This is a genomic window from Salegentibacter salarius, assembly GCF_900168265.1.
GTDB classification, from domain to species: Bacteria; Bacteroidota; Bacteroidia; order Flavobacteriales; family Flavobacteriaceae; genus Salegentibacter; species Salegentibacter salarius.
Genome location: NZ_FVZF01000031.1, coordinates 1 through 44710, shown reverse-complemented (window position 1 = coordinate 44710; position 44710 = coordinate 1). Strand labels below are relative to the sequence as shown.

General features: G+C 36.2%; 35 protein-coding genes. 15 read left to right on the top strand and 20 right to left on the bottom strand.

The features are described from left to right. The coding region (locus tag B5440_RS14395) for a LamG-like jellyroll fold domain-containing protein (protein ID WP_143533319.1) at positions 1–5040 on the top strand (5040 nt) is incomplete at its 5' end. Here the strand turns inward: B5440_RS14395 and rsmG are convergent. Beyond that, entirely contained in the window at positions 5037–5666 is a 630-nt protein-coding gene (gene rsmG / locus B5440_RS14390) for a 16S rRNA (guanine(527)-N(7))-methyltransferase RsmG (protein WP_070054984.1), read from the bottom strand. The two genes, B5440_RS14395 and rsmG, sit on opposite strands and share 4 nt — an antisense overlap. A gap of 121 nt (positions 5667–5787) precedes the next feature. On the opposite strand from rsmG, the gene B5440_RS14385 reads away from it, so the two are divergent. Together B5440_RS14385 and B5440_RS14380 are read left to right on the top strand one after the other, a co-directional pair. Then, positions 5788–6891: a fatty acid desaturase family protein gene (locus tag B5440_RS14385; RefSeq protein ID WP_070054971.1), complete on the top strand. Its 1104-nt coding sequence runs from the start codon at positions 5788–5790 to the stop codon at positions 6889–6891. 114 nt (positions 6892–7005) lie between these two features. Then, complete coding sequence (locus B5440_RS14380) at positions 7006–8199, top strand: pyridoxal phosphate-dependent aminotransferase (RefSeq protein ID WP_070054970.1); 1194 nt, start codon at positions 7006–7008, stop codon at positions 8197–8199. Between the two features lie 303 nt (positions 8200–8502). Here B5440_RS14380 and B5440_RS14375 read toward each other — a convergent pair whose 3' ends face one another. Together B5440_RS14375 and trkA are read right to left on the bottom strand one after the other, a co-directional pair. After that, positions 8503–9999, bottom strand: a complete 1497-nt coding sequence (locus B5440_RS14375; RefSeq protein ID WP_070054969.1) for a TrkH family potassium uptake protein — start codon at positions 9997–9999, stop codon at positions 8503–8505. Further along, complete coding sequence (trkA, locus tag B5440_RS14370) at positions 9999–11348, bottom strand: Trk system potassium transporter TrkA (RefSeq protein ID WP_070054968.1); 1350 nt, start codon at positions 11346–11348, stop codon at positions 9999–10001. Before trkA ends, B5440_RS14375 begins: the two co-directional genes overlap by 1 nt. A 138-nt stretch (positions 11349–11486) precedes the next feature. On the opposite strand from trkA, the gene ubiE reads away from it, so the two are divergent. Both ubiE and porT read left to right on the top strand, forming a co-directional pair. Next, complete coding sequence (gene ubiE / locus B5440_RS14365) at positions 11487–12215, top strand: bifunctional demethylmenaquinone methyltransferase/2-methoxy-6-polyprenyl-1,4-benzoquinol methylase UbiE (RefSeq protein WP_070054967.1); 729 nt, start codon at positions 11487–11489, stop codon at positions 12213–12215. A gap of 4 nt (positions 12216–12219) precedes the next feature. Then, a complete protein-coding gene (gene porT, locus B5440_RS14360; RefSeq protein WP_070054966.1) occupies positions 12220–12882 on the top strand; it encodes a type IX secretion/gliding motility protein PorT/SprT in 663 nt (220 codons plus the stop codon). A 26-nt stretch (positions 12883–12908) separates the two neighbouring features. Here the strand turns inward: porT and B5440_RS14355 are convergent, their stop codons facing one another. Beyond that, positions 12909–13643, bottom strand: coding sequence for an RNA methyltransferase (locus tag B5440_RS14355; RefSeq protein ID WP_070054965.1), 735 nt, complete (start codon positions 13641–13643; stop codon positions 12909–12911). A gap of 37 nt (positions 13644–13680) precedes the next feature. Between B5440_RS14355 and tamL the strand changes: the two genes are divergently transcribed. The 9 genes from tamL (at position 13681) to B5440_RS14310 (ending at position 24720) form a co-directional block, all read left to right on the top strand. Continuing rightward, positions 13681–16254, top strand: a complete 2574-nt coding sequence (tamL, locus tag B5440_RS14350) for a translocation and assembly module lipoprotein TamL (RefSeq protein WP_070054964.1) — start codon at positions 13681–13683, stop codon at positions 16252–16254. 45 nt (positions 16255–16299) lie between these two features. Next, complete coding sequence (gene fbaA, locus B5440_RS14345; protein ID WP_070054963.1) at positions 16300–17367, top strand: class II fructose-bisphosphate aldolase; 1068 nt, start codon at positions 16300–16302, stop codon at positions 17365–17367. 113 nt (positions 17368–17480) lie between these two features. After that, positions 17481–18338: an acetyl-CoA carboxylase, carboxyltransferase subunit beta gene (gene accD / locus B5440_RS14340; protein ID WP_070054962.1), complete on the top strand. Its 858-nt coding sequence runs from the start codon at positions 17481–17483 to the stop codon at positions 18336–18338. A 101-nt stretch (positions 18339–18439) separates the two neighbouring features. Next, positions 18440–18709, top strand: coding sequence for a 30S ribosomal protein S15 (rpsO, locus tag B5440_RS14335; protein ID WP_070054961.1), 270 nt, complete (start codon positions 18440–18442; stop codon positions 18707–18709). Between the two features lie 246 nt (positions 18710–18955). Next, on the top strand, positions 18956–21205 hold the full coding sequence (locus tag B5440_RS14330; RefSeq protein ID WP_070054960.1) for a polyribonucleotide nucleotidyltransferase: 2250 nt from the start codon (positions 18956–18958) through the stop codon (positions 21203–21205). 374 nt (positions 21206–21579) lie between these two features. Continuing rightward, entirely contained in the window at positions 21580–22443 is an 864-nt protein-coding gene (locus B5440_RS14325; protein WP_011708302.1) for a sigma-70 family RNA polymerase sigma factor, read from the top strand. 185 nt (positions 22444–22628) lie between these two features. Continuing rightward, positions 22629–23039 (top strand): BLUF domain-containing protein, encoded by a 411-nt coding sequence (locus B5440_RS14320; RefSeq protein WP_070054959.1) that lies wholly within the window; start codon positions 22629–22631, stop codon positions 23037–23039. Between the two features lie 48 nt (positions 23040–23087). After that, positions 23088–23750, top strand: a complete 663-nt coding sequence (gene rpe, locus B5440_RS14315; RefSeq protein WP_070054958.1) for a ribulose-phosphate 3-epimerase — start codon at positions 23088–23090, stop codon at positions 23748–23750. Beyond that, complete coding sequence (locus B5440_RS14310; RefSeq protein WP_070054957.1) at positions 23737–24720, top strand: YpdA family putative bacillithiol disulfide reductase; 984 nt, start codon at positions 23737–23739, stop codon at positions 24718–24720. The genes rpe and B5440_RS14310 overlap by 14 nt, the downstream gene beginning before the upstream one ends. Here B5440_RS14310 and B5440_RS14305 read toward each other — a convergent pair. Then, positions 24717–25070 carry a DUF488 domain-containing protein gene (locus B5440_RS14305; protein WP_070054956.1) on the bottom strand — a complete coding sequence of 118 codons (354 nt, stop codon included), beginning with the start codon at positions 25068–25070 and terminating at the stop codon, positions 24717–24719. The genes B5440_RS14310 and B5440_RS14305 overlap by 4 nt on opposite strands. 63 nt (positions 25071–25133) lie before the next feature. After that, positions 25134–25499 (bottom strand): hypothetical protein, encoded by a 366-nt coding sequence (locus B5440_RS14300; protein ID WP_070054955.1) that lies wholly within the window; start codon positions 25497–25499, stop codon positions 25134–25136. Positions 25500–25796: 297 nt separating this feature from the next. Here B5440_RS14300 and B5440_RS14295 point away from each other — a divergent pair, with 297 nt between their 5' ends. Beyond that, positions 25797–26807 carry an LLM class flavin-dependent oxidoreductase gene (locus tag B5440_RS14295; RefSeq protein WP_070054954.1) on the top strand — a complete coding sequence of 337 codons (1011 nt, stop codon included), beginning with the start codon at positions 25797–25799 and terminating at the stop codon, positions 26805–26807. A gap of 162 nt (positions 26808–26969) precedes the next feature. On the opposite strand, the gene B5440_RS14290 is transcribed toward B5440_RS14295, so the two are convergent. The 14 genes from B5440_RS14290 to B5440_RS14225 all read right to left on the bottom strand — a co-directional run. Further along, on the bottom strand, positions 26970–27986 hold the full coding sequence (locus tag B5440_RS14290) for a hypothetical protein (RefSeq protein WP_070054953.1): 1017 nt from the start codon (positions 27984–27986) through the stop codon (positions 26970–26972). A gap of 206 nt (positions 27987–28192) precedes the next feature. Then, entirely contained in the window at positions 28193–29494 is a 1302-nt protein-coding gene (locus tag B5440_RS14285) for an erythromycin esterase family protein (protein WP_070054952.1), read from the bottom strand. Between the two features lie 73 nt (positions 29495–29567). Beyond that, positions 29568–30200, bottom strand: coding sequence for a protein-L-isoaspartate(D-aspartate) O-methyltransferase (locus B5440_RS14280; protein ID WP_198550884.1), 633 nt, complete (start codon positions 30198–30200; stop codon positions 29568–29570). Positions 30201–30549: 349 nt separating this feature from the next. Continuing rightward, complete coding sequence (locus B5440_RS14275; RefSeq protein WP_070054951.1) at positions 30550–31911, bottom strand: capsule assembly Wzi family protein; 1362 nt, start codon at positions 31909–31911, stop codon at positions 30550–30552. A 93-nt stretch (positions 31912–32004) separates the two neighbouring features. Continuing rightward, complete coding sequence (locus B5440_RS14270; RefSeq protein ID WP_070054950.1) at positions 32005–34404, bottom strand: GumC family protein; 2400 nt, start codon at positions 34402–34404, stop codon at positions 32005–32007. Between the two features lie 4 nt (positions 34405–34408). Further along, entirely contained in the window at positions 34409–35209 is an 801-nt protein-coding gene (locus B5440_RS14265) for a polysaccharide biosynthesis/export family protein (protein WP_070054949.1), read from the bottom strand. Between the two features lie 133 nt (positions 35210–35342). Then, complete coding sequence (locus tag B5440_RS14260) at positions 35343–36551, bottom strand: glycosyltransferase family 4 protein (protein WP_070054948.1); 1209 nt, start codon at positions 36549–36551, stop codon at positions 35343–35345. Positions 36552–36828: 277 nt separating this feature from the next. Then, positions 36829–37593, bottom strand: a complete 765-nt coding sequence (locus B5440_RS14255; protein WP_070054947.1) for a glycosyltransferase family 2 protein — start codon at positions 37591–37593, stop codon at positions 36829–36831. 25 nt (positions 37594–37618) lie between these two features. Beyond that, positions 37619–38749: a glycosyltransferase family 4 protein gene (locus B5440_RS14250; protein ID WP_070054946.1), complete on the bottom strand. Its 1131-nt coding sequence runs from the start codon at positions 38747–38749 to the stop codon at positions 37619–37621. A 22-nt stretch (positions 38750–38771) separates the two neighbouring features. Next, entirely contained in the window at positions 38772–39902 is a 1131-nt protein-coding gene (locus tag B5440_RS14245) for an EpsG family protein (protein WP_157823651.1), read from the bottom strand. 30 nt (positions 39903–39932) lie between these two features. Continuing rightward, complete coding sequence (locus B5440_RS14240) at positions 39933–41090, bottom strand: glycosyltransferase (RefSeq protein ID WP_070054944.1); 1158 nt, start codon at positions 41088–41090, stop codon at positions 39933–39935. Positions 41091–41095: 5 nt separating this feature from the next. After that, entirely contained in the window at positions 41096–42388 is a 1293-nt protein-coding gene (locus B5440_RS14235) for an MOP flippase family protein (protein WP_070054943.1), read from the bottom strand. 40 nt (positions 42389–42428) lie between these two features. Further along, positions 42429–43628, bottom strand: a complete 1200-nt coding sequence (locus B5440_RS14230) for a glycosyltransferase (protein ID WP_070054942.1) — start codon at positions 43626–43628, stop codon at positions 42429–42431. Positions 43629–44501: 873 nt separating this feature from the next. Beyond that, on the bottom strand, positions 44502–44710 hold a 209-nt coding region (locus B5440_RS14225), incomplete at its 5' end, for an integrase core domain-containing protein (protein WP_143533318.1).

Here is a 44710-nt window from a genome sequence, read left to right as displayed (position 1 = left end):
GATATTACCAGTTTCGATTGTAACGATATTGGAGCAAATACCGTAACACTTACCGTAACAGATAATAATGGGAATACAGGTACAGCAATAGCTACGGTTACCGTAGAAGATAACATATTACCCACCATAACCGCTCCCGATAATATTACAATTGGTACTGACACCGACACATGTTCAGCATCAGCAATAAGTTTAGGTACGCCAGTGACAAACGACAATTGCAGTATTGCAGAAGTATCTAATGATGCTCCCGCCACATTTCCGCTAGGAACAACAGTGGTTACCTGGACCGTTATTGATGAAGCAAACAACACTGTTACCAGTACTCAGGAAATAACAGTACAGGATACTCAATCCCCTGAAATTCCTTCGTTACCAGACCTAACCAGCGAATGTCCCCTAACGGTAACTCCCCCGACAACTGAAGACAATTGCGACGGGACCATTACAGCCACTACAGGAATTACCGATTTCACTTTTGATGAATCAGGATCGGTTTTCTGGACATTTACAGATGCTGCCGGAAATCAAACAGGGCCTATAGAGCAAAAAGTAATTATTAATAATACTGTAGCCCCAGTTCCGGATGCAAATTCATTACCCACCTTTACTATAAATGGATGCCAGATTTCCAGCATTTCAGAATTGAATATTCCAACCGCAACAGACACCTGTGAAGGTACCATTTCAGGTACTTTAAATGAAAACTTTGAGTTCCCTTATTCTTTCATTGGAACCAACACCATTGAATGGGAATTTATTGATAGCAAAGGTAATATAGCAACACAAACTCAGGAAATTAGGCTTGAGCCCTTTGAAGTTGATGGAGGTGCTTTAAACGGTACATTTGAATCGGAAGTTTTCAACGAACAAATAGATATTTCGGCTTGTGGCAAAGCAATTTCTATCGAACTGGATTTAATAGGAGAAAATGGTAATATCGTACATTGGGAAAAATATTCTGTTAATAAAGGTGTTTGGGAGGTTATAAATAATACAAACGATTCTTATACCGTAAACTTTGCAGAGGGTGAGTTAATTTCAACTTTTTACAGGGTACTCGTACAAACAGGAACTTGCTCTGATTACTCCAACAGTTTTTATATTAGAACCTTACCGGTGGGAGACGCTCCTACAGTCGAAAACCTGAAACCGGAAACCAATAATAAATACTGCCTGGGTGATGAAGTGAATCTTCTTGCCAGAAGTAATTACACCGATACCCAGCCAGCTTTACCAGACGAAGCTCCTGGAGATTTTCGAAATGGCCAATTGAATGCCAATGATCCCGATTCATGGTTAGTTGATGGTGAGGTTGGAGGTTTTTCTTCTGGAGGGAATTCAAGTCAAACTAGAAATTGGTCTGGAACAAATGCCAATGGGAATAAAAAACATACATTTGGAGATATTCAATATGACAGTCAACAGGGGGTGTTTGCCGTAGCCCAGGGTGATTATACCAAAAACAACTATAAAGGAGAGGACCCCTCCACATTAGAAAGTCCGATTTTAGATTTTTCTAATGCTTTGGCTGCAAGTTTGGATTTCGACCAGGCTTTCTATTTTGCAAATAATGATTTTGCACTTATTGAAATTTCCACTAACGGTGGAAATACCTATTCAACACTACGAGTTATGCATAGTCCCGGTTCAGGCGTTAAAAAATGGTTTACTGCCGGGACCGCTGAATCTTATGCTGGCTCTAACGCCACGAATTATAATTTTAGCACAGATAATACCTCTATTCCTCTTGATGAATATATTGGGGAAAATAATGTAAGAATTAGATGGACATTTAGGGGTACAAGCGATAAGAGTATATGGGCTTTAGATAATATATTTATCAGTAAAGAGGTCCCAGTTGACACTGAATTAGAATGGACAGATGGTATTGGAGACCCGAACGAGGACCCTATAGTGGTTGGAGAAACAGAAGTACCCATTAGCTTCACACCCAATGTCCCGGGGCAACACGAATATGGAGGAACAGCTTTAATTAATGGTTGTAGAACCTATAGTGAAGAAGGTACAGATTTAATTAATATTCTCGTTTCCTATTCTTATGCAGGAGAGAATATATCCTTTTCCGGTGATGAATGTGGGCAGAACACAGTGCAGCTAAATGCTTATGATAATACACTTACGGCTAACGAAAATAATGCTAAAGGAGCCTACCCGGGCAAACCAACTAATTGCAAAAATTGCGATGACCCGGGTACCGGGGAAATAGGAACATGGTCCTGGACCCGTGAAAGCGGTTCTATTAGCTGTGTCCCGGAATCTTTTTCAGATGTAAATGATCCCAATGCTACCTTTACCGGTAATGAAGGAACATACACACTAACCTGGACGGTAGACGGCTGCTCAGATTTCATAAATGTAGAAATTAAAGAATGTAACCAAATTAATTTTGATGGTGTCAACGATTATATAGATTTTGGAGAAGACAAATATAATTTGTCTAACTCCACCAATAAAAAGGCATTTAGTCTTGAAGTTTGGATAAAACCGGAATCTACAAATGGAAATCAAACCATATTTTCCAAAAGAGACGAAAATAATGCTAATAATAAAGGCTATGATTTAAGCATGGATGATGGAGAAGTGTCTTTCAACTGGAATAATAATGGTAGCATAAATTCTTCACCTCATAAAGTACAGACTAACAGGTGGTATCACATTGCAATTACTCATTCCGTCTCTGGTGAATATAAGCTATATGTAGATGGAGTTCTAATAAAAACCACCTCTGGAGGATCTCCCGGCGCCAATACCAGTAGAGCCTTACTTGGAGCAGTGGACCAGTCTCAATATAACGCCCCAACCAATCATTTTACCGGCTGGATGGAAGAATTTAGAATTTGGGATATTGATTTATCTGCAGGACAATTGCGAGAAATGATGAACCAAAGAATTAAAGAAAATGGCACAGCAGTTACCGGCGAAGTTCTCAACCTAAATGTTGCTAATCTCAATTGGGGAGACTTAATTGGTTACTATAGAATGGACAATGTAGGATGCGGAAAAATTTTACCTTATGATGTTGGTGGCGATGTAGGCTTCCCCGGGAAACTCAGAAATATCACCAGTCCTCAACAAACTTCTGCACCCCTCCCATACGAATCTGAAGCGGCAGGAAACTGGCATACTCGTAATTCCTGGGATCCAAATTCAACAAAATATTGGACGTTCCCTAACGACGAAGGAATTAATGGCGACCCTATAAATTGGAATATCGCAAGACAAAAACACAACCTAAACTCTAATAATAAGGATATTAAGTTGTTAGCATTATTTTCTGAAACTGGAACAGAGTTAATTATGGAAGGCGTAAATAATAATTCAGGAAATGAATTACGCATTACGCGCTATTTAGACCTATCCGGCTATATTGATCTTAATGGAGAGTCACAGTTAGTACAAACTGAGGGAAGTATTTTAGAAGGAAACGGAGGCCTTGAGCGCGACCAACAAGGCACCTCAAGTAGTTTTAACTATAACTACTGGAGTTCACCCGTTTTGCCTGACGCTAACAGCACAACTTATAAAGTAAACGAAATCCTGCACGACGGATCTACAGTTGGAACCAAAGCTTTTAAGAATATAAACTTTCAGTGGTCTCATACTCATGCAGACGGCTCTAAATCTAATCCTATAAAGGTAAGTGATTATTGGATTAATGCTTTTAGAGCTAGAAAAGCAAATGAATACAGTCAATGGGAACAAATTGGCAGTTACACGGCTCTAAAACCAGGTGAGGGTTACACCATGAAAGGAACTGAAAATGTGGATATCGCTACCGGAAAGATTCAGAATTATACCTTTAAAGGATTCCCAGGAAACGGTGACATAAATGTTAGCCAAATCCAACCTGATCAAAATTATTTACTTGGTAACCCTTATCCATCAGCAATAAATGTAGAAGAATTTATATTAGATAATATAAAAGATAGTGGTGGAAGGAACGACAAAAACCTCTTAAACGGCGCCGTATATTTTTGGGATCATTTTTCCGGTAAAACGCATTATTTAGCTAAATATGTTGGTGGTTATGCTACTAGAAATTTATTGGATGGAGTTCCCGCTATCTCAAACGATTCTCGAATTAATGCTACAGGTGCGCAAGGAAACAAGCGACCGGGAGCTTTTATTCCTGTTGCGCAGGGATTTTTTGTCAATACAACTCAGGATGCCCAGGCGGGAAGCATAGATAATTTTGACACAGGTAAAATTATTTTCAAAAATAGTCAACGCTATTTTAGATCAGAAGAAACAGAAAGTATTTCTGTTTTTATGGAAGAGAAGAACACAACTCAAAAGGCTAAAACAAATCAAAGCAAAAAGACAGATACTCGCTTTAAAATTAGACTTAAGTTCAACTCTCCAACAGGATATCATAGAGAAATATCTGTAGGTGCCGATGCAAGAACCAGTCAGGGTTTTGATCTCGGGTTTGATGCTCGTTTACTTGACCGTAGCCCGGAAGACATGTACTGGATGATTGATGATGGAAGATTTGTAATCCAGGGTGTGCCGCACTTCAATCTCGATCAACGGCTACCATTAGGAATTACTATAGCTGAAGAAAAAGAATTCAGTATAGAAATTGGGGAACTCGAGAATGTGCCCGATATTATTGACATCTACTTGCGAGATAATAGCGACAGCACTTATTACGACCTAAGAAAAGAGGCTTTTAAAGCTAGCTTACCTGCAGGAGAATACCAGGATTTATATGAAATTGTGTTTCACGATGTAACTTCCACCAGAAAAGATAAAGAACCCGGTGAAGGCCCTATTGATTACTATTACTCTCTAGACAACAGGGAGTTTGTAATTAGCAATCCTGAACTTCATAAAATTGAGCACATTAATATTTATAATATTGCTGGCCAATTAGTAGATCAACACTTTGGAATACCCGATGTAAAGGAAATCCGCGTGCCACAAAAGAAAAATTTAAGCTCGGCTGTTTATATCGTAAAAGTCTATACCGATTCTGGAGATTATGCCAAAAAGGTGATTATTAGAAAAGATTAAGGCTTGTACTTTAATGGTAGATAAACCACTTTTTTAGTATTGAAGAAATCTTCCTCAAAATAATCGCGGAGTTCATAAATTTCGGCTTTTGGATAGTCACGAAGTTCAACAGTTAGATCTCCGCCTTTTAAGTATAAAATTCCGTTTTTAAGTTCGTGTTGACTTTTCTTCGCGATCTTGCCTTTGGTCCAATGCACAAAAGTTGGCATTGCGGCTACTGCCCTACTCACTATAAAGTCGTAAGTTCCAGGAATCTCTTCTACCCTTGCGTTTGTGGTTTTTACGTTGGTGAGTTTTAGTCCTTCCACCACTTCATTTACCACTTTCATTTTTTTTCCTATAGAATCTACTAAATGAAAATTGGTTTCAGGAAATAAGATTGCCAGGGGTATTCCTGGAAATCCGCCGCCCGTTCCAACATCTAAAATTTCTGCTCCAGGTTTAAACTTTTGAATTTTTGCAATTCCCAGCGAGTGTAGTACATGCCTTAGATAAATTTCATCAATATCTTTACGCGAGACCACGTTTATTTTGAGATTCCAGTCTTTGTAAAGCGCTTCCAACTGCTCAAATTTAGTGTACTGGTCATCGGATAAATCGGGGAAATATTTCTTTATTAATTCCAAAGTTTTCAAATTTTGCACAAAAATACATAATTTGGTGCTGAAATTGCACTGTATATTAATCTGTATAGAGCATACTTTTACTATATAAAAATTTTATCTTTACCGCTTACAAAAAAATTAAATGGAAAACATTCAAAATCATATTAAATTCTCCAGAAAGGATTCTACAAAATTCTTTAGGCTACTTAATAAAAGAGTAAATAATTACTTTAAAGAAAACAACATTAAAAAAACTGGAAACTGGAAACTTCACCTTAAAGCTGTAGCCATGTTTTCGTTATTTCTAACCCCTTATTTCTTAATCCTCACCCTGGACATTTCGCAGTGGTGGATGCTTCTACTCACCGTAGTGATGGGAGCCGGAATGGCTGGAGTGGGAATGAATATTATGCATGATGGTAATCATGGCTCCTATTCTTCAAAAAAATGGGTGAATAAATTTATGGGAGGTACTATTTATGTACTGGCCGGGAATGTTTATAACTGGCAGGTTCAACATAATGTTTTACACCATACTTATACAAATATTCACGGTCACGACGAAGATTTGGATGCGGGAAGAATAATTAGGTTTTCTGAACACTCAAAGTGGTATAGCTTTCACCGTTTTCAACATTATTATTCTGTGTTTTTATATGGTTTATTGACTTTTAACTGGGCGTTGACCACAGATTTCAAGCAAACAAAAAATTATTTAAAACGAAAACTTTCTTACGGAAAGATGCCTAACCCGGTAGCACAATGGAGCATTATCGCGATCACAAAACTGATCTATGTTTCTATTTGGATTGTGATTCCAATGCTTATTTTATCGATCTCCTGGTGGAAAATTTTAATTGGTTTTTTCGTAATGCATTATACTGCAGGTCTAATTCTTAGTATTGTATTTCAATTAGCCCACGTAGTGAAGGAAACAGAAATGCCTTTACCAGATGAAACCGGATCTATGAAAAATACCTGGGCAATTCACCAGTTGTTTACCACGGTTAATTTTGCAACAAAAAACAAAATTGTAAACTGGTTCACCGGCGGATTAAATCATCAGGTAGAGCATCATATTTTCCCGAATATTAGTCATATTCACTATTCCAAAATAGCGAAAATAGTTAAGGAGACTGCTTCAGAATGCAATCTACCTTATCACGAATACAAAACCACACGCGCAGCTATAATTGCCCATTTTCAGCATTTAAAAGAAATGGGTTCTAAACCTGCAATTTCCTAAATTTCCTCTGGAGAAATTCTAAGAGGTAGAGATTAGAAAACAAATACACTTTTCTCGAGGTTATGCGTATTCAAATCTCAAATATTGAGTAATTAATTTGTAACCAATTAAAGAATGCAAGAACAATTATCCAACAGAATTAACAATTTAGCCACTTCTCAAACCCTAGCTATGGCTGCAAAAGCGCGTGAACTTAGAGGCGAAGGGAAAGATATTATTGGCTTAAGTCTTGGAGAACCAGATTTTAATACTCCAGATTTTATTAAACAAGCAGCGATAGAGGCCATTAATGAGAATTATAATTCTTACACACCCGTAGATGGTTATGTGGAATTAAAGGAGGCGATAATCAATAAGTTTAAGAGAGATAACAATCTTACTTACGATCTTTCTCAAATTGTAGTGTCTACCGGTGCTAAACAATCTTTGGCCAATGTGGCTATGGTTTTATTAAACCCGGGAGATGAAGTTATTCTACCTTGCCCTTACTGGGTAAGTTATGCCGAAATTGTAAAACTCGCAGAAGGGGTGCCGGTTGAAGTTCCAACTTCAGTAGAAACCGATTTCAAAATGACTCCTGAGCAGCTGGAAGCAGCAATCACCCCAAAAACAAAAATGATTTGGTATAGTTCTCCCTGCAATCCTAGCGGAATGGTTTACAGCAAAGAAGAACTAAGAGGACTGGCAGATGTGCTAAAAAAACATCCAGATATCGTTATTGTAAGTGATGAAATTTACGAGCATATCAATTTTGTTGGTGGTCACGCTTCTATGGCGCAGTTTGAAGATATGTACGATCGCGTGGTAACCGTAAATGGTGTCTCCAAAGCTTTCGCTATGACGGGTTGGAGAATTGGTTATATAGGAGCTCCTACCTGGATTGCCCGTGCCTGTAACAAAATGCAGGGCCAAATTACCAGCGGCGCCAATTGTATTGCTCAACGTGCGGTAATTAAAGCGCTAGAAGCACCGGTAAGTGAAATTAGCTATATGGTAGATACCTTTAAGAAAAGGAGAAAACTAATTATAGATCTTTTAAATAATATTGAAGGTTTTGTAACCACCGAGCCAGAAGGCGCGTTTTATGTATTTCCTAATGTCTCTCATTTCTTCGGAAAAACAATTAAAGGCCATAAGATTGAAAACGCTACAGATTTCTCTATGTTTTTATTAGAAGAAGCGCTTGTAGCTACGGTAACCGGTGATGCCTTCGGAAATCCAGACTGTATAAGAATTTCTTACGCAGCAAGTGAATCTCAGATTAAAGAAGCGATGAAGCGAATTAAATCTGTACTTTCTGAAGCATAGGTTAAACTCATAAATATTATATTTTTCAAAATCCTGATGCGGTTAAAACCCATCAGGATTTTTTTATAGACGCGAAAATCACCAAAAATATTTATGTTTTATTCAATATCGTCATCCTGTCCCGAAGCTTCGGGATTGTTTCAGAGCCTGCTCCGAGATTTATTCGGAGATCTTGGATGTTGGAGAATTAAAAACATCTTAGAATCCCGAAGCAAATTCGGGATAAAGTCTGAGACGAGTTCAGCTTAAAAGAAAATTATTCTTTTAGACAGCCTTTCTATTTTCTTAATTTGAATATTAGTATCACCTATTCCTCCAGAAGAACGGAGTAAGAAGTATAAGGACAGTAAAGAGTTCTAATCGTCCTATTAGCATCAAGAAAGAACACCACCATTTTCCTAATGGCGGTAGAATATCAAAATTATTCACCGGACCAAGCGCACCAAAAGCAGGACCAATATTCCCCAGGGAAGAAGCTGCACCACCAATAGCTGTTTCAAAATCGAGCCCCAGTCCTCCTAAAATAACAGAGCCAATTATAAAGGAAAGCATATATAGGATAAAGAAACCAAGTATATTAAAGGTTACTCCTTTACCAATAGATTTTCCATTAAATCGCACCGGAAGAATTGCGTTTGGATGCAAAGCACGTTTAAATTCAATTCCACCATTTCTAATCATTATAATATGGCGCATCACCTTTACACCACCGGCAGTAGAACCAGCTGAGCCTCCCAAAAAGAACATTCCGAAGAAGAAAATCGTGAGAAAAGGTGTCCACATAGTATAATCGGCAGTCACAAAACCTGTGGTAGTAATAATTGCCAGCACCTGAAAAAGCGAATGCCTAAAAGCACTTTCGGCCTCACCCCAAACCATTGGGTGATCTATTTGAGAAAGTGCAACATCAGCTTCAAAATAGATAAATAAAGAAGCCACTACTGTAAATATTGCTATAAAAAGGAAATACCATTTAAACTCATCGTCATGCAGTACTTTTTGAACCTTACCTTTAAAACTGTAATAGCTCAAAACAAAATTAGCACCCGCCAAAAACATAAAAAGCATGATTATATATTGAATAACGGGCCTATCGTTCCAGTAAGCAACACTAATATTTTTTGTTGAAAAACCACCGGTAGAAAGCGTGCTAAGCGAGTGGTTTATCGCATCAAAAAAGCTCATTCCAGCTACCTTTAATAAGATGGTTTCAGCCACAGTATAGCTCACATAAATAAGCCATAAACGCTTGGCTGTATCGGTAATTCTGGGTTTAAGTTTATCGGCGCTGGGGCCGGGAGCTTCCGCAGCGAAGAGCTGCATTCCTCCTATTCCTAATAAAGGCAAAATAGCTATGGCAAGAACTATAATCCCCATCCCACCAATCCAATGCGTTAGGCTTCGCCAAAACAAAACCCCTTTTGGAATGGATTCAATATCATTTAAAACCGATGCACCAGTAGTGGTATAACCCGACATGGTTTCAAAAAAGGCATCGGTAAAAGCAGGAATAGATTCACTTAAAACATAAGGTAATGTTCCACTTAAAGCCATAAAGATCCAGCCAAAAGTTACTATAATATAGCCTTCCCGCTTCTTCACTTCTTTGCGGTGGCCACGGGTACTAAACATAAAAAGGACACCCAAAAATAAAGTGATAAAAGCTGCAGCCAGAATATCTATGGTTACCCCATCTTCATAAAACCAACTTACTAAAACCGCGGTAAGCATAAAACCACCGTTACATAAAAGTAACAGCCCCATGACGTGGAGAATGATTTGATAATTAAGTCTTGGCATTATAGAAAGAGTTTTTCAACCTTTTTTATAGATCTTGGCAGGCAACAAACCACTATGCGATCGCCTCTGGTAATAGTAAATTCTCCAAGCGCAATTATTCCTTTGCCGTCTCTTATAATTCCCCCAATAATAGCAGATCTTGGAAAATCGAGATCTTTAATTCTTTTATTACAAACCTGGGAATTTGGTTTCACTATGAACTCCAGAAGCTCGGCATTCATATTATTGATCTTGGTCATTGCCACTACTTCACCCTTTCTAACATATCTAAAAATGTTATTTGCGGCAAGTAATTTCTTATTGATCAAGGTATCAATTCCAATTGAATGACTCAATTGGTAATAATCCATATTTTCTACCAAAGAAATGGTTTTCTTCACGCTTTTAGATTTCGCTACAAGGCAAGACATAATATTGGTTTCCGAATTACCGGTAACCGCAATAAATGCATCCATATCGTGTACATTCTCTTCTTCAAGCAGTTCTACATTCCTACCATCTCCGTGAATAATCAGAGCATTAGGAAGTTCATCAGCAAGATCGTATGCTTTCTCTTTATCACTCTCAACTAATTTTACATTGAAATTATTCCTGCAAAGATCTATAGCTGTTTTTTTACCGATCTTACTTCCGCCCAAAATCATTATATTCTTAATAGCGTGCTTAGTTTTACCGGTAAGCTTATAAAGGTTTTCCACACCACTTTTTAAAGTAATGAAGTTTACCTGATCGCCTTCCTTAAACTGTGTATCTCCACGAGGAATAAGCGTGTATTGAGTCCCATAACGCTGAATAGCTATAGGAACAAAGTTAAGATCGGGAAAAATATTGGCCGCTTCCTTAACCGTTTTCCCCACAAATAGCGCATTACGAGACAGACTAAGACCTATCATCGTTAAAGCGCCATTTTCAAATTCATAACTATCGTTAAAAGCAGATTGATTAAGCAGCAAGGCAATTTCCCTTGCCGCCAAAGCTTCAGGGGAAATCAATTCGTCTATTCCAAAGCGAGTAAAACCAATTTCCTCTTTGTTTTCAAGAAATTCGGTATTAGAAATACGAGCTATAGTTCTTTTTGCGCCTAGCTGTTTTGCCAAAACACAGGTTGTAATATTGGTAGCCTCACTGGAAGTTACGCTAATAAGCATATCTACATGCTTTACCTGAGAATCTTTTAAAATTGCGATAGAAGTGGCATCTCCTTTAATCGTCCTGATATCTAAATGCGTATCGGCATAAGTAAGATTATCCCGGTTGGTATCAATCAACGTGATATCCTGGGATTCGAAAGAAAGCAATTTTGCCAAATGAAAGCCGACTTCACCTGCTCCGGCAATAATTATCTTCATATAACAGCTTGAAATTGAAAAGAAGAACAAATGTACGGTATTTTAGACAAACCAAAAACTGAACTCTATAACAACAAATTCTAAAAGTATCAACCACAATTATTTCATATCGTGTATCTTTGGCCCAAAATTGTTACTATGAGTAAAAAGGTGACTCCTTACCAGGATTCTGGTCTCAATAAAAAGAAACAGGTTGAGCAGATGTTTGATAAAATATCTGGCAATTATGATGGCTTAAACAGGGTGATCTCCATGGGCACTGACGTGAAATGGAGAAAAAAGGTTATTGCCCTCGTTAAAGCACAAAAGCCAAACACTGTTCTGGATATTGCAACTGGAACCGGAGACCTCGCCATACAAATGGCCGATATAAATGCGAAAAAAATTGTTGGTCTTGATCTTTCTGAAGGTATGCTGAAGGTTGGGCGCAAGAAAATTGCCGCCAAACACTTAACCGATAAGATAGAAATGGTGCAGGGAGACTCTGAAGCTCTACCTTTTGAAGACAATTCTTTTGATGCCATAACCGTTGCATTTGGAGTGCGTAATTTTGAAGATTTAGAAAAAGGATTATCAGAAATTCAAAGGGTTCTAAAACCCGGCGGAATTTTTGTAGTTTTGGAAACTTCTGTCCCTACCAGATTTCCGTTCAAACAAGGTTATAAATTATATTCTGGCTATATGCTGCCCCTAATTGGAAGAATATTTTCTAAAGACCGGGAAGCTTACTCTTATTTAAGTAAAAGTGCAGCCGAATTTCCGTATGGAGAAGCTTTCAACAATATTTTAAAGAAAACGGGGTTTATAAATGTAGAAAACAAGCCTCAAACTTTTGGGGTTGCAACCATTTATACTGCTTCAAAATAAAATTATGAAGAAACTTTTTGTTATTGCCTTTCTTTTTTGCGTTCAATTTGGTAATGCGCAAATTTTTGGAGGAGATAAAATTATTAATAACGAGAATTTTGACAAACAACGTTGGTCCTGGGGATATTATCTGGGTTTTAATACCTACGATTTCAAATTCAAATATAACGAGGAACCAACGCCCAACGGGAATGACTTCATTATCGAAAAAACTATGGGCTTTAACGTTGGCCTGGTTGGAAATTTAAAACTCAATAATAATTTAGACCTCCGTTTGGAACCGGGGGTTACTTTTAACACGCGTAATTTTAGACCTCCTTATACCCAGGATATCGAAGAAATAAACGCCACTTATGTTCATATCCCGCTATTATTAAAATTTTCAGCAGACCGACATAATAACTTTAAACCATTCATAGTGGGTGGCTTATCTACTTCCATTAACCTCTCAAGTAACGAGAACAATCCTAATGTAGATACGCGTTTACGCACCAACAACTATCATTATGAAGTTGGCCTGGGAATTGACCTTTACCTTTATTACTTTAAGTTTTCACCCTCAATAAGAGGAGTCTTTACTATAAATAATGAAATGGTGGAAACAAAATTTCCTTCTATAGATGCGATGCGATCACAAGCGGTGTTCCTCAATTTTACTTTTCAGTAGAAATTTATCAGGATTTAGCAGGATTGTTATTGGGTGAAATTCTTACGCTTAAATTCACTTAGGAGAATTGCGGTGGCTGTTGCTACGTTTAGGCTTTCAGTTTCTTTTAATTCCCCAAAACGAGGGATGCTTATCTTTTTATTAATCAAAGCTTCAATCTCAGCTGAAATACCATTCGCTTCATTCCCCATCACCAAAATTGCCTTTTCTTCGGTTTCACTTTTATAAATATTCTCCCCGTCCATGAAAGCTCCATAAATGGGTAATTCCGAATTTTTAAGAAAAGTTTTTAAATCAGAGTAAGAAATATTCACCCTGGCCAGCGACCCCATCGTAGCCTGAACCACTTTCGGATTAAAGCAATCTACCGAATCATTAGAACACACAAGTTTGTTTATCCCAAACCAATCGCAAAGCCTTATAATCGTCCCCAAATTTCCGGGGTCCCTAATTCCATCTAAAGCAAGAGTCAGGCTTTCCTCCTGAACTATTTCTTCCTCCGGAATTTGAAATAAAGCCAATGCAGTCTGTGGTGTTTTAAGAAAACTTATTTTCTTGAGTTCCTTTTCGTCAATTTTTTGGACTTTACTAGAATCAAGACCAAAATCTGCAGAAATCGTAAAAAGCCGGTTTAGAATAAATTTTGAGTTTATAAGCTCGTTTATTGTTTTAAAACCCTCGGCTATAAAAAGTCCGTTTTTATAACGGTATTTTTTTTGTGCAAGACTGGTTATTAACTTAATTTGGCTTTTACTAACCATACAAAAAATGTAATTTTGATCTCTTAAAAATGTGTGTTTGAATCGGCATTTCGCAAAAATATCATTATTTTTTTTAAGCCTGCTTTTTTTAATTTCCTGTAATGCCGTAAAACGCGTAGAAGGTGATGATAAACTGCTCACTAACAATGAGATTTTCGTCAATGACGAAAAGATTAAAGAAACCCGTATTTACAATCAACTCTACCAGGAACCAAACACCAGTTTCTTAGGAGTTCCGCTTAGACTTCATTTTTATAATCTTGCCCGCCCAAATATCGATTCTATTTTAAGCGAAAAATATCTTGAAAATGAAAGCAAGAAAAATACGCTGGTAGATATTCTTTCCTACAAACAGTTTGAAAAATTTCTGCATTCACGGAAGACTTTTAACGAATGGATTAAAAGAACCGGCGAGGCTCCGGTAATTGTAAATGAAGAAGAAACCCAAAAATCGGTTAACCGTCTAAATTCCTGGTATTGGAACAATGGCTGGTTTAATGTAGAAACCGATTACGAGATAATTCCTTCAGAAAATAAAAAGAAACGCGCTCGGGTAGCCTACGAAGTTACAACGGGCGAACCCTATCATTTAGATTCCATAACTACCAATATATCTTCTAAAGTTATAGATTCTTTATACGAACTTCATAAAGATGAATCTATCATTAAAGAAGGTATGCAGTATAAAACACTGGACATCAATGAAGAAAGAGATCGCCTTACTTCTCTTTTTAGAAATAGCGGCGTTTATAATTTTGACCAGGAATATATAAGTTTTAATGCCGATACGATTAACACCGGAAAAAATGTAAATACAACCTTAATAATAAAAAACCGTTTTGCTTCAGAAGAAGATACCACCTCAAGGGTTCCATTTAAAATTCACGAAATTAGTAAGGTTAATATTTTTACCGATTATAAATATGCAAATCGAAATCAAGCATTAACCGATAGTGTAACTACCGAAGAAGGCTATACCCTTTATAGCTTTGAAGAACTTCGTTATAAACCCGAAGCCATTACCGATGCAGTTTTTATTAGACCGGGAAATACATACAGTGATATTTCCCGCTCCCGAACTTACAATCGGTTAAACTCTTTACGCGTTTTTAAATATCCCAATGTACAATTTACACCAGATCCTGCCGATTCCACCCGTAGCGATCTTGTAGCTAATATTTTTTTAACTCCGCAGCCAAAATACTCATTGGGCTTTGATTTTGATGTTTCACAAAGTAATATCCAAAAGTTCGGAATTGGTTTTGGCGGCTCGCTTTTAATAAGAAACGTATTTAGAGGAGCCGAAAACTTTGAGATTTCGGGACGAGGAAGTATAGGATCCTCTACAGATGCCGCAATAAGTGGAAATGACGACCGCTTTTTTGATATTTCAGAAATTGGAGCCGATCTTAAACTCACTTTTCCAAGGATATTTCTTCCTATTAATACCGATAAGTTTATTCCAAAATATATGCAACCCTTTACTGCACTTAGTGTAGGAGTTAGCACCCAAAATAATATAGGTTTAGATAAGCGAAATCTCACAGGGATTCTTAACTATCGTTGGAACCCATCGCCACAACTTTCTAACCGCCTTGATCTTTTAAACATCCAATACGTAAGAAACCTGAATACCGATAATTATTTTAATGTTTATCGTAATTCGTACAACGATCTCAACCAAATCATTCAATCGGGCAGTATCGTTACCAATCCCTCTTATTTAAATGAAGAAGGATTGCTAATTATCCCTACAGGAGCCGAAAGTTTTATTAACGATATTTCTAATAATACTGGCGGGACTACCGGCCTGGATGAAGATCAAACACAACTGGTAAATAATATAGGAGAACGCAAAAATCGTTTAACTGAAAACAACCTGATTTTCGCCTCTAACTACACCTATTTATGGAATACCAAGAAAAATTTATACGATCAGGAGTTCACCAGGTTTAGGTTTAAAATAGAAACCGCAGGAAATACACTTTCCGCAATTTCTGCACTTGCAGATTTTGAAAAAAATGAAAATGGAAATTATAATATTTTAGGAGTAAATTTCTCTCAATATATTAAAACCGAACTCGATTTTATAAAACATTGGGATATGGGGAGAGATAATATTTTAGCATTTCGCGCATTTGGTGGCGTGGCAATTCCTTATGGAAATGCCAACAGCATCCCATTTGTAAGAAGTTTCTTTGCAGGTGGTCCTAATGATAATCGTGCCTGGCGAGCTTACGATCTTGGTCCGGGCAGCAGTGGTGGCAGAAACGAATTTAACGAAGCTAATATGAAACTCGCCTTTAATGCCGAATATCGTTACAACCTGTTTGGCGCTTTAAATTCGGCTGTTTTTATAGACGTGGGGAATATCTGGAATGTACTGGATATTGTTGAAGATGAAAAGGCGACTTTCGAGTCACTTGCAGACTTAAAAAATATTGCCGTAGGTTCTGGTTTTGGGCTTAGGTACGACTTTAACTTTTTTGTATTAAGATTTGATGTTGGCTTTAAAACCTACAACCCTGCCCTTCCCGAAGGCAATCGCTGGTTTAGAAATTACAACTTTAATAATGCTGTCTATAATGTAGGGATCAATTATCCTTTCTAAGCCAACATATTTTCTTATTTTTGTATTTCTAATTCAACTAAAATTATGAGTCACAACATTAAACCAGGCGTAGCCACAGGAAAAGAAGTACAGGAAATATTTAATTACGCCAAGAAAAAGGGATTTGCCCTTCCGGCAGTAAACGTAATAAGCTCCAGCAGTATGAATGCTGTAATGGAAACTGCTGCAGAACTAAATTCACCGGTAATTATTCAATTCTCTAATGGAGGCGGCCAGTTTAACGCTGGAAAAGGTCTATCTAACGAAAATGAAAAAGCGGCAATTGCAGGATCTGTTGCAGGTGCTAAACACATTCACGAGCTTGCTGAAGCTTATGGAGCAGTAGTGATTTTACACACAGACCACTGTGCTAAAAAACTACTTCCCTGGATAGACGGTTTATTGGATGCCAGCGAAAAACATTTCGAGCAATTCGGGAAACCATTGTATAGCTCGCACATGATAGATCTTTCTGAAGAATCTCTTGAGGAAAACATTGCAACCTGCAAGAAATATCTAGAGAGAATGAGCAAGATGGGAATGACTCTTGAAATCGAACTTGGAGTTACAGGTGGTGAAGAAGATGGTGTTGATAATACCGATATTGATTCTTCTAAATTATATACCCAGCCAGAAGAAGTAGCCTATGCTTATGAAGAATTAAGCAAAGTAAGTGACCAGTTCACTATCGCTGCTGCTTTTGGAAATGTACATGGTGTTTATAAGCCAGGTAACGTAAAACTTACTCCGGTAATTCTAAAAAATTCTCAAGAGCACATTACTAAAAAATACGGTGTAGAAGAAAATCATATTGACTTTGTATTTCACGGAGGTAGTGGTTCTACTGTTGAAGAAATTCGCGAGGGAATTAGCTACGGAGTAATTAAAATGAATATTGATACTGATCTTCAATATGCTTACCTTGAAGGTATTCGTGATTATATGGGAGATAAGAAAGATTATCTTGCTACCCAAATAGGTAATCCTGAAGGAAGCGATGTACCTAACAAGAAATATTACGATCCAAGAAAATGGTTACGTGAAGGAGAGCTTACTTTTAAAGCCCGACTTAAAAAGGCGTTTGAAGACCTTAATAACGTAAATACTTTATAAATTTAATTTTTATTCAACAGCTGGAATTTCAAAGATTCCGGCTGTTTTTATTTTAAGTAAAACTTTCAGTTTGTTACTAATAAAATAGACTGAAACCTGAAACCTGAAAATAGATGGCTTGGTTTAAAAGAACACAAAAAGGAATTCAAACACCAACAGAACACAAAAAAGATGTTCCTAAAGGTCTTTGGTACAAATCGCCAACCGGTAAGATTGTAGATGCCGAACAGTTGGAAAGCAATTTTTATGTAAGTCCGGAAGATGGCTATCACGTAAGAATTGGTAGTAAGGAATATTTTAAGATCCTTTTTGATGATAATAAATTCAAAGAATTGGATAAAGATGTAACTTCTAAAGATCCTTTAAGTTTCAAGGATACTAAGAAATACACCGATCGTCTAAAGGCTGCCCAGGAAAAAACCGATCTTAATGATGCGGTTCGTACCGCTGTTGGAAAATCTAAAGGAAAAGACCTGGTAATTGCCTGTATGGATTTTAGTTTTATTGGCGGTTCTATGGGATCTGTAGTAGGTGAAAAAATTGCACGTGCTGCAGAATACGCCCTTAAAAATCAAATTCCTTTCATGATAATTTCTAAATCTGGAGGTGCAAGAATGCAGGAAGCAGCTTTATCTTTAATGCAGTTAGCAAAGACTTCGGTTAGATTAGCACAACTTGCAGAAGCTCGTCTACCTTATATTTCTCTGGCCACAGATCCAACTACCGGAGGTACCACAGCCTCTTTCGCAATGCTGGGAGATATTAATATTTCTGAACCAGGCGCGTTAATAGGTTTTGCAGGGCCTCGTGTAGTGAAAGACACTACCGGAAAAGATCTTCCAAAAGATTTTCAAACTTCAGAGTTTCTTAAAGAACACGGCTTTTTAGATTTCATAACAAAAAGGTCTGAGCTTAAGAATAAAGTAAACCTGTATTTGGATCTCATTCAAAATCAACCGGTAAGAGCTTAAAATAAATTTTCCTTTAAGTAGGTAATTATATAGAAAGTAGTATCTTTGCCGCCTGACGGAAAAACTGTCAATACATAAAAATCATTAAAATTAATATTGGAATGTATTTAGCCAAAGAAAGAAAAGAAGAAATTTTTGAGAAGCACGGGAAAAGCAAAACCGATACAGGTTCTGCTGAAGGACAAATTGCTTTGTTCACCTACCGAATCTCTCATCTTTCTGATCACTTAAAAAAGAATCGTAAAGATTACAACTCAGAGCGTTCTTTAGTAATGTTGGTTGGTAAAAGAAGAAGCTTACTTGATTACTTAATGAAGAAAGATATTTTAAGATATCGTGCGATTGTTAAAGAATTAGGATTAAGAAAATAAATTTCAAAAGGGGGCTTTACGCCCCCTTTTTTTATACAACAGTAATTTGTAAATTACTTGTAGTCCCGATAGTTCGGGATTAAATCTCACTTAGTGAGTAAAATTGTCGCTCAACGAGAGTAGTTTTTCATTGGTCTACACAACACACAACAACACAACTCCCGGCCGTCCGGTATAGGCGGAGACCATTGTATAACAAAAGATCTGGTGAAGTTATTCAGATCAAACGAAGAATTCAAAATTATTATGATTCCACAAACATTTAAAGAGGTTATCGATTTAGGAGATGGAAGAGAAATCTCCCTCGAAACCGGAAAATTAGCAAAACAGGCTCATGGGTCGGTTGTTGTTCAAATGGGCGACGCTATGTTGCTTTGTACTGTAGTGTCTTCTTACAAAGAAAGCACGATGGATTTCTTTCCATTAACAGTAGATTACAGAGAAAAATTTGCCGCAGCAGGACGTTATCCTGGAGGTTTCTTTAAAAGAGAAGCAAGACCAAGTGACGGTGAGGTATTAACGATGAGAATTGTTGACCGCGTATTGCGTCCACTATTTCCATCAGATTACAGAACTGAGACCCAGGTAATGATCCAGTTGATGTCTCATGACGAGGAAGTGATGCCAGATGCTTTGGCAGGACTTGCCGCTTCTGCAGCTATTCAACTTTCAGACATTCCTTTTGAAACCGCTATTTCTGAAGCCCGTGTGGGTAGAATTAATGGTGAGTTTGTAATTAACCCAAGCCGCAGCCAGTTGGCAGAATCAGACATCGATATGATTATTGGTGCTTCTTCAGATTCTGTAATGATGGTTGAAGGTGAGATGAAAGAAATTTCAGAAGAAGAGATGGCAGATGCTATTCAATTCGCTCACGAGCATATCAAAAAACAAATTGAAGCGCAGTTGCGTTTGGCTGAAGCTTTTGGTAAAAAGCCGGTAAGGGAATATGCTGTAACTCCAGAGAATGAAGACTTTGAAAAAAGGGTTCATGATGCAGCTTACGATAAAATTTACAAAATCGCTAAAGGCGGTCACAGTAAAAAAGAACGTAGCGAAGCATTTTCAGCAGTAAAAGAAGAAGTTTTAGCTTTATTTTCTGAAGAAGAATTGGAAGAAAATGAAAAGCAAATTAAAAAATACTACAGCAAAACCGAAAAAGAAGCGGTAAGAGAACTTACCCTTGCAGAAGGTATTCGTCTTGATGGTAGAAAAACCGACGAGATCAGACCTATCTGGTGTGAGACCGATTATTTACCATCGGTACACGGTTCGGCAATCTTTACCCGTGGGGAAACTCAGGCACTGGCAACGGTAACTTTAGGAACTTCCAGAGAAGCCAACACCATAGATATGCCAACTCACCAGGGCGAAGAGACTTTCTATCTACATTATAATTTCCCTCCATTTTGTACCGGAGAAGCTTACCCAATTAGAGGTACTTCAAGACGTGAAATTGGACACGGGAACCTGGCACAACGTGCATTAAAAGGAATGATTCCTGAAAACAATCCTTACACTGTAAGAATCGTTTCTGAAGTATTGGAATCTAACGGATCTTCTTCTATGGCAACGGTTTGCGCCGGAACTATGGCAATGATGGATGCAGGGATTAAAATGACGAAGCCGGTTTCTGGTATCGCGATGGGACTAATTTCTGATGGTGAGCGTCACGCGGTACTTTCTGATATTCTAGGAGATGAAGATCACCTGGGGGATATGGACTTTAAAGTCACCGGAACGGCTGACGGGATTACCGCTTGCCAAATGGATATTAAAGTAAAAGGACTTCCTTACGAGATTTTAGTAAAAGCACTAAAACAAGCTCGTGCGGGAAGACTTCATATTCTAGAAAAACTGACTGATACTATTGCTGAGCCAAACGAAAATGTAAAAGCTCACGCTCCAAAAATCATCACTAGAAGAATTCCTAACGAATTTATTGGTGCAATGATCGGGCCTGGAGGAAAAGTAATTCAGGAACTTCAAAAAACTACAGGAACTGAGATCGTAATTAACGAAGATCCTGTAACCGAAGAAGGTATTATTGAAATCCTTGGAACAAGTCAGGAAGGAATTGACAAAGTTCTTGCTAAAATAGACTCGGTAACTTTTAAGCCAGAAAAAGGAAGTGTTTACGAAGTAAAAGTTATTAAAGTTCTTGACTTTGGTGCCGTAGTAGAATATCTTGATGCTCCCGGTAACGAGGTGTTATTACACATTTCTGAACTGGCGTGGGAACGTACCGATAATGTTACCGATATTGTAAACCTTGGAGATGTAATAGATGTAAAATACTTTGGTGTAGATCCTAAAACCCGTAAGGAAAAAGTTTCAAGAAAAGCTTTACTTGAAAAACCTGAAGGTTACCAGGCAAGACCACCAAGAGACAACGATCGCAACGACAGAGGTCGTGACAACCGCGGTTCTCGAGACAATCGTGGCCGTGATGATCGAAGAAGCAGAGACAACAGAGATCGTAAAGACAACGACTAATTAGTCTTAAGCTTATATATTGAAATCCCCGGGAATTGTTTTCTCGGGGATTTTTTTGTGTCTTTTTTTAAATATTAGAGTCGTCATCCTGAACTGGTTTCAGGATCTAATATGTTAGAAGCTGAAACAAGTTCAGCTTAACAGTGAAAGATTTTCAAGTTACCCTGTTATTTTATTTTTAGGAATTTTCCGCGTTAGGAATTGCAGCGTAAAGCCCACAGCGAGTGGAACGAGCGCAGACTTGAAGCGTAAAGCCCGACCCGCAGGGTAACGCCCAAATAAAATTAATTAAGGTTTTTTGTAACATTCCGACTACTCCTTGCGTATAAACTAGTACAAGAGCTATTCATAATTAAAATCCAAGGAGACGATAGATGAGACAACTTAAAATTACGAAGCAGGTAACAAACCGTGAAACTGCTTCGCTAGATAAGTATTTGCAAGAAATTGGTAAAGTTGATCTAATTACTGCCGATGAAGAGGTAGAATTAGCACAACGAATTAAAGCGGGTGATGACCGCGCTTTGGAAAAATTAACTAAAGCGAATTTACGTTTTGTGGTGTCGGTAGCAAAACAATATCAAAATCAGGGGTTAACCCTACCCGACCTTATTAACGAAGGAAACTTAGGATTAATTAAAGCTGCAAAACGTTTTGATGAAACGCGTGGTTTTAAATTTATTTCCTATGCAGTATGGTGGATTCGCCAGTCTATTCTTCAGGCATTGGCCGAGCAGTCGCGTATTGTTCGTTTACCATTGAATAAAATTGGATCTATTAACAAGATCAACAAAACTTTTGCTTTCTTAGAACAATCTCACGAGCGCCCTCCAAGTGCTGAAGAAATTGCGAAAGAGCTGGACATGACGATTAATGATGTTAAGGAATCTATGAAGAATTCCGGACGTCACGTCTCTATGGATGCTCCTTTGGTAGAAGGTGAAGATTCTAACCTTTACGATGTATTACGTTCCGGGGAATCTCCAAATCCTGATAAAGAACTTTTACACGAATCTCTAAGAACTGAAATTGAGCGTGCTTTAGAAACTTTAACTCCGCGTGAAGCAGATGTTATTCGTTTGTACTTTGGTCTTGGAGACCAGCACCCAATGACGCTTGAAGAAATTGGAGAAACTTTTGATCTAACAAGAGAAAGAGTTAGACAGATTAAAGAAAAAGCGATTAGAAGATTGAAACATACTTCTAGAAGCAAGATCCTAAAAACTTATTTAGGATAAGATATTTAAGATGACAACAGTTAATGTCGGCGACGGCCGGCTAACATAACTGTTCGTTTTTTGATTGATGAATGACCCCGGCGTGATGAACCGGGGTTTTTTCATGATTTTATATAAATTTTCACTTTTTAAAATTTCTATAATTCTCAAATACTATTATTTTTAGACTTAACAATTAAATTAATATGCGCTACGCCATAAGTTATGTAAGTACCGTAAATCCGGCACTTTCAGAAACTGAGATCCAGGAAGCTTTAGACTTTAGTAAAAAATGGAATAACGATAATCAAGTTACCGGTGTACTTTTATATTCCCAGGGTAATTTTTTCCAGGTTTTGGAAGGTGAAAAAGAATTATTGAAAGATCTTTTTCAGAGAATTAAAGCCGATGAAAGGCATCATAATATTATTACTATTTTCCAGAAGCAGATTCCCGATATTCAGTTTGATGGCTATGAAGTCGAATTTATTTCGCTAGACGACCGTTTTCAACCAAAAAATATCAACACCTATACCAACCAGGTGAGCCTGCTTAATCCTGCTATTCAAAGCTCTGTAAGGTATATCTTAAATAAATTTACAGAAGGCATAAAATAAGTTTAATCTTGTTATTTTTGTGTGCACACTTACAACAGCACAACAATTATGAGTACAAAACTTATTGCCCCATCTATTCTTGCTGCAGATTTTGGAAATCTTCAGCGTGATATTGAAATGGTAAACCAAAGTGAAGCCGACTGGTTTCATATTGATATTATGGACGGTGTTTTTGTTCCGAATATTTCTTATGGAATGCCCGTACTTCAGGCTATTACCAAACATGCCGAAAAAACTATTGATGTTCACCTTATGATCGTAGATCCAGATAGGTACATTAAAGAATTTGCAAAATTGGGAGCCGATAATCTTACCGTGCATTATGAAGCCTGCACACACTTACATAGAACATTACAGGCCATTAAAGCTGAAGGAATGCAGGCCGGCGTTGCGATAAATCCGCATACCAGTGTAGATTTATTGAAAGATGTGATCAATGATATCGACATAGTTTGTATAATGAGTGTTAATCCAGGTTTCGGCGGACAAAGTTTTATAGAAAACACTTACCAAAAAGTCCAGCGTTTAAAAGAGCTTATTGTAACGCATAACGCTTCCACTTTAATTGAAATTGATGGCGGAGTCACTAACGAAAATGCTACACAGTTGGTTAAAGCCGGAGCAGATGTTCTTGTAGCCGGTAGTTATGTTTTTAAAGCTAAGGACCAGAAGGAAACCATAAAAGACCTAAAAAAACTTGCAAACTCCTAAGAATACTTACGATGTTATAATTATTGGTGGCGGCCCTATTGGTATTGCCTGTGCCCTGGAAGCTGAAAAGAAAAACCTTTCTTATCTTATCCTGGAAAAAGGTTGCCTGGTAAATTCTTTGTACAACTATCCCACAAACATGACTTTCTTTTCAACTTCAGAAAAACTGGAGCTGAATGACATTCCGTTTATCAGCAATAACCCCAAGCCTAGAAAAGCTGAGGCTTTAGAATATTACCGCAGGATAGCCACTTCTAATAAAATTAACATCAATTTATTTGAAAAGGTCACAAAGGTTGAATCAAAAGATAATCTGCATACTGTTACCAGTATAAAAAACCAGTACACTGCAAAAAATGTAGTAGTGGCTACCGGCTTCTATGACATCCCAAATTACCTGAACATTCCCGGGGAAGATTTACCAAAAGTGGCTCATTACTATGGAGATCCTCATTATTATGCCACTCTAAAAACCATTGTGGTGGGCGCGAGCAATTCTGCTGTAGATGCGGCGCTGGAAATATACCGAAAAGGTGGTGAGGTTACGATGATTGTTAGAAAAAAAGAAATTGGCCGCCGGGTAAAATACTGGGTGCGCCCAGATATTGATAACCGAATTAAGGAAGGCAGCATTAAAGCATTTTTCAATGCTAATTTGAAGGAAATTAAAGAGAAGGAAGTTATTATTGAAACCCCTGAAGGTGATAAAATACTGGAAAATGACTTCGTACTAATGCTCACAGGGTATCGCCCAAATTTTGAGTTTCTAAAAAACATGGGGATTGATCTCTCTGATGACGGCCGGAAAATTCCTAAATATAATGAGGAAACCATGGAAACAAATGTAAAAGGAATTTACCTTGCCGGAGTTATTTGCGGTGGCGTAGAAACTCACAAATGGTTTATAGAAAACTCAAGGGTTCATGCCGCTATGATTATGAAAGATCTGGCTCGTAAAGAAACGGCTTAATTTACAGTATCCAAGAAGTCCTTTAAGAGAACTGCGTGATTTTGACTTTTATCTTTAGAGCCGTATAAAAGAATTAGTTTTTTTCTTTTGTCTATCTCTTGCAGATCTTCCAGGATTGACTTTTTATTATTGTTTAATTCTTCTTTATAATTTTCACTGAATTCATCCCAGGAAATTTTATCCTGGTGAAATCTTTTTCGTAAATCTTCACTCGGCGCCCATTGTTTTTGCCAATAATCCAGGTGCGCATCTTCCTTAGAAACACCACGTGGCCAAAGTCTATCTACCAGAATTCTTATATTATCTGAAGCCTCCTTATGTTCGTAAATTCTTGCTATCTCTATATTCATCTCTTAAAAATAAAAAAAGCGATCTTGATTATAAGATCGCTCTTTTAGGTTTTGAAAAAAGTTCTATCTACTCATCAGAACAATTTCTGAAGAGTAGAAACTATCATTTCTATTTAATAATTTTCCGTAAAATTCCAAATCACTTTGTTGGTCCTTAAACGATTTATCCAACCATTTTGTAGCCTTGTTTATCGGAAATTTATACACTTTAATCTCTGGATAAGTATCTGGAGATTCAGACTCGTCAATTCCAATTTCAATTTGCTGTTTACCTTTATTGTAATAAACATATTTAGCAAGGAAATTGTGCTTAATCAGGCTAATAAATTCTTCAGGAAGTTCCTGGCAGGTTTCGCATTCTTCAACGTATTGTTTTACTAATTGACGAAGGCTTAGCCTAATTTCGTTGGTATTTAAATAAGATGCCATAGGTGTTAATTTTAGTGGTTTGCTAAGACTAAATTATGTGGAAGTTTGGCGGGCAAAAACTTTTTATGCGTACTTTAACTTCAGATTGTTAATATATCTAAATTAAATCAATTTTTGATAATAAAAAAATACACGAAAACCTTTTCGTTCCGAAGAATTCAAGGTGAAAATGCGAATTCATTCTTAACTTTCTATTAGCATTATTCAAAGAAAAGACTAAAAATAAGGATTGTCGAGTATTACTGTAAGGAATCCAATCTCCTTTCGGCTATTTGTAAGCATAAAATCAAATCCAATATGGCTTCAAAATTAAGTGATATCCCCTACTCTATTCTTGAATTGGCTACGGTTGCCAAAAATTCCAGTGTCAAAGACACTTTTGATCAAAGTCTTGATCTGGCTCAAAAAGCTGAGGAAATGGGGTATAGCCGCTTCTGGCTGGCCGAACATCATAATATGGTAAGTATTGCCAGTTCTGCAACTTCGGTATTGATAGGGCATATTGCGGGAGGCACCAGGAAAATTAAAGTAGGATCGGGTGGAATTATGCTCCCTAATCATTCTCCCTTAATCGTGGCTGAACAATTTGGTACTTTAGGAACACTTTATCCTAATAGAATAGATCTGGGATTAGGAAGAGCGCCTGGGACCGATCAGGTTACTGCGCAGGCAATTCGGTCAGACCGAATGAAATCGGTTTTTAAATTTCCGGAGGAAGTAAAAGAAATACAGAAATATTTTTCAGTAGAGAATGCTCAGGAAAAAGTAAGAGCCGCCGTTGCCGAAGGAGTTGATGTACCTATTTATATACTGGGCTCCAGCACCGATAGCGCACATCTTGCCGCCGAACAAGGATTACCTTATGTGTTTGCCAGCCATTTTGCACCGGCACAATTGCACCAGGCATTAAGCATTTATCATAATAATTTTAAGGCTTCTAAATTTTTAGAGGAGCCATACACGATTGCCGGTGTGAATATAATCGCTGCTGATACGACAGCTCAAGCCGAAAGAATATCTACTTCTCTAATAAAAATGATGCTTGGTGTAATGAGCGGAAATATCGATTATATGCAAGCACCCGAAGATTTCACGAATGAGCACAGGGAGATTCTTGCCCACCCGGGTTTTCAGCGAATGCTAAAATATGCATTCATTGGAGATCCCCAGTCAGTAAAAGAAAAAACTGAAGCATTCATAAAGGAGACCGGTGTGAATGAAGTTATGGCCGTTTCTCATATTTACGACCACCAGGATCGATTAAAATCTTTTAAAATATTCTCTGAGATAATGAAAGGAAAAATATAATGCCCGAATATCTTGGGCATTCCTAGTCATTAAAAACCAGGTTTTTAAGCAGAGATCCGGGGAAGAACTTGAATTACTATCAAAAAAACGGGAGCCTCTAAATTGTGACTCCCGTTTTCATTTTCAATCTGAATTTTAAAGAATTAAATTCTATACGATTGTTTAGCTATGTTCTCTCCTACGATTTTCTTCAGTTAAGGTAAATTCAGGAGATCCCAGGCTACCACCCAGGAATCCAGCTAAGGCTCCCAGAAGTAGTACTCCAAATGCAATAATACTGAAGGTCCCTACTGCGTCTGAGAATTTATCACTCAACTCAACTGCTTTCTGCTTAGCCTCTGCGTAAAACTCCTCGGCATCCTGGATGGCCTTTTCAATACGCTCTTCCCAGTTCTGGATCATTTGATCTATTTCTGATTCATCCAGATCGGTATTCTGAGTAAGATAGTCCCTGAGCTCTTCCTTCTTTAAATATTCTCCATCACCTTCAAGATTTATATTGAGTTCTCCCTCATCGTTAATATCAAATTCCAGGTCGTTGAAAAACTCCTCTACATCCATAGATCTTATCAAGCCTTTCACCTTAGAATCTGCCTCAGATAAAGTCTCCCGGGTTTCTTCGGAAGCGTCTTCTGGTAAAACATCATATTGCTCTGCTGTATTTATCACTTGTAAAACTTCTTGTTTTACCTTATCTATGGTTAGGTTTGCCTGTTCCTGAGATTGCTGTTGTGCTTTATCTACCTGTACTGTTATCTGTTTTGAATTATCTCCTCCAAACAATCCTGAGACGGTATTACCTAATCCATTCATAATGGAGCCTACGGTTGAAGTCAGAAAATAAAAGGTTATAATAGCATACAGCGCCCAGGCCAGGAAGCCGTGAATTCCGCCATCTGCTCCTGAGGAAAAACCAGACATTCTACCGGCTACCATACCACCTACAAAAAGTGCAGCGAGATTAGACAAACCCCACCAAACTATTGTTCCGGTTCCCAATCCGGCGAGTGGATCAGATTCGGTCATCGGATCTATAGAGCTTAATCCAATACCCAGACCTAATAAATTTAAAAGGAAAGCTACTGCAAGTGCTGTCAATGCTCCAGCAAAAATTGCCCCCCAGGAATTCCTTCTTATTTTATTCGGAAATCCTTCTGTGTTCGTGTACTTTGTATCCATAATAGTTTAAGTTTTACAACAATTTATTAACTACTTAGATATTATTAATTGATAATAGCATTATTTAACAGCATTAATTCACTTTTTAACAGCACATTAGCAATCCCAAAATCTAATTTCCAGGTTTAAACCCTGATACTTTTCAAAATGGTATGAACTAATTTTTCTGAATAAAATCTCTAAATTTTTATGGTTCACTTTTGTTTCTAAAAACCAAAAGGATAGGTTTCCGGTACTTTATTTTCTTTTGATTTTATATCGATATTATTTAATCCTTTTGATTTATCAAAAAAAACGAAAGCATCATACCGATCGGGAATCACGGTGGGGACATAGTTTCCAAATCTTTCGTGAGCAGGATTATATACAACCCCCACAGCGCGATGCGGAATGCGGTTCTCCAGTTTCGTATTAGATTTTAAGTCTTCAGAAAAAACATAAAATTGTTCGCCGGCATGGTGGCAAAAATTCTCCCAACTATTTTCTTTAGCTTTTGGCAGGTGCATCTCCTGTACCTCTGTGCCCCAGGAACTCCCGGCCAAAACGCTCCCCTGGTAAGACCCTAACCCCACTAAATAAACTCGTTCTTTACCATATTCTTCCCTTGCAAGTTCACCAATATTATAAAGTCCATCATCGGCCATATCTGTATAAGAAGCATCACCAATATGCGTATTATGCGCCCATACTATACCTTTAGCATCGCTCCCGTGAAATTCCAGTAAATTATTTAAAGTATCCATCATATGCTGGTCTCTTAAATTCCAGGTAGAGGCGCCTCCCTGTACCATAACGCGATAATATTCCTCGGCATTTTTAGCTACCAATGCATTCTGCTCTGTACTAAAAACGTTTTCTTTATCATAATTGTAACCAATAGCTTTATTTCGAATTTCTACCAGCATTTCACATACCTCATTACGGCAACCTTCCGGAACCATTCTTGTTGACATGGCGTAACGCTGTCCATCTCCTTCCCCATCACGATGTGGCTCAAAACATTGCATAGCTTCTTTTGCAGTTTCCAGAGTAACAGGATCTTCTTTTTTTAAGTACTCCATAATCGCATCCAGTGATTCCCATAGGCTGTAAACATCCAGGCCGTAAAATCCCTTACGCTTATCGGCAGCAAGATCCTTATTAAGTCCTTTAAGCCATTCGGCAAATTCCTTTACTTCCCAGTTAGCCCACATCCAACTTGGCCAGCGCTTAAATTCTTTAAGGATTTCAAGGGTATTTCCAGCTTCTTCATAATTTTTAATATGCCTGTTAAGCTGATAACAGGGAGGCCAGTCTCCTTCAACCACCACAAAATCAAATCCATGTTCTTCCAGAAGTCTTTTTGAAATACGGGCTCTCCACTGGTAATATTCATGCGTGCCATGAGAAGCTTCCCCAAGCATAACCACTTTCCTGTTCTTGAGCTTATCAATGAGCGGCTCTAGATCTGCCGAACTTTCAAAATCCTTTTTATTATTCTTTAGAGTTTCTATAATTGAATTTTTCATCATTATTTGTTTTCCAGTAATTCATTTTATTTTGAGAACTGACATTGGTTCTACCAAGCTATAGAAAGGATGTTTATTTAGATCTTTGCACCTTCCCGGTCATGGGAACGAAGGAAACCATAATAAGATTTTCTTCCCGGTATTCATCTTCAGCAATGCGTTCAATGAGAACCAGTTTCTGGCTATTAATACCTACCGGGCTTAGCAATTTCCCTCCTACTTTTAACTGCTTCTTTAAAGTTTCAGGGATTTTAGCAGGCGCAGCGGTTAATTCTATAGCATCAAAAGGAGCTTCTTCCGGCCAGCCTTTATACCCATCACCTAGCAGGATATGGATATTTTTCCGGTCTGTTTTATTAAGATTTTCTATTGCCAGTTTACCCAGCCATTCGATGATCTCTATTGAATAAATTTCCCCGGCCAGCCGGCTAAGTACAGCTGCATTATAACCGCATCCTGTACCAATCTCTAAAACCTTATCTTTCTTTTTTAGGTCCAGGATCTGGGCCATATAAGCAACGATATAGGGCTGACTGATGGTTTGTGATTTCCCAATAGGTAAAGGACCATCGGCATAGGTAAGATGTTGTAGATCTTCCGGAACAAAGAGACTGCGATCGGTATATAGCATTGCCTGTAGAACTTTAGGATTGTTAATATCCCTTCCTTTCAACTGCTCTTCAATCATTTCTTCTTTGGTGGTCATGTGATCGTGTTTTTTGGATTGTACTCAGATCCAGATCAGGTCTAAGATCTTTCCTTTTAATTTATCACAAATAAGACAAAGCAGCTGTTAAAAAGCTATTAATTAAGATTTTATATCCATGCTAGTATTGCTAAAAAAAGGCTTATAAACAAAAAACCACGCAATTTTGAATTGCGTGGTTTTGATAAGTAAGAGAATTTCATGAGTTCTGGCGGTAAGTAGTTTGAACTATTTCAAGCCTTGCTTATAATAATTTCCAGTTTGTTTGATGGGATGTAATTCTTAATTTTAATACGTTTTATACATCTTATTGAGAAAGTTGAATCCTTACATTAACATACTTAGCAGACTAAAATTCCTTTCTTAAATTTATTCCTGCTCCATAAAGTGGTTCGGCTACATTGCTTACCTCCAGACCTAATTGCACATTTAACTGGACAAAAGACTGTAATAAATTAATATCGAACAATCCTGAATAAACATCCTGGTTAGGCGTGAAATGTCTCCCATACCTACCTTCATTATGAGAAAAACTCATCAATAGCTTCCACGGGTAACTCTCAAAATAATTAGAAAAACTCCCGGAGATCCCTATGTGATGTGCACTAAACTTATTATTTACAACCCGGTCTAATTCCTCATCGTAAGTAAAAAATGGAAGACCTATAATTCTACCTTCGTAAGTAAATCCGGAATGATATGTCAGAAAATTATTTAAGTAATTATCATTCTTATGTGGTGCACTGGAATTGATACTTTGATTCCGCGTATAATAGAACTCATATAAAATACCATTGATCAGACGGCGATTGTCATCAAAATCCAGGAAAAACCCATAGCGGCCATCGGGAAAATTAGCAAATCGGCTGCCGGTGCCATCTTCGAACATATGATTGTATATGAAGTTGAGTTGCATTTCAGGAGAAAGTCTTTTTCTTATTTCCAATTCATAAGTTCCTAAATGATTGCCTAAAACATTTATTTGATCGCCTCCCACTGCATTTTCGCCACCTTCTCTTCCAGTAATTACTTTAATATAATCGGAAAATCCATCAGGTTGTGGACCAGATTCCGGTGAATCACCTGCCCATTGGGCAAAATGGCGAATCCCTGCTTTCACTTCAAAATCAGGACTGGGACGATAAACTAATTTAAAACCTTTATGATGCAAACGTGCATTTTTCACAAAGCGATCTTCTCCCATCAAATAATCGCTCCAATGCGCTTCAAAACCAAAGGCTGATTCCGAACTAAAAAAGATGGTTCTGTTTGTAGCCAAAGATATCCCAGGCATAGGCCTGGCATTTAGCGACCATAAGATGCTTTCATTGGTAGCACTTAAACCTTCATAAAGTACTTCTTCCTGTTTTCTACCAATTACGGCTTCTAACCAGTTGTTATTATAAGCAGCATAAATTTCATCCAGGAAAATTTCATCGCTAATTCCATCCTGGTATAGAATCCCTGCTCCAATCTCTAAAGAATTTCCATTTCTGAATCCTTTAGAAGCATTTGCTGAAATCCAGCCAGAAACTTTTGTATTTTCAGAGATCCGTCCACGCTGGTTATGATAAATCCAGAAGGGAAGTCTTTGTAATTCCCCATCATGTACATACGCATTAAAGTTCAATGAACCGTTATAATCCCATTGAGCAATGGCTTGGAGAGACAGAAAGCTAAAAAGGCCTAGTAAGGCTAATTTTTTAAGCATTAATAGTAATTGATTTTTTTAAGTATTAAAAAAATACCATATAAGAACTCTAGCATTCGGGCAATTAATCCTAAAAATGAAAGGTAAAATAATTTAGTACACTGCTGCTTTACCCAAAAGACGCTTGAAAAATGATTTCTTTTCTTCTCCGTAGGCATATCCATATTTATTCCCATATCCGAAGTTAGCCCATTTCACATCGTTCAGTACAAAGCTAAGATCATGAAATTTGCCTTCCTTTTTAGCATCAACCGCAAATTGTAACAGTTTCTTTTCTGTATGTCCCGCCCTGGTAACATACAAAATAATGTCTGCCCATTTATTGATCAGAAAAGTATCGGTCACCAATAAAGATGGGGCGGTATCTACAATCACATAATCGTACATTTGTTCCAGTTCCTTAAACATTTCACCGGTTTTTTGCCTTCTCCATAATTCAGATGGATTTGGGGGAATAGTTCCTGATGGTAAGAGTTCTAAATTAGAATTATCGGTATTGGACTCCCTTATCAAATCTTTAAGCTTAAGACCATCATTGGCGAGGTAATCACTCACACCAATATGTGCTCTCGCATCTTTTTCAAATCGTTGTAGTTGAGGGTTCCGAAGATCGGCACCTACAATCAATACTTTTTTATTGGTATTTGCCAAAGTAACGGCCAGATTAAAAGAAACCAAGGTCTTCCCTTCTCCTTTTACTGTTGATGTAACAAAAATTGTATTTCCTCCTTCTTTCTCTGTAGAGTTAACTAGAAGATATTGTAAATTAGTATGCAATATTCTAAAGGCTTCAGCAAGAATACTGCGGTCGTTCTTTAAGACCATCTCACTATTCTTCTTTTCCACTCTTGGAATTTCACCTACTATTGGTATTTCTCCAGCCAATTTTTCCAAATCATCTCTACTTTTCAGTTTGTTATTCAATATATTTTTCAAATAAATAATCAGAAATGGAATTAAAAGTCCCAAAATTAAACTACCTAATAATATAATTTTGGATTTTGGGGAGACCGGTTCAGACGCACTATAGGCACTATCTACAATCTTTGCCTTAGGTGCAGTAACCGCCAGGGACAAAGAATTCTCTTCTCTCTTTTCAAGTAAAAACAAATAAAGTGCTTCTTTGATATTCTGCTGCCTCTCAATCCCTCTATATTTTCTTTCTTTTGATGGCACTGAAGATATTTGTGAACCAATAATCGCTGCCTGACGATCCAGATCTTTTTGAGCAATTCTGAAGTTATTGCGCATCCTCTCAAGACTTTGCATTACGTTATTCCTCATTTGTTCAACTTGAGAATTTAATCGTAGAACTACCGGGTTTTCTTCTGTAGAGCCACTTAAAATCCTGTTACGTTCAAGAACTAGAGTATTGTATTCTCCAATAAGTTCGTTTACCCCAGTTTCCTGGATTCCTAAATTGGCAGGTAAAAGATCTGAATTTCCTCCTGTTTCCAGGTAAGTGATCATTGCATTTGCTAGTTCCAGTTGAGTTCCAACCTCTTGCTGGCGTTTTTTATAGTCACTCGCATTTTCAATAAACATCTCAGATTCAGCTTCTATATTAGTAAGCTGGTTAGCTTTTTTAAATTCCTCTTTTCCTACCTCTACCGAATCCAGTTCCTGGTTGATAATAGCAAGTCTTTCATCTATAAATTTTGCCGTATTTGTGGCTACCAGGTTTTTATCTTCGATTGCCTGCTGATTATATTCAAGAACTAACTGATCTAGAATATCCTGAGCTTTTTTCTTTACTGGATCTATTAGACTTAACTCCAATAAGCTGGAATTCTTATCTATTAAATAGATCTGAACTTCTTCTCTGTACTTTGCAACAACATCTTCTACAGGACTAAACCGAACTGTTATCTTCCCAGCATTTCCTTGTGTTAGATTTGTTCTTTTAATTATTATAGTAGCAAAATCAATATCCATAGGAGTACCAAATTCTCCTTTAGATACTTTATTAGTTTCAGTGTTAATTAACTGAAAATTTTTACCGGATCCAGGGTTGATAAAGTAAGCATTCCCCAAATCATTTTTTATAGCATCCTGCAGTTTTTCTTCTTCTAATTTTAGGAAAATTACTTTGAATGGAATTTCATTATATAGCTCTTCGCTACCTAATGTCTTCTCTTCAAAATACGTTATATTAAGATTCAAAGCTTCAATAGTTTGAGTCATTAAAGTTTTGGATCTTAATATACCAATCTCATTTTCTATACTGCTAGCCCCCATTCCGCCTAATAGGCCAAGATCAGCAAATGCAGCCATCTCAGAAGATGGTCCCTTTCCCTCTTCGTCTTTGATTATGACACTTGCAGTGGTACTATACTTTGCAGTGGTATATTTTATATACACCAGAGCAACGGTGATACAAAAAACTACCCCGATGATAAACCAGGGCCAGAAACGTAAATATTTATCGATTTCTTCCCGTAGATCTATTCCTTCTCCCTGGGAGCTTATATGTGTATTTGATTGTTGAGACATAAGTTTATCTAGTTAATAGTACAGCCACAGAAACTAATACTGAAGCGATTGATATGTATACTCCAGCATTCCGGTTATAACTGGCACTTTGACGTTGTGGAGCGTTGGGCTCTACATAAATTACATCGTTTTGTTGCAAATAATAATATGGAGAATTAATAATATCTGCGTTGCCTAGGTCTAAATAGGCATGAGTAGTAGTGCCACCTTCTTCTCGCATCACTAAAATATTATTCCGTTTTCCGTATATGCTTAAATCTCCGGCCAAACCTAATGCCTGGGGCAAGGTAAAATAGGCATCTTGAACATCGAAAGTACCGGGACGGTTTACTTCTCCTAAAACACTAATTTGAAAATTAACCACCCTAACATTTACAATAGGAGCTTGCACATAGCGTTTAATACTTTTTTTAAGTTTTGAAGCCAATTGTTGTTGACTAAGACCTTCTACTGAAATCTCACCTAGAACGGGGAAATCTATTTTACCATTCTCTTCTACAAGGTAAGTTTGTAATTGTTGTCGTCCATTAACTGTCATTCCCGTATTCATACCGCCTTGAGGCACTCCGACTACAGGAAGATTAAAAGGTAAAGCCGCTGCTTGTTCTGGTGCTGAAACACTTATTGTAAGCAAATCATTAGGTTTAATTTTTAAACTAGTTTCTCTTTGCTTATCCATATGTGCTTCAGCTTTTTCTAATCCCTGAAAATAAACAACTTCTTGTCTTGAAACGCATGAGGAAGCTAAGCTGATAAGGAGAAAACCTATGAGAGATAATCTAAAAAATTGGGGAATTTTATTCATTTTCAAAATTTGTGCGAATATAAAAGTTTATGTTAATTTTTCCTTAATAAATTGATACAGTTACAGGAAGAGTAATATGCTGAAGAATACAATATTTAAAGAATTAATTGAAAGGAATATAGCTCAAGGTTACTCAATGTTGAAACTTGCCATCCCATTTTTCTTTATCCATCATTATATCTTTGCTTGTTCTTTCTCCTTCCAGGCTTTTAGAAATTTCAGAAATCCAAGCCCGCTTTATAGCCTTTTTTCTTAATGTTTCAAAAAAGACTGCAACGACTATGAATACAAATAACATTGCAATACTCATTTCTATACTTTTTAAATCCCGGCTTAACAAAATATATAATATAATAACCGAGAGGTTTACCCCACCAAGAACTAAACTCGCTTTTTTATGACTTAAACCATTATCTAACAACACGTGATGCATATGATTGCGATCTGCTTCAAACGGATTATCCCTATTAATTAACCGAATAACAAGAACCCGAAGTGTATCAAAAATTGGAATAAATAAGACTGCTAGGGCAAATAACAGTCTATTTTCTGGCACAAAACCTTCTTTCATTAATGGCTCATATGGTTGCATTACCAATATCTTTAAACTTAAAAAAGCAATCATAAAACCCATCACCAAACTTCCACCGTCTCCCATAAACATTTTACGTTTTCCCCGGGAAAAATTGAACCTTAAAAAAGCAGTTAAAATTCCCGCTACGGTTAAGCTTACTAATACAAAATAAGGATGGCCTGTGGCATAAAAAACCATCGCATAAGTAAGCGAGATAACAATTCCAGTAATCCCCGCAAGGCCATCTATACCATCTATAAGGTTGTATGCATTGATAAGCGCTACTACGATAAGACCTTTAAAAAAATATCCTATAATAATAGGAATAGTAAAGATTCCCCAAAATCCATGAAGGCTTGTAAGCTGTAACTCTGGAGAAAAAATAATAAAACCTGCCGCAAATAACTGACTTGCTAATTTTAACCCGGCTGAGGAAATCACCAAATCGTCCTTCAAACCCGCCATAAATAGAAAGGTAATTCCTATTATTAAGTGATTACCTGTGGGCGAGGTACGTAGAGCTTGCAGAACACTTATCACTAATATAAGGACCAGGAAGAAGGATACTCCTCCAAAAGGTGGTATGGAATCTTTGTGTGAGCTCCTATGATTTACTGAGCTCATAAAACCCTTTTCTCTGCTTACCCAAAGAACTTTTGGCGTAAAGTACCAAGTAAGGGAAAATGCAAGTAAAAATACACATCCTGCAAAAAAAAGATAATATCTGTGAAAAAGATCCAGAAGGACCAATTCGTCTAAAATATTCATAAACAGTAGATTTTTGATTGATGATTGTCGATCTTTAGCCAGATCATATTATTATATGAAGCACAATGCCCTAAAGTTTATCCAATAGCATTTAATGACCTTATATAATTTATTTGGTTATTCTCCGTAATAAATTAAAAGTTGTAATTAATTCCGACCAAGTAGATTAGAATAATTAATTAGATAGTTTATGTTTTAAAAAATAATGTTAATTGATTTTCAATTCTAATATGTTACAAATCCTTTCTGTTAAGTAACTAATACCAAAAGGTGTATTCTATATATTAATATAGTATTTTTTAAAACCATTGAATGCCCAATGCATAAAGTAGTAGGAAGATTGTAAAATATTAAACCCCTCTACCTGTCTGTAAATCTGCCATACATATGGTATTACATTTCTTTTGCTTCTGGAAACTGAATTCTTTCGCATTCTATAGATTGCCAATGGCTCCTTTATCCCATAAGCATAATCAACTTCTTTTAAAATAGCTAGCCATAGTCCCCAATCCTGGCGCTTATCCATTAAAGGCATATAAAATTTCCCTATTCTTCTAATATCTATGAAAGCGGTAAGACAGGGAATTGGACACGCCTTTAGGAGTTGGTTATAATTAACCTTCTCAGGCACAATAAAATTATTTAATAAAGGTTGGAGTTCTTCATTTAATCTTTTATATGAAGCAAAAACGAATTCATAATTATTATTCAAACAGTGGGATAACGAATTCTGAAGAAAGTTAGAATACCAAATATCATCTCCGTCTAGAAAAGTAATAAAATCACCTTTTGCGATTTTAATTCCCTTGTTTCGAGTGACTGCCGGCCCAGAATTTGCTTCATTACTAATTAGTTTGATTCGATTATCTGTCTTTGCAAGATCTTTAATAATTTTAACAGAAGAATCACTTGAGCAATCGTCAACTAATACTAATTCCCAAAAAGTATAAGTCTGCTCTTGTACTGATTTAATGGTTTCAGCAATATATTCTTCACAATTATGTACAGGAGTAATGATAGAAATTAGAAAATTCTCCCTCATTGAATTTGTTTCATACAACAATTACTTAATAAGACTCTTGCTTTTCAGAACCTCTAAATATTCTGAAATACTTATTTGCCACATTTTCCCAACTAAAATTTTGACGACCAATTAGAGGTTGTTGGAATTGATTGACATTTTTGGTAAGGAAGCGCAGACCCTCATAAATTCCATTAACAGAGTTAGAGTCAACAGCCACTCCTATTTTTTCATTAAAAGTTCCATCTATACCCTGATCTTTAGAAAAAAGCAGTGGTAAACCCTGGGAAAGTGCTTCAATATAAACAAGTCCAAAGGTTTCCCTATGTGAGACCATAGCAAAAAAATGATTTTTTCTAAATATTTGAAGAAGTTTCTCTTTAGAATTTATCTCCCCATATAACTTGATAGAAGGATCCTCTTTTGCTAATTCACGTACTTTTGAATCATTCGCCCCCCCTGAACCAACTATATTGAGTCTAATTGTATGTTGCTCTTTTTTTAGTTTTTGAAAGCCTCTTATAAGGTTTATTATATTCTTATTTCTATCAAGTTTCCCTATAAAAAGTATATCAGTAGCAGGGTGAAGAAATCCTTTTGTATAATAATTTTCTAACCAAAAATCATCTATACCATTATTAATGACCTCTACCTTTTGCTTAAAATGTTGCGCCCCTTTTATCAACCTGTGATTAAAAAAATTTTCATAATTCGACTTGCTAATAAAAATCACTTTACTTGCATTAGAAAGAATTTTGATCGCCAACCTTTTAAGATCAGGCCTGTATTTCAAGAAAATATGAATGTCAGTATTCCTAATCGTAACTATATATGGAATATTATAATCTCTAAATAACTTATAGGCTAAAGTTCCGTCACTAAAAAGAGTTGTGGCATAAATATTAGTAAAACTTTCTGGGTCAATTTTCGATATAAGATCCTTATAAAGGAACTTAACTTTTGATTCAAATAGAAATTTGTGATGCTTTTTTAATTTTCCAGAATAAATAATTTTAGAATTTAAGGTCTTAAATTCTATCCCATTAACTCCAATATTTCCTTCATTTCTTAAAGGATGATAGATAACCTGCCTAACTCCTTTTTCGTCAAGCTCTCTGCTAAGATTACTATGAACTTTTGTGTATGAAAAGTCATTACATATTACTAATAATTTCACTTTGTATTACTTCCGGTATTAATTAAATAGAGATTTGGTATGGACAGCAATCATTTGCAGAAGTATAGATATCTGACCAAAATAAAATAAAATATATTACTAGGATACCTAAACCAATAAAATTAAAGGTTCTACTCTTATATAGATAATAGACCAAAAAACCTAATAAATAAGCTCTCAAAAATAAAAAATAAGTAGTGAAACGCTCTACAATTTGAAAACTAAAAAACAGATTATATATAATTACACCTAGGAAAAATAGAACAAAATATACTCGCGTTTCTGGATATTTCTGAATTAAAGGCTTGCTGAAAATTAAAAGGACAAAGCTAATTAAAATCCTAAAATAATAACCTAGGCCCGTACCTGTTAATTCTCTTGCCTCGTAATATTGTGAATCAAAATAGCTGTTATAGCCGGCTAAAAATGGTACAAATTCAGAAATTACTTTAAATATTTTAGGAAGTGCAGAGAGGATCAAAGGTGTACCCGAAAAAACAAAGGAGATTCCAAAGACAATCATCCACCATTTTTGTTTAAACACCCGCTCGTATGGAATAAAGAATAGCGGTATTAATAAGATAGCACTTTGATGAAATAAAGCAGCCAGGATTATAAATAGAAAATAATTTAAAAACTTTTTGCTTAATATAAATTTTATAGAATAAGCAAAAATTGCCACTGCAATAAATTGTCTTACTCCGTTCATAGACCAAAAAAAATAACCATCAGAAAAAATAAAAAAAATAATTAGAGGTAATAGTTTAGCAGGAACACTTTTAAGAACAAAAAACCAACTTACACATGCAGCAATTGAAAAAACTAGAATATACCCACCGCCAATGTAATTTGCGAAATAGTTGATAAGGTAATATCCCACTTCCATTGTTTGATCCTGAAAAGATAAATTTTTATATAAATCAAAATCTTCAAAATATTCTTTGTAGGCCGGCCAATCAACCCCAACATTATATCTTAATCCTACTATAGTAACTAATAAAATTAGGATAAAGTAGTCTTGAAGATTCAATTTATTATATGACTCCAAAATACCGCCCTCCACAGGAGCAAAAACCTGCTTTTTAGTTAACAATAGAAGAATTATTCCCGATAATAATCCTAAATAAATAATGTATGTTGAAAAATATTCCACCTCTATGATTATTTTTAAATATCCTTTAATCTAGCAAGAATATATTTCCTGAAGTTTTGGAATAATTGTTTGCCAAGAATATTTTTGAGCTAGATTGAAAGCATTCTCTCCCATTACTCGTAAATGAAGCCGATTATTATTTGCATAAATTAGCACAGATTGCAACTCATCCTCATCCTGCGGCTCTATTAAAAAACCTTCTTCTCCATTACTTATAATACCGTCTATTCCAGTATTTTTAGATCCTATAACCGGAAGTCCAGAAGCCATAGCTTCAAAATATACTCTACCTAAAGTTTCTGGAAAACTTGGCATAATAAATAAGTCGTATAATTTAAAAACTTCCAGCAGTTTAGAATGAGGAACCAAACCTTTGAGGTGAATTTTATCACACAGCCCCAATTTCTCAATAAGTGAATTTAAATTTTTCATTTCTGGTCCTTCCCCATAAATATCAAAAACGTAATCCTCTTTTAAATATGAAAGAGCTACTATCACTGAATCCAAATTTTTTAATTTCAGCAATCGGCATACTGAAATTAATTTTAATTTAGAAGAAAGCGGCCTGGAAGAAGGATTATTAAAAAAACTTTCCTGAACTCCATGGGGAATTAGCTGAACTTGTTTATTAGTAAGCTTTCCTGCTTGATTAAGTTGTGTTGGACTTATGGCTACTAATTTTTTGGCCGAATTGATATTAGTTTTAACCACAGCATCTGAGGCTCTGTTTAATCCTCTAAGCGTAACTACGTAAGGTATATCATATTTTTCACTCACTTTTTTTGCTATGTAAGCATCAACATCTGAGTTTTGCGCGTGCAAAATTGTAGGCCTATACTCCTCTATTAATTTTCTTATAAATTTTCTATTTAGATAAAGACTTATATCGTATAATAAAGTTCTAAATGGTGTAACTTTAGGTAATTGCACAATACCTAGAACACTTATAATTCTCCCCTTTATTTTGCTTTCACCTTTTCTTTCTAAACTATAATAAGAAGCCCACCTACTGGAGACTTTAGCCAGAGTTATATTGGCTTTAGGCACTATATATAAATATTTAAAAATGGTTTCAGGATAATTCCTTTTTACCTGATCTTCAGTAATAAATAGAATATCATTTTCATTCTTTTTAGCTTCAATCTCAGGAATCGGTAACAAATTTGTGATAATTAAAACTTTAACCATAAAGTCTATTTTAAACTATTTATTAAAGTCCTATATCGTAAATGCAAAATTGCTTTACTGTATTCTATAAAACTAACTCCAGTTATATTATTAATTAATATTTTCCAACTAGGTATGAACAGTAGAAGAATAGAAGCAGTGATTCCAGCTGCTGCACCTACAATTCCAAATTGTGCCCCAATATATATACATAACGGCGTTACTAAAATTGTGAATATATTCCAGTAAAACTCTAAATCTGTTCTTCCTGTAGCAATCACTAAACTTCCCACGGGACTACTAACAGATCTAATTATCATATAAATTGAAAGAATTCTTACTAAACTTGTAATATCATCAAAACCACTTCCATACAATAATTCTATAATCCATGGTGCGAAAATGATCACTAAAATATAAACAGGAATATTTAATGCGGCTATAACATTAATTAACTTGAGATAATTTCTTTTTAAATTTTGAATATTATCCTGAAATTTTGCTAAAGTAGGGGCCGCAACTTTAGATATAATCGGGTTTAAAATCTGCATAGGTCGCGTCACAAGTTGCTTTGCTAAACTGTATCCTCCCAGTAATTCAGGACTAAACATTTTCCCTATTATTAATATATCTAAATCTCTATTAAAATAGTTTATAGCCTGTCCTCCCACTTGATATATCCCTATTTTCAAAAAAGGTCTAGTGTCTGAAAAATTAAAATGAAATAATAACCCATATTTTTTTATACCTAAAACGAAATAAAATAAATTATTGATTATAAACTGTAACAATGCGGAGTAAACCAGAGAGTATATCCCAAAATCATTCATGGCCAAAATAACAGCGCAGCCAAGCGAAAAAACAGCTCCAATTATTTCTATTATTGTTATTTCCCTAAAAAGAAGATTTTTTTGCTCTATGGTCTTAAACATCATACCTACTCCCGAAAACAATAAATTTAAACCTAAAAGTGGTATCAGAATTTCCAGCTCTGGCTGTTTGTAAAAGGAACTAACAAATGTTGCAAGTAAGCATAAAACACTAAAAATAACAGCACTAATAAATAGATTTAGCCAATACAAACTTCCATACTCTTCTTTTGATATATTCCGCTTATGTAAAATAGCCGAGGTCAACCCCATATCGTTAAATAGGTTCATAAAACCAATAATGAAGGTCAGTATAGCCATAAGACCAAAGTCCTCTTTATCTAAAAACCGAGTCAGGATAGAGATTTTCAGCAAAGCGCTGAGAGCAATCACAACCGTTCCAATGGTGGTCCACTTCACACCAGAAGCCACTTGTTTTTTAAAAGACATCGTTCATCAAGTTTATCACTTAAAAATTAATAGCGATTATTTAAACCTTTGATGACTTACCTAAGAAATTATCGTAAACCCCCCTTAATTTCTTATTTTGAAGATTCAAGTTAAAGTTCTTTTTCACGTGTTCATAAGCCCTGCGACCAATTTCCCTAGAGTCGATATGAAGTGCCTTTTCAAAATTAGTCACATAATCCTGTATGTTTTTTTCTCTGGACAGAAATCCTGTTTTCTCATCTATAACGAGTTCAGGGATACCTGCGTGAAAAGTGGTTAGAACAGGCAAGCCTGTAGCCATAGCCTCCATGATTACTGTTGGAATACCTTCTTCTGAACCATCATCCCCGGTTACACTATTATGAATAAAATAATCGGCAGTTTTCATAAGGCCATAGACTTTATTAGGATTTACACGTCCTAAGAACTGAACCTTATTTTCAAGCTCTAGGCTTTTTACTAAATCTTCACATTCATTTCTAGTCTGGCCATCACCTCCTAATTTAAGTAACAAATTGGGAAACTTGAGACTTACAATTTTGAAAGCTTTAATTGTATCTCGATGTCCCTTTTTTTCCACAAAATTTGATATTTGCAAAAAAATTATTTTTTCTTTTGTTAGCAATTTTTGCCTAACATCAACTCGCTCTTCAAATTTAAAACGGGACAAATCCGTGCCTATATAATGGCTCTGAATTCTTTCTTTTTTAGCTCCTAATTCTATTAACCTATCTTTCATTTTATTTGAAACAGCAATAATGTAACTATTTTCATAATCAAAAAGATATTTCAAACTCTTTCTATAAGCTCTCTTTTTCAGCATTTTAGAAGCATCATTGCCGTGAAAAGTTGTAATTAACGGTAGTTCCATTTTTTTTGCCGCAGGAAGAATATTTATTCCCATTGTACCATAATGAGCATGGATCAATTCTACCTTATTCGAATTAATCACTTTATATATTTTTTTTTGTTGGGTACGGGAGGCTTTGTATCTATTTCCTGGGATATGTAATTTCCGTTTAATTATCCCATTCAGAAAGTGAAATTTATCAATTGGCAAAAAATGAAGATAAAAACTTGATGAATTTAATATATTGTCATTATCATTTTTATTAGTAGCCACTATCACTGGGCAAAGTGATCCAGAAAAGGCTCCGAGCTGATTAAATATAAAAGTTTCGGAGGTACCCAACCAATTTGAAACATATATCATTATTCTTTTTTCAGATTTTTCTGACATTTATTCTATAATGTAATTAAATTAGTTTTGATTTATTTTTAAAATATTCTGATCGAATATTTTTTATTTAAAACCGGCAGCTAGCTTAGCTTGTACAACAACTAAAATACTTTTAATAAAGCCTAAATTTACTATTACTATAACAACAAGTTCAAAAATTTAAGCCCAGTTTCTTGATTGTGAATGAAAAAAAAATAATACTACATAGGATATCCTAAAAATGTTTTGATAAGCTATGAGTGTTTCATAAAACAACTCTAAGAACGCTAATCTCTAATAATAAAACTCTAGATTTTTTTCGCGGAAATACGATTGGATTACACCATAAACATTTTTAATTTTCGCCAAGTAGGGTGTAGCGAAAGCTTGAGTTAATTGATCTCGATTTACAAACAAGTTGCAGGTTTTTTTATTAGGCGGTAGACAGTTGACGATAGATTTGGGTTTATTCCTTTGTCAGTAATGAGTTGTTCATTGTCTTTTAATATAACTAAAAACTGAGTAAGGCTTCGCCACAGTGAGTCACATTCTCAATCCTATTCAACTCTTAATTTTAACTTAAATTTCTATTCAAATTATTATCTATTTAGACAGATCAAATTAAAAAGAAATTAGAAACACTCAAGAAAACCTAGTGTTACATCGCGGACAAAGATAAATAAGTAAGAATCGTACAAACAAACCTTATTTGTTAAAATTTTTAAGAATTACCTATTAAAACGTCATATTCTATCAACAACTTGAACGGCAGGAAACTGGTTATTTCCATGAAAAATTTTCATAAACAAAAACTTTTCAAATTATAATTTATTTAGACTAATATTTTATGACACTTGAATCCTCTTTTTCACCTCTATATCATGTAAGCTGCCCCTAATTAGAACTGCTTGATTGTCTAAAAATATCATTTTTCATTCTCCTGGCGGTACCGCCAGGAGAATGAGTTTTTGCGTATGTTACGGGGGCCATTTTTCCCAGTGCATTATGTGGTCTTACATTGTTGTAATCTTCCATCCAGGTCTCGGTTTGTTCCCTTACCTGATTTAGATCTTCAAAGAGGTACTTATTGAGAACGCCTCTTC

Coding starts and splice junctions, on each gene's coding strand:
- rpe (WP_070054958.1), top strand. CDS start 23,088: ATGAGTACAAAACTTATTGCCCCATCTATTCTTGCTGCAGATTTTGGA.
- B5440_RS14240 (WP_070054944.1), bottom strand. CDS start 41,090: ATGGTTAAAGTTTTAATTATCACAAATTTGTTACCGATTCCTGAGATT.
- B5440_RS14290 (WP_070054953.1), bottom strand. CDS start 27,986: ATGGATACAAAGTACACGAACACAGAAGGATTTCCGAATAAAATAAGA.
- B5440_RS14320 (WP_070054959.1), top strand. CDS start 22,629: ATGCGCTACGCCATAAGTTATGTAAGTACCGTAAATCCGGCACTTTCA.
- B5440_RS14280 (WP_198550884.1), bottom strand. CDS start 30,200: ATGACCACCAAAGAAGAAATGATTGAAGAGCAGTTGAAAGGAAGGGAT.
- B5440_RS14330 (WP_070054960.1), top strand. CDS start 18,956: ATGATTCCACAAACATTTAAAGAGGTTATCGATTTAGGAGATGGAAGA.
- B5440_RS14295 (WP_070054954.1), top strand. CDS start 25,797: ATGGCTTCAAAATTAAGTGATATCCCCTACTCTATTCTTGAATTGGCT.
- B5440_RS14305 (WP_070054956.1), bottom strand. CDS start 25,070: ATGAATATAGAGATAGCAAGAATTTACGAACATAAGGAGGCTTCAGAT.
- B5440_RS14255 (WP_070054947.1), bottom strand. CDS start 37,593: ATGAGGGAGAATTTTCTAATTTCTATCATTACTCCTGTACATAATTGT.
- fbaA (WP_070054963.1), top strand. CDS start 16,300: ATGAGTCACAACATTAAACCAGGCGTAGCCACAGGAAAAGAAGTACAG.
- B5440_RS14230 (WP_070054942.1), bottom strand. CDS start 43,628: ATGTCAGAAAAATCTGAAAAAAGAATAATGATATATGTTTCAAATTGG.
- B5440_RS14375 (WP_070054969.1), bottom strand. CDS start 9,999: ATGCCAAGACTTAATTATCAAATCATTCTCCACGTCATGGGGCTGTTA.
- B5440_RS14285 (WP_070054952.1), bottom strand. CDS start 29,494: ATGAAAAATTCAATTATAGAAACTCTAAAGAATAATAAAAAGGATTTT.
- B5440_RS14355 (WP_070054965.1), bottom strand. CDS start 13,643: ATGGTTAGTAAAAGCCAAATTAAGTTAATAACCAGTCTTGCACAAAAA.
- porT (WP_070054966.1), top strand. CDS start 12,220: ATGAAGAAACTTTTTGTTATTGCCTTTCTTTTTTGCGTTCAATTTGGT.
- accD (WP_070054962.1), top strand. CDS start 17,481: ATGGCTTGGTTTAAAAGAACACAAAAAGGAATTCAAACACCAACAGAA.
- trkA (WP_070054968.1), bottom strand. CDS start 11,348: ATGAAGATAATTATTGCCGGAGCAGGTGAAGTCGGCTTTCATTTGGCA.
- rpsO (WP_070054961.1), top strand. CDS start 18,440: ATGTATTTAGCCAAAGAAAGAAAAGAAGAAATTTTTGAGAAGCACGGG.
- B5440_RS14265 (WP_070054949.1), bottom strand. CDS start 35,209: ATGAATAAAATTCCCCAATTTTTTAGATTATCTCTCATAGGTTTTCTC.
- B5440_RS14275 (WP_070054951.1), bottom strand. CDS start 31,911: ATGCTTAAAAAATTAGCCTTACTAGGCCTTTTTAGCTTTCTGTCTCTC.
- B5440_RS14385 (WP_070054971.1), top strand. CDS start 5,788: ATGGAAAACATTCAAAATCATATTAAATTCTCCAGAAAGGATTCTACA.
- B5440_RS14235 (WP_070054943.1), bottom strand. CDS start 42,388: ATGTCTTTTAAAAAACAAGTGGCTTCTGGTGTGAAGTGGACCACCATT.
- B5440_RS14260 (WP_070054948.1), bottom strand. CDS start 36,551: ATGAATATTTTAGACGAATTGGTCCTTCTGGATCTTTTTCACAGATAT.
- ubiE (WP_070054967.1), top strand. CDS start 11,487: ATGAGTAAAAAGGTGACTCCTTACCAGGATTCTGGTCTCAATAAAAAG.
- B5440_RS14300 (WP_070054955.1), bottom strand. CDS start 25,499: ATGGCATCTTATTTAAATACCAACGAAATTAGGCTAAGCCTTCGTCAA.
- B5440_RS14380 (WP_070054970.1), top strand. CDS start 7,006: ATGCAAGAACAATTATCCAACAGAATTAACAATTTAGCCACTTCTCAA.
- B5440_RS14325 (WP_011708302.1), top strand. CDS start 21,580: ATGAGACAACTTAAAATTACGAAGCAGGTAACAAACCGTGAAACTGCT.
- B5440_RS14270 (WP_070054950.1), bottom strand. CDS start 34,404: ATGTCTCAACAATCAAATACACATATAAGCTCCCAGGGAGAAGGAATA.